49 protein-coding genes and 1 tRNA gene are annotated in these 57,671 nt (G+C 62.9%); 31 read left to right on the forward strand and 19 right to left on the reverse strand.

Features of this window, described 5'->3' with window-relative positions; all coding sequences use genetic code 11:
- Positions 1-948: RHS repeat-associated core domain-containing protein (locus F474_RS21025; RefSeq protein WP_133244999.1), on the forward strand; the 948-nt coding region annotated here is incomplete at its 5' end.
- Positions 949-1,040: 92 nt separating this feature from the next.
- Here the strand turns inward: F474_RS21025 and F474_RS21030 are convergent.
- The 10 genes from F474_RS21030 to ubiE all read right to left on the reverse strand — a co-directional run bounded on the left by F474_RS21030 (position 1,041) and on the right by ubiE (position 8,815).
- Positions 1,041-2,621, reverse strand: a complete 1,581-nt coding sequence (locus F474_RS21030; protein ID WP_097089607.1) for a methyl-accepting chemotaxis protein — start codon at positions 2,619-2,621, stop codon at positions 1,041-1,043.
- Between the two features lie 167 nt (positions 2,622-2,788).
- Positions 2,789-3,496 carry a 16S rRNA (uracil(1498)-N(3))-methyltransferase gene (locus F474_RS21035; protein ID WP_097089606.1) on the reverse strand — a complete coding sequence of 236 codons (708 nt, stop codon included), beginning with the start codon at positions 3,494-3,496 and terminating at the stop codon, positions 2,789-2,791.
- Positions 3,493-4,278, reverse strand: coding sequence for a twin-arginine translocase subunit TatC (tatC, locus tag F474_RS21040; RefSeq protein ID WP_097089605.1), 786 nt, complete (start codon positions 4,276-4,278; stop codon positions 3,493-3,495). The genes F474_RS21035 and tatC overlap by 4 nt, the downstream gene beginning before the upstream one ends.
- The gene (tatB, locus tag F474_RS21045; RefSeq protein ID WP_097089603.1) at positions 4,271-4,732 is read right to left on the reverse strand and encodes a Sec-independent protein translocase protein TatB; all 462 of its coding nucleotides are present in this window, start codon (positions 4,730-4,732) and stop codon (positions 4,271-4,273) included. The genes tatC and tatB overlap by 8 nt, the downstream gene beginning before the upstream one ends.
- Before the next feature lie 3 nt (positions 4,733-4,735).
- Entirely contained in the window at positions 4,736-5,011 is a 276-nt protein-coding gene (locus F474_RS21050) for a twin-arginine translocase TatA/TatE family subunit (RefSeq protein WP_097089601.1), read from the reverse strand.
- Between the two features lie 24 nt (positions 5,012-5,035).
- A complete protein-coding gene (locus F474_RS21055; RefSeq protein ID WP_097089599.1) occupies positions 5,036-5,371 on the reverse strand; it encodes a phosphoribosyl-ATP diphosphatase in 336 nt (111 codons plus the stop codon).
- Positions 5,364-5,765, reverse strand: a complete 402-nt coding sequence (gene hisI, locus F474_RS21060; RefSeq protein ID WP_097089596.1) for a phosphoribosyl-AMP cyclohydrolase — start codon at positions 5,763-5,765, stop codon at positions 5,364-5,366. Before hisI ends, F474_RS21055 begins: the two co-directional genes overlap by 8 nt.
- A gap of 52 nt (positions 5,766-5,817) precedes the next feature.
- Positions 5,818-7,425 (reverse strand): ubiquinone biosynthesis regulatory protein kinase UbiB, encoded by a 1,608-nt coding sequence (ubiB, locus tag F474_RS21065; RefSeq protein ID WP_097089593.1) that lies wholly within the window; start codon positions 7,423-7,425, stop codon positions 5,818-5,820.
- A complete protein-coding gene (locus F474_RS21070) occupies positions 7,422-8,045 on the reverse strand; it encodes an SCP2 domain-containing protein (protein ID WP_097089591.1) in 624 nt (207 codons plus the stop codon). Before F474_RS21070 ends, ubiB begins: the two co-directional genes overlap by 4 nt.
- Positions 8,045-8,815, reverse strand: a complete 771-nt coding sequence (gene ubiE / locus F474_RS21075; RefSeq protein ID WP_097089589.1) for a bifunctional demethylmenaquinone methyltransferase/2-methoxy-6-polyprenyl-1,4-benzoquinol methylase UbiE — start codon at positions 8,813-8,815, stop codon at positions 8,045-8,047. Before ubiE ends, F474_RS21070 begins: the two co-directional genes overlap by 1 nt.
- A gap of 112 nt (positions 8,816-8,927) precedes the next feature.
- On the opposite strand from ubiE, the gene F474_RS21080 reads away from it, so the two are divergent.
- Positions 8,928-9,203, forward strand: coding sequence for a polyhydroxyalkanoic acid system family protein (locus tag F474_RS21080; protein WP_097089587.1), 276 nt, complete (start codon positions 8,928-8,930; stop codon positions 9,201-9,203).
- A gap of 58 nt (positions 9,204-9,261) precedes the next feature.
- On the opposite strand, the gene F474_RS21085 is transcribed toward F474_RS21080, so the two are convergent.
- The 6 genes from F474_RS21085 to F474_RS21110 all read right to left on the reverse strand — a co-directional run bounded on the left by F474_RS21085 (position 9,262) and on the right by F474_RS21110 (position 16,493).
- Complete coding sequence (locus F474_RS21085) at positions 9,262-9,639, reverse strand: gamma-butyrobetaine hydroxylase-like domain-containing protein (protein WP_097089585.1); 378 nt, start codon at positions 9,637-9,639, stop codon at positions 9,262-9,264.
- A 44-nt stretch (positions 9,640-9,683) separates the two neighbouring features.
- Positions 9,684-11,018, reverse strand: coding sequence for an ATP-dependent protease ATPase subunit HslU (gene hslU / locus F474_RS21090; RefSeq protein WP_097089615.1), 1,335 nt, complete (start codon positions 11,016-11,018; stop codon positions 9,684-9,686).
- A gap of 26 nt (positions 11,019-11,044) precedes the next feature.
- Entirely contained in the window at positions 11,045-11,575 is a 531-nt protein-coding gene (gene hslV, locus F474_RS21095) for an ATP-dependent protease subunit HslV (protein ID WP_097089582.1), read from the reverse strand.
- 186 nt (positions 11,576-11,761) lie between these two features.
- A complete protein-coding gene (locus tag F474_RS21100; RefSeq protein WP_097089579.1) occupies positions 11,762-12,442 on the reverse strand; it encodes an SPOR domain-containing protein in 681 nt (226 codons plus the stop codon).
- A gap of 1 nt (position 12,443) precedes the next feature.
- Entirely contained in the window at positions 12,444-14,180 is a 1,737-nt protein-coding gene (gene argS / locus F474_RS21105; RefSeq protein WP_097089576.1) for an arginine--tRNA ligase, read from the reverse strand.
- A 93-nt stretch (positions 14,181-14,273) separates the two neighbouring features.
- Positions 14,274-16,493 (reverse strand): primosomal protein N', encoded by a 2,220-nt coding sequence (locus tag F474_RS21110; protein ID WP_097089574.1) that lies wholly within the window; start codon positions 16,491-16,493, stop codon positions 14,274-14,276.
- Positions 16,494-16,657: 164 nt separating this feature from the next.
- On the opposite strand from F474_RS21110, the gene rpmE reads away from it, so the two are divergent.
- A complete protein-coding gene (gene rpmE / locus F474_RS21115) occupies positions 16,658-16,876 on the forward strand; it encodes a 50S ribosomal protein L31 (protein WP_097089571.1) in 219 nt (72 codons plus the stop codon).
- 218 nt (positions 16,877-17,094) lie between these two features.
- Positions 17,095-18,363 carry a malic enzyme-like NAD(P)-binding protein gene (locus F474_RS21120; RefSeq protein WP_097089568.1) on the forward strand — a complete coding sequence of 423 codons (1,269 nt, stop codon included), beginning with the start codon at positions 17,095-17,097 and terminating at the stop codon, positions 18,361-18,363.
- Positions 18,364-18,436: 73 nt separating this feature from the next.
- On the opposite strand, the gene F474_RS21125 is transcribed toward F474_RS21120, so the two are convergent.
- Positions 18,437-20,701, reverse strand: coding sequence for a penicillin-binding protein 1A (locus tag F474_RS21125; protein WP_371916181.1), 2,265 nt, complete (start codon positions 20,699-20,701; stop codon positions 18,437-18,439).
- A gap of 372 nt (positions 20,702-21,073) precedes the next feature.
- Here F474_RS21125 and F474_RS21130 point away from each other — a divergent pair, with 372 nt between their 5' ends.
- The 12 genes from F474_RS21130 (at position 21,074) to F474_RS21185 (ending at position 37,268) form a co-directional block, all read left to right on the forward strand.
- Positions 21,074-22,138 carry a pilus assembly protein PilM gene (locus F474_RS21130; protein ID WP_097089561.1) on the forward strand — a complete coding sequence of 355 codons (1,065 nt, stop codon included), beginning with the start codon at positions 21,074-21,076 and terminating at the stop codon, positions 22,136-22,138.
- Entirely contained in the window at positions 22,138-22,707 is a 570-nt protein-coding gene (locus F474_RS21135) for a PilN domain-containing protein (RefSeq protein ID WP_097089559.1), read from the forward strand. Before F474_RS21130 ends, F474_RS21135 begins: the two co-directional genes overlap by 1 nt.
- Entirely contained in the window at positions 22,704-23,366 is a 663-nt protein-coding gene (locus F474_RS21140; RefSeq protein ID WP_097089557.1) for a type 4a pilus biogenesis protein PilO, read from the forward strand. The genes F474_RS21135 and F474_RS21140 overlap by 4 nt, the downstream gene beginning before the upstream one ends.
- The gene (locus F474_RS21145; protein ID WP_165830354.1) at positions 23,363-23,887 is read left to right on the forward strand and encodes a pilus assembly protein PilP; all 525 of its coding nucleotides are present in this window, start codon (positions 23,363-23,365) and stop codon (positions 23,885-23,887) included. Before F474_RS21140 ends, F474_RS21145 begins: the two co-directional genes overlap by 4 nt.
- Before the next feature lie 34 nt (positions 23,888-23,921).
- Positions 23,922-26,042, forward strand: a complete 2,121-nt coding sequence (pilQ, locus tag F474_RS21150) for a type IV pilus secretin PilQ family protein (protein WP_097089555.1) — start codon at positions 23,922-23,924, stop codon at positions 26,040-26,042.
- A 4-nt stretch (positions 26,043-26,046) separates the two neighbouring features.
- Positions 26,047-26,565 (forward strand): shikimate kinase AroK, encoded by a 519-nt coding sequence (aroK, locus tag F474_RS21155; RefSeq protein WP_097089553.1) that lies wholly within the window; start codon positions 26,047-26,049, stop codon positions 26,563-26,565.
- Between the two features lie 55 nt (positions 26,566-26,620).
- Positions 26,621-27,727 carry a 3-dehydroquinate synthase gene (aroB, locus tag F474_RS21160; RefSeq protein WP_097089551.1) on the forward strand — a complete coding sequence of 369 codons (1,107 nt, stop codon included), beginning with the start codon at positions 26,621-26,623 and terminating at the stop codon, positions 27,725-27,727.
- Positions 27,728-27,734: 7 nt separating this feature from the next.
- Entirely contained in the window at positions 27,735-29,339 is a 1,605-nt protein-coding gene (locus tag F474_RS21165; RefSeq protein WP_097089548.1) for an AAA family ATPase, read from the forward strand.
- 345 nt (positions 29,340-29,684) lie between these two features.
- A complete protein-coding gene (gltB, locus tag F474_RS21170) occupies positions 29,685-34,133 on the forward strand; it encodes a glutamate synthase large subunit (RefSeq protein WP_097089546.1) in 4,449 nt (1,482 codons plus the stop codon).
- 99 nt (positions 34,134-34,232) lie between these two features.
- Complete coding sequence (locus F474_RS21175; RefSeq protein ID WP_097089543.1) at positions 34,233-35,651, forward strand: FAD-dependent oxidoreductase; 1,419 nt, start codon at positions 34,233-34,235, stop codon at positions 35,649-35,651.
- Positions 35,652-35,750: 99 nt separating this feature from the next.
- A complete protein-coding gene (hemE, locus tag F474_RS21180; RefSeq protein ID WP_097089610.1) occupies positions 35,751-36,815 on the forward strand; it encodes a uroporphyrinogen decarboxylase in 1,065 nt (354 codons plus the stop codon).
- Positions 36,816-36,881: 66 nt separating this feature from the next.
- A complete protein-coding gene (locus F474_RS21185) occupies positions 36,882-37,268 on the forward strand; it encodes a YgiW/YdeI family stress tolerance OB fold protein (protein ID WP_097089540.1) in 387 nt (128 codons plus the stop codon).
- A 2-nt stretch (positions 37,269-37,270) separates the two neighbouring features.
- Here the strand turns inward: F474_RS21185 and queG are convergent, their stop codons facing one another.
- Positions 37,271-38,344, reverse strand: coding sequence for a tRNA epoxyqueuosine(34) reductase QueG (gene queG, locus F474_RS21190; protein ID WP_097089537.1), 1,074 nt, complete (start codon positions 38,342-38,344; stop codon positions 37,271-37,273).
- Positions 38,345-38,409: 65 nt separating this feature from the next.
- Between queG and F474_RS21195 the strand changes: the two genes are divergently transcribed.
- The 12 genes from F474_RS21195 (at position 38,410) to F474_RS21250 (ending at position 53,441) form a co-directional block, all read left to right on the forward strand.
- Entirely contained in the window at positions 38,410-39,906 is a 1,497-nt protein-coding gene (locus tag F474_RS21195; protein ID WP_097089534.1) for an NAD(P)H-hydrate dehydratase, read from the forward strand.
- Complete coding sequence (tsaE, locus tag F474_RS21200; RefSeq protein ID WP_097089532.1) at positions 39,894-40,364, forward strand: tRNA (adenosine(37)-N6)-threonylcarbamoyltransferase complex ATPase subunit type 1 TsaE; 471 nt, start codon at positions 39,894-39,896, stop codon at positions 40,362-40,364. Before F474_RS21195 ends, tsaE begins: the two co-directional genes overlap by 13 nt.
- Positions 40,365-40,377: 13 nt before the next feature.
- Positions 40,378-41,793, forward strand: coding sequence for an N-acetylmuramoyl-L-alanine amidase (locus F474_RS21205; RefSeq protein ID WP_097089529.1), 1,416 nt, complete (start codon positions 40,378-40,380; stop codon positions 41,791-41,793).
- Complete coding sequence (gene mutL, locus F474_RS21210; protein WP_097089527.1) at positions 41,793-43,703, forward strand: DNA mismatch repair endonuclease MutL; 1,911 nt, start codon at positions 41,793-41,795, stop codon at positions 43,701-43,703. Before F474_RS21205 ends, mutL begins: the two co-directional genes overlap by 1 nt.
- A gap of 1 nt (position 43,704) precedes the next feature.
- Entirely contained in the window at positions 43,705-44,676 is a 972-nt protein-coding gene (gene miaA / locus F474_RS21215; RefSeq protein WP_097089525.1) for a tRNA (adenosine(37)-N6)-dimethylallyltransferase MiaA, read from the forward strand.
- 92 nt (positions 44,677-44,768) lie between these two features.
- Positions 44,769-45,029: an RNA chaperone Hfq gene (hfq, locus tag F474_RS21220; protein WP_097089523.1), complete on the forward strand. Its 261-nt coding sequence runs from the start codon at positions 44,769-44,771 to the stop codon at positions 45,027-45,029.
- 20 nt (positions 45,030-45,049) lie between these two features.
- A complete protein-coding gene (hflX, locus tag F474_RS21225) occupies positions 45,050-46,351 on the forward strand; it encodes a ribosome rescue GTPase HflX (RefSeq protein ID WP_097089520.1) in 1,302 nt (433 codons plus the stop codon).
- 97 nt (positions 46,352-46,448) lie between these two features.
- Complete coding sequence (hflK, locus tag F474_RS21230) at positions 46,449-47,633, forward strand: FtsH protease activity modulator HflK (protein WP_097089518.1); 1,185 nt, start codon at positions 46,449-46,451, stop codon at positions 47,631-47,633.
- Positions 47,633-48,502, forward strand: a complete 870-nt coding sequence (hflC, locus tag F474_RS21235) for a protease modulator HflC (protein WP_097089515.1) — start codon at positions 47,633-47,635, stop codon at positions 48,500-48,502. The genes hflK and hflC overlap by 1 nt, the downstream gene beginning before the upstream one ends.
- A 261-nt stretch (positions 48,503-48,763) precedes the next feature.
- Positions 48,764-49,945, forward strand: coding sequence for an ATP phosphoribosyltransferase regulatory subunit (locus F474_RS21240; protein WP_097089512.1), 1,182 nt, complete (start codon positions 48,764-48,766; stop codon positions 49,943-49,945).
- A 57-nt stretch (positions 49,946-50,002) separates the two neighbouring features.
- Positions 50,003-51,295 carry an adenylosuccinate synthase gene (locus F474_RS21245; protein WP_097089509.1) on the forward strand — a complete coding sequence of 431 codons (1,293 nt, stop codon included), beginning with the start codon at positions 50,003-50,005 and terminating at the stop codon, positions 51,293-51,295.
- A 211-nt stretch (positions 51,296-51,506) separates the two neighbouring features.
- On the forward strand, positions 51,507-53,441 hold the full coding sequence (locus tag F474_RS21250) for a methyl-accepting chemotaxis protein (RefSeq protein WP_097089507.1): 1,935 nt from the start codon (positions 51,507-51,509) through the stop codon (positions 53,439-53,441).
- Between the two features lie 43 nt (positions 53,442-53,484).
- Here the strand turns inward: F474_RS21250 and F474_RS21255 are convergent.
- Positions 53,485-53,571 (reverse strand) — tRNA-Leu (locus tag F474_RS21255).
- A 181-nt stretch (positions 53,572-53,752) separates the two neighbouring features.
- Between F474_RS21255 and rnr the strand changes: the two genes are divergently transcribed.
- The 3 genes from rnr to rpsF all read left to right on the forward strand — a co-directional run bounded on the left by rnr (position 53,753) and on the right by rpsF (position 57,669).
- Positions 53,753-56,338, forward strand: coding sequence for a ribonuclease R (gene rnr / locus F474_RS21260; protein WP_097089056.1), 2,586 nt, complete (start codon positions 53,753-53,755; stop codon positions 56,336-56,338).
- Positions 56,335-57,084: a 23S rRNA (guanosine(2251)-2'-O)-methyltransferase RlmB gene (gene rlmB, locus F474_RS21265; protein WP_097089057.1), complete on the forward strand. Its 750-nt coding sequence runs from the start codon at positions 56,335-56,337 to the stop codon at positions 57,082-57,084. Before rnr ends, rlmB begins: the two co-directional genes overlap by 4 nt.
- Positions 57,085-57,243: 159 nt before the next feature.
- Complete coding sequence (rpsF, locus tag F474_RS21270; RefSeq protein WP_097089059.1) at positions 57,244-57,669, forward strand: 30S ribosomal protein S6; 426 nt, start codon at positions 57,244-57,246, stop codon at positions 57,667-57,669.
- The last annotated feature ends 2 nt before the right edge of the window (positions 57,670-57,671 follow it).

The raw sequence follows: 57,671 nt of genomic DNA on the forward strand, positions 1-57,671 counted from the left end.
TATAACGGCATGCGCCGAGACCCCGTCACCGGTAACTACCACGCCGGCAACGGCTACCGCTGCTATGACCCTACGATGTACCGCCATGCGCAGCCGGACTGGCTGAGCCCGTTCGACGAAGGGGGCATCAATGATTACGTCTATTGCCCCGACCCGATCAACCAGCACGACCCCAGTGGCGCGATCATGCTGAGCCGCTGGGGCCAATCGACGCTGCTGGCACAGCTGCAGCAATCCCTGCGCGATACCCAGCCTTTCCCAGTGGGTAGCCGGTGGCGAGGAATCGCGTTTTCCGCTTTGCTTTTCGTTGTAGGTGTCGGCACTTCGATACTGACAGGTGGCACGGCCTCGATGCTGGTGTTCGCGGCACTTACCGCACTCAGTGCAGCGTCGCTGGCGTTGGAGGTGGCGTCGGTGTTCATCGAGGACAGCAACCCTGAGCTCGCCAGGAAGCTGGCGATTGCCTCAGTTGTCACCGGCGTGTTGTCGATCGGCAACTTTGTCGGTGCGTTCAAGCAGGCTGCCAATTTGCTGCGCTCGGCCGTCAGCCTCGCTGCGAGGCTGGCGCGCAGCGCTGCAAAAGCGAGCTGGCGAGTGCTCAACGCCTGGGGCAGCCGGGGGTTCGTCGGTGCCTACCGTTACCTCAAGGCCTCAAGCCAGGCGGCCAAGGTATCCAAGGCCAGCGCGCAGGCTTCGGCAGCGGTTGCCAGGGGGAAGGTCACCAGCGTGCTGGGCGAACTGGCAACACCCAAATTTGCCGTGGTTGAAAGTGATGCCGTCCAGAAGCTGCTTACCGGTAACAGCCACACGTTGCTCACTGGTTGGCAAGCAAGGATCAATGCTCAGGTAGCGCGATTGTCAGGGGCGACGGTTACGTCAGCGCAGGCTGGGGATTCCGCGATCGTCGGCTGGGTCCTTAAAGGAGGAGTGGAAATGGCTATTGGCTGACGCTGGAAAGTAGTGTGAGCCACGGGGCACGAGACATTCGACGTCGTTTTGCGTGCCCCCGGCGGCCTGGGCCATTAGAGTGATACAGGGCCTCAGACCTTGAAGCGTGAAACCAGCGTGCGCAAATCATTACCCAGCCGTACCAGCCTCACACTGGACGCTGCGGTCTCCTCGCTGCCGGATGAGGTTTGCTCGGAGACCTCGCGCACATTGACGATGTTCTGGTTGATCGCCTCGGCCACCGTCGCCTGCTGCTCGGCGGCGGTTGCAATCTGGTAGTTCATCGACTGGATGCTGGCTACGGTTTCGTTGATGTTGCCCAACGCCGTGCCAGCCTGGCGGGCGAGCAACACACTGCTTTCGGTCAGCGAGCGGCTGGTATCCATGGCCTGTGCGGCCTGTTGCGTACCGCTCTGCAAGGCCGTGATCAGCGCCTGGATCTCTTCGGTCGATTGCTGAGTGCGCTGCGCGAGGCTTCGGACTTCATCGGCAACCACGGCGAAGCCACGGCCCGCTTCACCGGCCCTGGCCGCCTCGATGGCCGCATTGAGCGCCAGCAAGTTGGTTTGCTCGGCCACCGACTTGATCACTGTGAGCACACCGCCGATCTGGCTACTTTCATGCTCCAGGCGGGTCATCGCCTCACTTGAGCGCTGCACCTCGCTCGCCAGGTGTTCGATCTGGTCGATGGCCTCGTTGACCACTCGGTCTCCTTCGCGGGCCTGCTGCGTGGCAGCCGTAGCGGCCTCCGAGGCCTGCTCGGCGTTGCGCGCCACATCCTGCACTGTGGCAACCATTTCATTCATCGCAGTGGCCACCTGATCGGTTTCCTGCCGCTGAGCGCTCACACCTGCATTGGTCTGCGCGGTGACAGCTGAAAGCTGCTCGGCGGCGTCCGTCAGTTGTTGCACGCCTTCGCCGATGCCGTCGACGAGGTCGCGAAGCCCTTGGTTCATGCCGGCGACGCTTTGTTGCAGTTGCCCGAGCTCGTCGCGGCGGCTAGGGGCGGTAACGTCGCGTAAATCGCCTTCTGCAACCTTGTCGACCGTTTTGATGGTCTGCCTCAATGGCGCGATGATCTGCCGGGAAATCACCAGCGCCGCCCCCATTCCCAGTAGCAGGGCAAGCACCGAAATGCCGCCGAGCAGAGCTTTGGCCTTGTTGGTGTCTTCGTCGCGTTTGCTGGTCTGGGCGCGGCTGATGGCTTCGCTGGCACCGATCAGGTCATCGCCCAAGGTTTTCATCTGGTCAAGCGCGGCTTGGCTTTCCACGGGGTGCTCGGCCTGGATCGCCGCCACGGTGCTGAACAACGCTTCGTACTTGTCCAGTGCGGCAAGGATGACGTCCATCTGGGCGACGTCTTCGGGGTCGATGAGCTTGCCTCGCAGGGATTGAGTGGCCTGGGCCAGGCGGGTCATCGCCGCCTGCAGCTTCCTCGATTCGACGGGCGAGGGGCGTAGCGAGTAGCTCAGGCGCTGTATGCGCATCTCGCGGGCCATATCGGCGATGTCGGCGACTTCGGCCAACTTGTCGCCTCGTTCGGTCAGCAACGACAGGCCCAGCCAGCCAATGGCCGTGACTGCCAGGGTGAGACAGAGCACCAGGCCGAAGCCCAGGGCCAGCTTGCGTTGTACGGTAAGGTTGGCCAGCAGCCGTTGGGACAGTAATGCCATTAGGAGCACTCCTTGTGAGATGAGGACACAAGGGAGCGTCGGCAAGGCGAGCCTATGCTGAAGGGTCGCTATGTTTCGGCGTGTTTCAATGGCACGATCGCGGCATAGTCCAACCTGTTTGCCGGTCGATAGCCGCCGAAGCGGCCAGATAACAACGGCATTTATGCTCAGAAAAGCCTTGCAAGCAGCGCCGTAACGGCCGTTTCGACACGCAAGATGCGTTCACCCAGCTGCACCGGCTCAAGCCCGGATCGCTGCATCAGTTCCACTTCGTAGGGGATCCAGCCGCCCTCCGGCCCGATCGCCAGGGTGACCGCCTGCTTCACTGCGCGGGGGCATGGCGGGTAATGACCCGGGTGGCCAACCAAGCCCAGCGTGCCTTGGGCAATGGCAGGCAGGCGGTCCTCGACGAAGGGCTTGAAGCGCTTTTCGATGATGACTTCAGGCAGCACGGTGTCTCGCGCCTGCTCAAGGCCAAGTATCAATTGCTCCCGTATGGCTGCCGGTTCCAGAAAAGGGGTTTGCCAGAAGCTTTTCTCCACCCGGTAGCTGTTGAGCAGAATCAGCCGGGGCACGCCCAGGGTGGCGATGGTCTGGAAAACTCGGCGCAGCATCTTAGGGCGTGGCACGGCCAGCACCAAGGTGAGGTCAAGCTTGGGCGGTGGCTCGCGTTCCAGGGTCACTGCCAGCTCGGCTTCGCGCTCGCCCAGCCGCAGCACCTGCGCCTGGCCCATGAGCCCACCCAAGCGGCCCACCCGCAAGGTATCGCCTGCCTCGACTCGCTGCACTTGCTGCATGTGTACCAGGCGGCGGTCACGCAGCACGGCACGGCCTTCGGCGATGAAGTCGCCGTCTTCGAGCAGCAGCAGGTTCACGCGCGTGGCACGGGAGGCTGGCCGCCTGGTTCGGAGGCTTCGTCGTGATCGCCGCGCTTGCGGATCAGGCCACCGAACAGCAGGCCTATTTCGAACAGCATCCACATCGGCACGGCCAGAAGCGTTTGCGAAAAGATGTCGGGCGGCGTGAGCAGCATGCCTACCACGAAGCAGCCGATGATCACGTAAGGGCGTGCCTTTTTCAGGTATTTCACGTCCACAATGCCGATCCAGACCAGCAACACCACCGCGACCGGGATTTCGAACGCTACGCCGAAGGCGAAGAACAGCGTCATGATGAAATCCAGGTAGCTGGCGATGTCGGTCATCATCGACACGCCTTCGGGGGTGGCCGCCGCGAAGAATTTGAACATCAGCGGGAAGACCAGGAAGTAGGCGAACGCCATGCCTGCATAGAACAGCAGGATGCTGGACACCAGCAGCGGCACGGCGACGCGTTTTTCGTGGCGATACAAGCCGGGCGCGATGAAGCCCCAGATCTGGTACAGAACGAACGGGATCGCCACGAACAGCGAAACCATCATCGTTAGCTTGAAAGGCGTCAGAAACGGCGATGCCACGTCGGTGGCGATCATGGTTGCGCCAGGCGGCAGGTACTGGCGCAGCGGCGCCGAGACGATGGTGTAGATCTGCTGGGCGAAGGAGAACAGGCCGGCGAACACCACGAAGATGGCCGCCACGCAGCGCAGCAAGCGATTGCGCAGCTCTGTCAGGTGCGACACCAGCGGCATGGGCTGGTCGTGTTCGGGCAGATCACTCATGGTTTTTTTTCGGTTCTGTTGCCGGTTGCGGTCCCGGTTGCGGGCTCGGTTGCGGCGCAGGGATCGGCGCAAACCCAGGCTCGCTCACCGCAGCAGCAGGGGGCGGGTTGGTGACGGGAGGCAGTGCCAACTCGCCTTGGGCCGGGTTGTGTTCAGGCACCGTCGGCCGCTCGGCCTCGGCAGGCTTGGGCTCAGGTTTGGTATCGGCCTCGGGGTTGAGAATCTTGCGCGCCTCCTGTTCCAGCGACAGGATGTGCTCGTTATGCAGCTGCCGGCGGATCTCGTCGGCGCCGATCTCCCGTTCGATCTCGTTCTTGATCGAATTGAAGCTGCGCTTGAGCCGGCCAATCCACAGGCCTGCGGTGCGAGCCGCACCTGGCAGGCGTTCGGGGCCCAGCACCAACAGGGCCACCAGCCCTACCAGCAGCAATTCACTGAAACTGATCCCGAACATGGGTCAATCCTTGCGCACAGGCTCTTCGACCTTCTGGTGCTGGCCGTCGATAGTGTGCGGTGGGGTGAGCGGCGCGCCCGGCTGAGCGTTGGTTTGCGCCTGTGCGTGGGCCTGCTGCTCGCGCGTTTCCTCTTCCTTTTCGCCGTCACTCATCGCCTTGCGAAAGCCCTTGATGCCTTCGCCAACATCAGTGCCCAGGTTCTTGAGTTTTTTGGTGCCGAATACCAGCACCACAACGATCAGGATGACGACCCAGTGTTTCCAGTCAAAAATACCCATGTGATACTCCTCGAATTCAGACAGTCAGGCGCAAGGCTCGCGCGAGGCCTTTTCGTCGTGGCCCGACAAGCCAAAGCGGCGATCCAGCTCGTCCAGCACCGCCTGTGGATGCTGGCCTAGGGCGGCCAGCATCACCAGGCTATGGAACCACAGATCAGCGGTCTCATAGATGACATCGCTGAAATCTCCGCTTTTTTGCGCGTCTTTGGCGGCGATGATGGTTTCGATCGACTCCTCGCCGACTTTCTCCAGAATCTTGTTCAGGCCCTTGTGATAAAGGCTGGCCACGTAGGAGGTATCGGCCCCGGCCTGCTTGCGGGCCTCGAGCACCTCGGCCAGGCGGTGCAGGGTGTCACTCATGGCGGTGGCCCTCGGCATAAATGGCGTGCGGGTCTTTGAGCACCGGGTCTACGGCCTTCCAGCCGCCGTTTTCGAACACACGGTAGAAGCAGCTTTCACGGCCGGTGTGGCAGGCGATCTGCCCTAGTTGCTCGACCATCAGGATGATGACGTCGGCGTCGCAGTCCAGGCGCAGCTCGTGCAATTTCTGGACATGGCCGGATTCTTCGCCTTTGCGCCACAACTTGCCACGCGAGCGTGACCAGTAGATGGCACGTTGCTCGGCCACGGTGAGTGCGAGCGACTCGCGGTTCATCCAGGCCATCATCAGCACGCGCCCGCTTTGGTGATCCTGGGCAATGGCCGGCACCAGGCCGTCATCGGTCCATTTGATCTCGTCCAGCCAGTCTTTCATCGTCAACTCCGCGGCAATGGCCGCCTATAGTGCCAGTGCGTGGCGCCAGTGGCTATCCACGCACGACCAGATACAAACCTGTGGCGAGCATCACCCAGGCTGGCCACGATTGAAGGGTATGAAGCGCCGCGCCGCTGCTGGCCATCACGCCGCCGCCGGCCAGCAGGATGCCGCCAACCAGGCGCAGCGCGAACACCTCGCTGCTGCGGCGCCATGGCGGGGGAGCGTCCTCGTGATGGGGGGCGGCCATCCGCTCCAGCAGGTCGCGGGTCATGTTGGCGATGTAAGGCAGCTGTTCAAATTGTGACTGTGCATTGCGCAGCAGGCCTTTAGGGCTCATTCGCTCACGCATCCAGCGCTCTAGGTAGGGCTGTGCGGTGCTCCACAGGTCCAGGTCGGGGTACAGCTGCCGGCCCAGGCCTTCGATGTTGAGCAGCGTTTTTTGCAGCAACACCAGCTGCGGCTGCACTTCCATGTTGAAACGCCGGGCGGTTTGGAACAGGCGCATCAGCACTTGGCCGAAGGAGATATCCTTCAACGGCTTTTCGAAGATCGGCTCGCATACAGTGCGGATGGCTGCCTCGAATTCGTTGAGTTTGGTCTGCGCAGGCACCCACCCTGAATCGATGTGCAGTTGCGCCACACGCCGGTAATCGCGCTTGAAAAAGGCGAACAGGTTGCGGGCGAGGTAATCCTGGTCTTCGGGGGTGAGGCTGCCGACGATCCCGCAGTCGATGGCGATGTATTGCGGGTCCCAGGGGTTAACCGTGCTCACGAAGATGTTGCCGGGGTGCATGTCGGCGTGGAAGAAACTGTCGCGAAACACCTGGGTGAAGAAGATCTCCACGCCACGCTCGGCCAGCAGCTTCATGTCGGTGCGCTGGTCGGCCAAGGTGGCAAGGTCGGTGACCGGTACGCCGTAGATGCGCTCCATGACCAACACTTTGGGCCGGCACCAGTCCCAATAGATCTGGGGCACATACAGGTGTGGCGAGCCTTCGAAGTTGCGCCGCAGCTGGCTGGCGTTGGCCGCTTCGCGCAGCAGGTCCAGCTCGTCGTAAATGGTTTTTTCGTAGTCGGCCACCACATCCATCGGATGAAGCAGGCGGGCGTCGGCCGAAAGCCATTCGGCCAACCGCGCGAGCAGGAACAACCAGGCCAGGTCTGAGCCGATGATCGGGCGCAGGCCCGGGCGTACCACCTTGACCACCACTTCCTCACCCGTGCGCAGGCAGGCCGCGTGGACCTGGGCCACCGAGGCCGAGGCCAGCGGCTCCACATCGAAACGGCTGAAGGCCTGGCTGATCGGAACGCCCAACTGCTCCTCGATCAGTTGCATTGACTGCTTGGGGTCGAACGGTGGCACCCGGTCCTGCAGCAGCATCAGCTCATCGGCGACGTCGCCTGGCAGCAGGTCGCGACGGGTCGAGAGGATCTGCCCGAACTTGATGAAGATCGGCCCAAGATCTTGCAGGGCCAGGCGCAGGCAGGCGCCTCGGGAGAGCTCGCGGTTGCGCCGCGGCAGGGCGCGCCAGGGCATGGTGAAACGCAAGATGCGCAGCCACCATGGCAAGGGCAGTGCCAGGATCAGGTCATCGAGGCGGTAGCGGATGCCTACGCGCAGGATACGAAACAGACGGCGGACGGCGAGCAGCTTCATGCGTTCTCGCTGGAATCAGGGGTAGGGAACAACCGCGCCAGGCGGGCTTCGATGCGGTCGGTGGCCAGCTTGAGCTCGTCGAGCTCCTGCCAGCGCGCCTCGGCCTCACGCTTTCCGACCAGCGCGCGGGTTTCTTCGTTCAGGTAGTCGGCCAGGGTTTCGCGCAGCCGACCGGCCCCTTGCTGGGCCCATTGCGCGCGCAGCCTTACATGGCCGCTGAGCAGGGCGGTACCCACCGGGCCGAGCCAGCGTGAAACCTCATGCTCCCAATCCAGCTCAAGGTTCTGCAAAACATCCGTCAGGGCTGTCAGCGCGCTGCTGTCTCCTTCGAGCTCGACGTCGGCACTGTGCAGCACGGCTGTTTTGTCTCGGCGAACGGCCAGCTCAAGCAAACGACCGGCCGGTGCGCGCAATGTGCAGGTCGCTGGGGCTTCCCAATGGCCGGCCAGGGTGAGGCCATGGCTGCCGGGCAGGATGAACAGGCGGCGAGCCGGGCGCGGGCAGTCGATTTCTATGACTGCACCACTCAGTTGCGCCAGGCGTGGCAGTGCCGTGGCATCGAGGCGCAGGGCCCGGTTGATGCCAGCTTCGGCGCTGGCCAATAGGGCTCGTTCGAGCATCAGGGTTTGATACCCCTGTGCAGGGCGACGATGCCGGTGGTCATGTTGTGGTAGGTGACCCGGTCGAATCCGGCGTCAGCCATCATCGCCTTGAGGGTTTCCTGATCGGGATGCATGCGGATCGATTCGGCAAGGTAGCGATAGCTGGCCGCGTCGTTGGCTACCAGCTTGCCGACCAAGGGCATGAAGGCGAACGAGTAGGCGTCGTAGGCCTTGGCCATGAGCTTGCTGGTGGGCTTGGAGAACTCCAGCACCAGTAGCCGACCGCCTGGCTTGAGCACACGCAGCATCGAGCGCAGTGCATCTTCCTTATGGGTAACGTTGCGCAGGCCGAACGCGATGGTGACCACGTCGAAGTGGTTGTCCGGGAAGGGCAGCTTCTCGGCGTCGGCCTGAACGAAGGACACGTTGCCGGCTACGCCCAGGTCGAGCAGGCGGTCGCGGCCTACCTTCAGCATCGAGGCATTGATATCGGCCAGCACGACTTCGCCCGCCGGCCCCACCAGTTCCGAGAACCGGCGGGTCAGGTCGCCGGTGCCGCCGGCGATATCCAGCACCCGGTTGCCTGGCCGAACGCCCGACAGCTCGATGGTGAAGCGCTTCCACAAGCGGTGCATGCCGCCTGAGAGCAGGTCGTTCATCACGTCGTACTTGGCTGCGACGGAGTGAAACACTTCGGCGACCTTCTCCGCCTTCTGGCTCTCCGGCACGTGCTGGTAGCCAAAGTGAGTGGTGGGTTCGGCTTCGTTGCCTTTGCGCTGTTCAGTCATATCGCCTGCACCGGAAAAAATTACTGGCCATTCTAATCCCGCAACGCGGGCTTTGTCTTGAAGGGGCCTGCGCCGGGTAGAATAAACACCTTTGAATTGACCGAGGTGGCCGATGAGCCAGATCACCGTTGAACGCCAGCACACGCTGGGCCGCGAAGCCGCCCGAGCGCGCGCGGGCAAGCTTGTGGAGAAATTGCAGAGCAAATATGACATGCAGGCCGAATGGGAAGGCGACACGGTCGAGCTCAAGCGCAGCGGTATCACCGGCCAGGTCGCTATCACCGATACCCTGGTGCGTGTCGAGATCAAGCTGGGGATGATGCTGTCGATGATGAGTGCAATGGTCGAGGCAGAGATCAACAAGGCACTGGACAAGCACCTGGCGTGAGCGGCAGCAGGGCGCAGGCTTCACCAAGGTGGCTGCCCGCCCGGCCCGGCGGTTTTTTTCAGAGCATCAGCTTAACCACTGACTCTGCCGGGTCGCGCGACTTGCCAGCCTTGCGCAGTTCTTCGAGATAGTCCGCCCACAACGCTTGCTGGCGGGTGCATAGCTCATACAGGTATTCCCAGGTGAACAACCCGCTGTCGTGGCCATCGTCAAAACTGAGCTTGAGGGCATACTGCCCGGCAGGCTCAACGTTGCTCAGGCCCACATTCAGCTTGCCGAACTGCAGGATGGGTTTGCCATGGCCCTGGACCTCGGCCGAAGGGGAATGCACCCGCAGGAACTCCGCTGGCAGGCTGTACTGCTCACCGGGCCCGTAGCTAAGTACCAAGGCCTTGCTGGCCTTTTGCAGTTTGATGGCGGTGGGAAGCTTGTGCATGGCGATGGCCTCGCGCGCCGGGGCTGGGCCCCGGCGCTTGGCGGTCAGAGAATGTAACGCGACAGGTCTTCGTTCTGCGCCAGCTCGCCAAGGTGGCTGTTGACGTAGTCAGCGTCGATGCGAATCGGCTCGCCGTTCTGGGAGCCAGCGAGGTCACCCGCGCTGAACGAAACTTCTTCCAGCAGCCGCTCGAGCAACGTATGCAGGCGGCGAGCGCCGATGTTCTCGGTTTTCTCGTTCACCTGAAAGGCGATTTCGGCCAGGCGCTTGATGCCGCTGTCGACGAACTCGATGCCCAGGCCCTCGGTCTTGAGCAGCTCGCGATATTGCTCGGTCAGCGAAGCGTGAGGTTCGCTGAGAATGCGCTCGAAATCACCCGGTGTCAGCGCCTTGAGCTCGACCCGGATCGGCAGCCGCCCTTGCAGCTCCGGTACCAGGTCGCTTGGTTTGCTGAGGTGGAATGCCCCAGAGGCGATGAACAGGATGTGGTCGGTCTTGACCATGCCCAGCTTGGTGTTCACGGTGCAGCCTTCGATCAGCGGCAGCAGGTCACGCTGCACACCTTCACGGGATACGTCCGCGCCGCCGACATTGCCGCGCTTGGCGACCTTGTCGATTTCGTCGATGAACACGATGCCATGCTGTTCGACGGCTTCGAGCGCCTTGGCCTTGAGCTCTTCCTCATTGACCAGGCGGCCAGCCTCTTCGTCGCGTACCAGCTTGAGCGCTTCCTTGACCTTGAGTTTGCGGGTCTTGCGCTTGCCCTTGCCCATGTTGGCGAACAGGTTCTGCAACTGGCTGGTCATTTCTTCCATGCCAGGTGGCGCGGAGATGTCTACGCCTACTTGCTCGGCCACTTCGATGTCGATTTCCTTGTCGTCGAGCTGGCCTTCACGCAGGCGCTTACGAAACAGCTGGCGCGTGTTGGAATCGGCACTGGCGGGGGCGTCGTCACCGAAGCTGCGAGCCTGCGGCAGCAGGGCGTCGAGGATGCGCTCCTCGGCGGCGTCTTCTGCGCGGTGGCGTACCTTGATGACTTCCTGCTCACGCAGCAGCTTGAGCGAAGCGTCGGCCAGGTCGCGGATGATCGACTCGACGTCGCGGCCTACATAGCCCACTTCGGTGAATTTCGTGGCTTCGACCTTCAGGAAGGGCGCGTTGGCCAGCTTGGCCAGGCGCCGGGCGATCTCGGTTTTACCCACGCCCGTAGGGCCGATCATCAGAATGTTCTTCGGTGTGACCTCGGGGCGTAGCTCAGCCGGTAGCTGCATGCGGCGCCAGCGATTGCGCAGGGCGATGGCCACGGCGCGCTTGGCGTCGTCCTGGCCGATGATATGGCGGTTGAGTTCGTGGACGATTTCGCGGGGGGTCATAGACATGTGCGTCTGGCGGGCCTGTGTGCGGATCACTCCGCCAGGTCCTGCTCCTCGATAGTCAGGTTGTGATTGGTGAACACGCAAATGTCTGCAGCGATGTTCAGCGCGGCCTCGGTGATTTCCCGGGCAGAAAGGTCGGTTTTGTTGAGCAGTGCACGGGCCGCGGCCTGTGCGTAGCCGCCCCCGGAGCCCATGGCGATCAGGCCGTCTTCGGGTTCGACCACGTCACCATTGCCGGTGATGATCAGCGAAGCGTCCTTGTTGGCCACCGCAAGCATGGCTTCCAGGCGGCTCAGGGAACGGTCGGTTCGCCAGTCCTTGGCCAACTCCACAGCGGCGCGGATGAGGTGGCCCTGGTGTTTTTCCAGCTGGCCTTCGAAGCGTTCGAACAATGTAAAGGCGTCGGCGGTAGCGCCGGCAAAGCCTGCGATGACCTGGCCGTGATAAAGGCGGCGCACCTTTTTGGCATTGCCTTTCATGACGGTGTTGCCCAGCGACACCTGGCCGTCGCCGCCCATGACGACTTTACCGTGGCGGCGAATGGATACGATGGTGGTCAAGGGAGTGTCTCCACGCAGCGGGGCGAAAATGCCCGGATGAAGACCTATATAGGGATGGTAACTTCAAGCTTCAAGCTTTGAACTACAAGCAAAAGCAAGTTGCGGCGCCCCGACAGGCACGCCGCAACGCCAGCTTCGCAAAAAAACCGCTTTCTCGCCGCTTGCCGCTGAAAATATGCGGCGGCGTTATCGGCTTTGGCGTTGCTGCAGCAGCAGGTTGTTGAAGCCACTGCCGGCGAGCATCTTTTGCGCGGCCGTGAGCTGCTCGCGGTTGCTGAAGGGGCCCACCAGCACGCGGTACCAGGTGTCGTCCTTGACCGTGCCGGACTCAACCTGCACGGCCTGGCCCAGCAGAATGATCTGGGCGCGCACACGGTCGGCGTCGGCCTGGCGGCGGAAGGAGCCTGCCTGCAGGAAGTACTGCGTGGTAGCAGCCGGTTTGGTGACCGGCGGCGCCGGTGGCGGCGTCTGGCCAGCCAAGGCCGCCTGCGCGCGGGCAGTATCAATCTTGGCGGCGACTTCCGGGGTCACCGGCTGGGCAGGCACTGGCGGGGTCTTCTCGGGCACGGCTTCAGGCGGCACGATCACTTCCGACTCCGGGAGCAGCGTATAGAAGTCGTACTTGGGCTTGACCTGGGTCGGGCTCGGCGGCGTCTTGTTCGCCTCGGCGATCTTCTCGGCCTTTTGCTGCTCCGGGCGAGTGCGTTTGACCTCGTCCTTGCTCGGGTCGAGTTTCATCAGGAACACGACGAAGGCGCCGACCGTGAGGCCTACGGCCAGCCATACCCATCCTGGAATCGGCTTCTTCTTTGATGCAGGCTGGGTGCGGCTGGCGCCTCGTTTGGGTGCAGGTTTTTTCGCAGCCAACTTACATGCGCTCCAGGGTTTCCAGGCCCAGCAGTTCCAGGCCTTGTTTCAGGGTACGGCCAGCCAGGGCAGCCAGGCGCAGGCGGCTAGCCTGCTGCACGGGTGTCTCGGCCGCAAGGATCGGGCAGTTCTCGTAGAAGCTGGAGAACAGCCCGGCGATGTCGTAGAGGTACGCGCACAACACGTGGGGCGTGCCTTTTTCGGCAACGGTGTTCAGCACTTCGCCAAACTGTGCAAGCCGCGCTGCCAGCTCCTGCTCCTGCGGGGCATGCAGCTCGATATGGCCGTCGGCCTCTTCGAAGCTTTTGCCTACCTTGCGGAACACCCCGGCCACGCGGGTGTAGGCATAGAGCAGGTAAGGTGCGGTGTTGCCCTCGAAGTTCAACATCAGGTCGAAGTTGAACGAGTAGTCGCTGGTACGGTGCTTGGAGAGGTCGGCGTACTTGACTGCACCGATACCCACCACGCGGCCGATTTCGCGCAGGGCCGCTTCGTCGAGCTCGGGGTTTTTCTCCTTCACCAGTGCGTAGGCGCGCTGTTCGGCTTCTGTCAGCAGGTCGATCAGTTTGACCGTGCCGCCGTCGCGGGTCTTGAACGGGCGGCCATCGGCGCCGTTCATGGTGCCGAAACCCATGTGCTCGGGGCGCATGCCGTTGGTGATGAAACCGGCCCGCCGGGCTACCTCGAACACTTGCTGGAAGTGCAATGCCTGGCGTTGGTCGACGAAATAGAGGGCGCGATCAGCCTTGAGCACGTTGCTGCGATAGCGCACGGCAGCCAGGTCGGTGGTCGCATAGAGGTAGCCACCGCCTGCCTTTTGCACAATCACCGGCAGGGGGTTGCCTTCGGCATTCTTGAATTCTTCGAGGAAGACGCATTGGGCGCCGTTGTCTTCTTCGAGCAGGCCCTTGGCACGCAGGTCGGCGACCACGCTGGGCAGGTCGTCGTTATAGGCGCTTTCGCCCATCACGTCGTTGGGCGTCAGGCGCACGTTCAGGCGCTCGTAAGTGGCCTGGCAGTGCGAAAGGGAGATAGCGTTGAAGCGGGTCCACAGGGCCAGGCAGTCCGGGTCGCCGGCCTGCAGCTTGACCACGAGGCCCCGCGCGGTGCGGGCGAAGGCTTCGGATTCGTCGAAGCGCTTCTTGGCAGCGCGGTAGAAGTTTTCCAGGTCGGCCAGCTCGTCACTGTCGGCGGGGTTTTCCTGAAGATATGCCAGCAGCATGCCGAACTGGGTGCCCCAGTCTCCGACATGGTTCTGGCGGATCACCGTGTCGCCGAGGAATTCCAGCACGTTGGCCACCGCATCACCGATGATGGTCGAGCGCAGATGCCCGACGTGCATCTCCTTGGCAAGGTTCGGTGCCGACAGGTCGACGACCACTCTTTCCGGAGCCCCGGGCTTGCGCACGCCAAGGCGGGCATCGGCCAGCGCGGCATCAAGGCGCTGAGCCAGGGCCTGGGTGTTCTGGAAGAAGTTCAGGAAGCCGGGGCCGGCGATATCGACCTTGCTGACCTGCTCGTCGGCCGGCAGCGCGGCGATGAGCTTTTCGGCCAGGTCACGGGGCTTCATGCCAGCGGGTTTGGCCAGCATCATCGCAATGTTGCTGGCGAAGTCGCCGTGGGCCTTGTCGCGCGCGTTCTCGACCTGGATGGCCACATTCAAGCCTTCGGGCAGCACGCCCTCGGCCACCAGGCGGGCAAGGGCTTGTTGGATCAGCAGGCGAATGGTGTCTTTCATGGGTATCTCGTGCGAGCGCGCCGGTGCAGTGGCCCCGGGCTGGTCTTTAAAACCGGCCATTATCCGGTTCGCAGGCAGCCTTGCCAACCCTGCTCAAAACAGATCGACCGGGTCGACATCCAGCGACCACCGTACCGCGCGGCCTGCCGGCAGTGCTTCGACGCTGGCCATCATGGCGGCCAGTAATCGGTGCAGGGGCGCGCGCGCCGTGGATTGCAACAGCAGTTGTGCGCGGAAGCGCCCGGCACGTCGCTCCATCGGAGCGGGCACCGGGCCGAGCAGCTCCACCCCTTGCACGCCATGCGCTGCCAGCCAGCCTTCTGCGAGCGAGCATGCCTCGTCGAGGAAGCCTTCCGCCTGCCCGGGTTTGTGCGCTTCGGCTCGCAGCAGCGCTAAATGAGCGAAAGGGGGCAGGCCAGCACCGCGGCGCTCACTGAGCGCCTGCTCGGCAAAGGCGAAGTAGCCGTCTTCAGTGAGTTGCACCAGCAGGGGGTGGTCGGCCAGGTGGCTCTGGATGATGACCTTGCCTGGCATTTCTGCCCGGCCCGCGCGCCCGGCCACCTGCACGATCAACTGAGCCATGCGCTCGGGCGCGCGGAAGTCGGCGGAAAACAGCCCGCCATCGGCGTCGAGGATCGCCACCAGTGTCACCTGGGGGAAATGGTGGCCTTTGGCAAGCATCTGCGTGCCCACCAGGATGCACGGGTCACCCTGATGAACGGTCGCAAACAGGCGGTCCATCGCCCCTTTGGCCGTGGTGGTGTCGCGGTCGACGCGGTGCACAGGGAAGTCGGGAAACAACACCCGCAGGCGCTCCTCGGCGCGCTCGGTGCCTGCGCCGACCGGTCGCAGGTCCACTGACCGGCAGCTGGGGCAGTGGCGGGGTTTGTGCTCGACGTGCCCGCAATGGTGGCAGCGCAGCTCTCCCGAGCGCTGGTGCAATGTGGTGCGTGCATCGCAGCGGGGGCACTCCGAAAGCCAGCCACATTCGTGGCACAACAACGTAGGGGCGAAGCCGCGGCGATTGAGGAACACCAGAACCTGCTGGCCTTGGGCAAGGGTTTGGCCAATGGCTTGTTGCAAGGGCGCGCTGATGCCGCTGTCCAGTGGCCGGCTTTTGACATCCAGCCGCAGAAAGCGCGGGGGCTGGGCATGGCCGGCGCGCTGGTTGAGGCGCAGCAGTGCATAGCGGCCGCTATGGGCGTTATGCCAGGTTTCCAGCGACGGCGTGGCAGAGCCCAGAACCACCGGCACGTTTTCCTGGTGGCCGCGCACGATGGCCAGGTCGCGCGCGTGGTAACGCAGCCCTTCCTGCTGTTTATAGGAGCCGTCGTGCTCTTCGTCGATGATGATCAGGCCGGGATTCTTCAACGGGGTGAACAGCGCCGAGCGAGTGCCGATGACGATGTCAGCGTCGCCGTCGCGGGCTGCTAGCCAGGCATCCAGGCGTTGGCGGTCGTTCACGGCCGAATGCAACAGCGCTATGCGCGCATTGAAGCGCTGTGAGAAGCGGCTAAGCGTTTGCGGGCCCAGGTTGATTTCGGGGATCAGCACCAGCACCTGCTTGCCGGCCTGGAGGCATTGGTGGATCAGTTGCAGGTAGACCTCGGTCTTGCCGCTGCCGGTCACCCCTGCCAGAAGGTAGGTATGGTAACGGCCAAGCCCCGCGCGGATGGCCTCGAACGCAGTGCTTTGTTCGGTGTTGAGCGGCAGCTCAGGTTGCGCGAGCCAGTGCTCGTGGCGAGGTGCAGCGGCCTGTGTGCGGGTTTCCACCGCGACCAGGCCTTTGTTCAAGAGGCCATCGAGTGCGTCGCGGCCCAGCCGAAGCTGGCTCAGCAGCGAATGCGGCACGCCGTGTGGGTGCTGCGCCAGGGTTGTCAGGGCCTCGCGCTGGCGCGGCGCACGCTTGAGCCTGGGGTCTTCTGGGTCGGCGGTGGTGGCTGCGATCCAGAAGCGCTCCTGATGCGCCTGTGCAGGCTCGCCCTGACGCAACAGCACCGGAAGCGCCCAGCTGAGCGTGTCACCCAGGCTGTGCTGATAGTACTGAGCGGTCCACAGGCACAGCTGCATCAATGCCGGGGGCATCGGGCTGCTGTCATCCAGGCGGCCAATGGCCGGTCGGAGCTTGCCCGCCGGCACGTCTGAATCATGGGCGGTCTCGATCACTACGCCGATCATTTCCCGGCGCCCAAAGGGTACGCGAACGCGCATGCCTGGCTCGAAGGCCTCTATACCCATACCGGCGGGCGGCAGGTAGTCGAACAGCCGGCGCAGAGGCGAAGGCAGGGCAAGGCGCAGCACGGCGTTTGGCAAGGCAATGGCTCGCGGGGGCAAAGGGGATGGAGCCAAGCCTAACAGACCACCGGTGCAGCGCGCAGCTTGATTCCCGGAACGGCTCTGGTAGTATGCGCACCCCTATACGTGCGGTATCCGGCAATGGTGCTGGGTGGCGGCACGCTAAAAACGAGGATTTTCCCATGAAGCCTGACGTACATCCGAAATACGAAGCCATCACCGCTACCTGCAGCTGCGGCAACGTGATCGAAACCCGTTCCACCCTGGCCGCCCCGCTGAGCCTTGACGTGTGCAACGAGTGCCATCCGTTCTACACCGGCAAGCAAAAGACCCTCGACACCGGTGGCCGCGTACAGCGCTTCACCGACCGTTTCGGCGTTTTCGGTGCCAAGACCAAGTAAGGCTTCTGGCCTGCCTTGCAGGGCAGGTGGAACAGAAAAGGGCGCCCCTTGTGGGCGCCTTTTTTGTGCTTGTCGAAAAGAGCTGCGGGGTTGCAACCTGCGCTAAAAGTCTAATTCCCTACCACTTGACAGCCGTGACCGGCCAGTCTTGTCGGCATTTTCCCCAGCGCGTATGCTCGGCGGTCCAAAAAGTTCAACAGTCAAAGCGGAACGCCACCATGTCAGACCTGAAAACTGCCGCTCTCGAATACCATGCACAACCCCGCCCCGGTAAGTTGAGCGTCGAGCTCACCAAGCCCACCGCCACTGCCCGCGACCTCTCCCTGGCCTACAGCCCAGGCGTTGCCGAGCCGGTGCGTGAGATCGGCCGCGACCCTGAGCTGGCTTACAAGTACACCGGTAAGGGCAACCTGGTTGCCGTGATCAGCGATGGCACCGCAATCCTGGGCCTGGGCAATCTTGGCCCGCTGGCCTCCAAGCCGGTCATGGAAGGCAAGGGCGTTCTGTTCAAGCGCTTCGCTGGCGTGGACGTCTTCGATATCGAAGTCGATGCCGAAAGCCCGCAAGCGTTCATCGACACTGTCAAGCGCATCTCCATTACCTTCGGTGGCATCAACCTCGAAGACATCAAGGCGCCTGAGTGCTTCGAGATCGAGCGCACGCTGATCGAGCAATGCGACATTCCGGTGTTCCACGATGACCAGCACGGCACCGCCATCGTGACCGCTGCAGGCATGCTCAACGCTTTGGAAATCGCCGGCAAGTCGCTGGAAAGCGCCAAGATCGTTTGCCTGGGTGCCGGCGCCGCCGCCATCTCCTGCATGAAGCTGCTGATCAGCATGGGCGCCAAGGTCGAGAACATCTTCATGATCGACCGTGTGGGCGTAATCCACTCCGGCCGCGACGATCTGAACCAGTACAAGTCGGTATTCGCTCACGAAACCGACAAGCGCAGCCTGGCCGATGCCCTGCAGGGCGCCGATGTGTTCGTCGGCCTGTCTGGCCCGAACCTGCTGAGCGCCGAAGGCCTCAAGAGCATGGCCGCCAACCCGATCGTGTTCGCCTGCTCCAACCCTGACCCGGAAATTTCCCCAGAGCTGGCTCACGCCACCCGCAGTGACGTGATCATGGCCACCGGCCGTTCGGACTACCCGAACCAGGTCAACAACGTGCTGGGCTTCCCGTTCATCTTCCGCGGTGCCCTCGACGTTCGCGCCAAGCGCATCAACGAAGAAATGAAGATCGCCGCGGCCGTCGCCCTGCGTGACCTGGCCAAGCTGCCGGTGCCGAAGGAAGTGTGCCAGGCGTACAACGTCGATTCGCTGGAATTCGGCCGTGAGTACATCATCCCGAAACCGCTCGACGCACGCCTGATCACCATCGTCTCCGATGCTGTGGCCAAGGCCGCCATCGAGTCGGGCGTCGCCACCCTGCCTTATCCGAAGCATTATCCGCTGCAGAGCGTGGATGACGTCTTCAAGGGCTGATCCATAGCCTGATACAAAAAAGCCCGGCTGTTTCCAGCCGGGCTTTTTATTGCGTGTTGCGTGGGCCTCCCGTTTAGAAGAGGTCCATAGGTGCTGACTCGTCCGCAGGCAGCGGGCTGCCCGGCGCATGGCCGTTGTCGATCTCATTGACCGACGGCGGGGTGTCTTCGCTCTTGAACAGCTCGAAGTAGGCGTCCGGGGTGCTGGCGGTAGCAGCACGGCCGCTGACCGGGTCGACACGCAGGCTGATGATGCCTTCGGGCTCGGGCTGGGTGTTCAGCGGCTTGCCCTTGAGGGCTGCACCCATGTAGTCCATCCAGATCGGCAGCGAGACCGTGCCGCCGAATTCGCGTTTGCCGAGGGTGTCGGGCTGGTCGAAGCCAGACCATACGGTAGTGACGTAGTCGCCGTTGTAGCCGGAGAACCAGGCATCCTTGGATTCGTTGGTGGTACCTGTCTTGCCTGCGAGGTCGGCGCGGTTCAGTGCCAGTGCGCGGCGGCCGGTCCCTTTCTTGATCACATCCTCAAGCATGCTATTGAGGATGAAGGTAGTACGCCCATCGACGATGCGCTCGGCCAGGGCCGGTACGCCAGGGGCAGAGGTTGCCGCAATGGTGCTGTCGCCTGTGCTACCGCTGCTGGCCAGTGGCGCGGCGGGGCTGGCGGCCTGGGCCTGCAGGCGCGCTGCTTCCTCCTGCTCGGTGGGCACCCGCGGGGCATTGGCGGTGAACAGGGTTTCGCCGTTGCGGCTTTCGATCTTCGAGATCAGGTAGGGCTGCACCTTGAAGCCGCCGTTGGCGAAGGTGCTCCAGCCGGTCGCAATCTCCATGGGGGTGAGGGTGGCGGTGCCCAGAGCCAGAGACAGGTTGCGCGGCAAGTCCTGCTTGTTGAAGCCGAAGCGGCTGATGTAGTCGATGGTGCGGTCTACGCCCAGGCTTTGCAGCACGCGGATCGACACCAGGTTACGCGACCTGTATAGCGCCTCACGCAGCCGGATGGGCCCCAGGAAAGTATTGGTGTCGTTCTTGGGGCGCCAGACCTTGTCGAGGTAGTCGTCGACGAACACGATAGGTGCATCGTTGACCAGGCTGGCCGGGGTGTAACCGTTGTCGAGTGCCGCGCAGTAGATGAAAGGCTTGAAGCTCGAGCCGGGCTGGCGCTTGGCTTGGGTTGCGCGGTTGTAGTTGCTTTGCTCGAAGGCGAAGCCGCCTACCAGTGATTTGATGGCACCGTCGTGAGGGTCCAGGGATACCAGCGCGCTTTGGGCGTTGGGCACTTGGCTGAACTTGAGCGAGCCATCGGGTTGGCGTTGCACTCGCACCACATCACCGACCTGCGCTACGTCGGATGGCTGGGCAGGGGCGCGGCCGAGGCTGTTGGCATTGATGTAGGGGCGCGCCCACTTCATGGTGTCCCAGGCGATGTGCTCATCCTTGCCTTCGCGGGTAACGACCGTCAGGCCATCCTTGCTCACCTGGCTGACGATGGCCGGGTCAATGCTGTTGTACGAGCGCAGCCGTTGCAGCTCGGTAACCCAGGCATCACGCGGCTTGCCGGGCAGGCGGGCTTCAGGGCCGCGGTAGCCATGGCGCTCGTCGTAGCTCACCAGCCCGGCGAGCACCGCCGCATTGGCGTCGGCCTGCAGGTCGCTGGAGATGGTGGTGGTCACGCGGAAACCTTCGGTATAGGCGTCGCTGCCGTAGCGGCCGACCATCTCGGCGCGCGCCATTTCGGCTATCCAGGGTGCATTCACCTCTGGCGTCGGCACATGGTAGCTGGCATTGATGGGCTCGGCGATCGCTGCCTGGTAGGCGCTTTGGTCGATCTTGCCGAGCCGGTACATGCGCCCCAGGATCCAGTCGCGCCGCTCTTTGGCGCGGACCGGGTTGGCCAGGGGGTTGAAGCGCGATGGCGCCTTGGGCAAGCCGGCGATCATTGCCATCTGTGCCAGGGAAAGGTCCCTGATCGACTTGCCGTAGTACACCTGCGCGGCAGCGTCGATACCGTAGGCGCGGTTGCCGAGGTAGATCTTGTTCACGTAGAGCTCGAGAATCTCATCCTTGGTGAGCTGGCGCTCGATCTGCAGGGCCAGGAGAATTTCAGTGCTCTTGCGTGAGAAGCTTCGTTCGCTGCTGAGGAAGTAGTTCTTGGCCACCTGCATGGTGATCGTGCTACCACCCGTCTGAATGTGCCCGCTGCTAACCAGCTGGCCCGCAGCCCGCACGAGGCTGGTAGGGTCAACGCCGTAGTGATTTTCGAAGTTGTCGTCTTCGGCAGAAAGAAGCGCCGCGATGAACTGTGGCGGGATTTCCGAGAACTTGATCGGAGAACGGCGCATTTCGCCGAATTCTGCGATCAGCTTGCCATCGCTGCTGTAAACCCTCAGCGGTATTTGCAACTGGACACTCTTGAGTGCCTCGACGGAGGGCAGGCTGGGACTAAGATACAGGTATGCACCGCTCAGCCCGAGTAAAAGGCCGCACACCAGGGCGAGGATCGACCAGCAGAAGAACTTGAGCAGGCGAATCAAGGTAGTCGGGTTTCCAGTGAAAATAATGAGTTAGGCACGCGCGCTGGGCGCATGGAAAAAAGCGCTGGGCATTATAAGCAATTTGGTACTGAGCGTCATTTGCGCTTCTGTCAAGACTGCTATTAAATGCCTTGTAACATAAACGGTCCGTAAGTCGCGGATAATGCTAGGGAATCGGTAGTGCTAGGACTCTTCAGCAAAAAAGCGCATTCGCTACTGGGGATCGATATCAGCTCCACCACGGTCAAGCTCCTGGAATTGAGCCGGTCGGGCGGCCGATTCAAGGTCGAGTCGTATGCCGTGGAACCGCTGCCCGCAAACGCCGTGGTCGAGAAGAACATCGCCGAGCTCGAAGGTGTAGGCAACGCCCTGGCACGCCTGCTGGTCAAGGCCAAGGCGGCCTCGCGCACGGTCGCGGTCGCGGTGGCCGGCTCGGCGGTGATCACCAAAACCATCGAGATGGACACCGGCCTTTCCGAAGACGAGATGGAAAACCAGATCCAGGTCGAGGCCGACCAGTACATTCCCTATCCGCTCGAAGAAGTGGCCATCGATTTCGAAGTTCAAGGGGTATCGCCGCGCAACCCTGAACGTGTCGAGGTATTGCTGGCAGCCTGCCGCAAGGAAAACGTCGAAGTGCGCGAGGCTGCGCTGGCTATCGCCGGGCTTACCGCGCGGGTGGTCGATGTCGAGGCGTATGCCCTCGAGCGGGCCTACAGCCTGATCGCGCCGCAGCTGGCAAGCAGCGACCGCCCTTTGACCGTCGCTGTCATGGATATCGGCGCTACCATGACCACCCTCAGCGTGCTGCACGCCGGCCGCATCATCTATACCCGTGAACAGCTATTCGGTGGGCGCCAGCTCACTGAAGAGATCCAGCGGCGCTATGGGCTTACGTTCGAGGAAGCCGGGCTTGCCAAAAAGCAGGGCGGCTTGCCTGACGATTACGTGAGCGAGGTGCTGCAACCCTTCAAGGACGCTGTCGTTCAGCAGGTGTCTCGCTCGCTGCAGTTTTTCTTCGCCGCTGGCCAGCACAATGACGTCGACTACATCATGCTGGCCGGTGGTACTTCATCGATCGCCGGGCTCGACCAATTGGTGCAGCAGCGCCTGGGCACGCCCACCATGGTGGCAAACCCCTTCGCCGAAATGGCTCTCAACAGCAAGGTCAATGCAGGGGCGCTGGCCAGTGATGCGCCAGCATTGATGATCGCCTGTGGCCTTGCCCTGAGGAGTTTCGACTGATGGCCACGATCAACCTGCTGCCATGGCGCGAGCAGCGCCGCGAAGAGCGAAAGAAACAGTTCTTCATTATTTTGGGGAGCGTGGCAGCGTTCTGTCTGCTGGTGCTGTTTATCGCCGACCAGGTGATCAGCGGTGAAATCGCCACCCAGACAGCTCGCAATAGTTTCATCCAGTCGGAGAACACTCGCCTGGACGTGCGCATCAAGGCCATCAGCGACTTGAAGACACGCCGCAAGCAATTGATCGCGCGTATGAAAATCATCCAGGACCTGCAAGGCAACCGTCCGGTGATCGGGCGGGTATTCGACCAGCTGGTACGCACACTGCCCGACGGTGTGTACTTCACGGAGGTCAAATTGCAGGGCACTCAAATCTCCATCAGCGGCGCCGCCGAGTCGAACAATCGGGTTTCCGAGCTGATGCGCAACCTCGACGCGTCGCCTTGGCTGGACGCCCCGAGCCTTGCGGAGGTGAAGGCCGGCAATGGTGACACCGAGCAGAACAACCGCTTTCAGTTGACGGTGCAGCAAACCCGTCCGCCGGCCGATGCGGAGGCTGAGGCGCAATGAATCTCGACATCAAAGCGTGGTTCGCCAGCTTGCGTGAAGTGCAGCTCAGCGAGTTGGATGCCAGCAACATCGGGTCCTGGCCGGGCGTTATCAAGGGGCTGTGCGCCGTCCTGCTGGCACTTCTGCTGCTGGGCCTTGGTTATTACTTTCACTTGCAGGACCTTGAAGCTGACCTCGACAGCCGTGCCGCCCAGGAAGAGCAGCTCAAGCAGCAGTACGAAAGCAAGTCGTTCCAGGCCGCAAACCTTGAAGCCTACACGGCGCAATTGCAGGAGATGGAAACCACCTTCGGCACTATGCTGAGGCAGCTGCCCAGCGACACCGAGGTGCCTGGCCTGCTTGAGGACATCACTCGCGCCGGGTTGGGCGCCGGCCTCGATTTCGAAGAAATCAAGCTGCTGCCGGAGGTGACTCAACAGTTTTACGTAGAGCTGCCGATTCAGATGACAGTGACCGGGAGCTACCACGACCTGGCGACGTTCGTCAGCGGTATATCCAGCCTGTCGCGTATCGTGACGTTGCATGACTTCGATATCCAGCCTGCCGACAAGGACTCCACCAGCCCATTGCGCATGACCATCCTGGCTAAGACCTATCGGTACAACGAGAAGGCTGATGCTTCCAAGGCTGCCCCGGCAGCCCAAGGGGGCAAGCCATGACGCGTGCGAGCAGGCTTGTGGGCGTGTTGATGGCCTGCCTGGCGCTCAGCGCCTGCGGTGCAGATGACTTCTCCGATATCAAGGCCTGGATGGCCGAAGTCAACGCAAAGCCCAAGGGGCGAATCGAACCGATCCCGACGTTTCAGGCGTATGAGCCGTTCACTTACCAGGCTTCGAACCTGCGCAATCCCTTTGAGCCCCCTGTACGGGTGGTGGTGAACAAACCCAAGGGGTCACGCCTGATCAAGCCCGACCCCAATCGAGTCAAGCAATTCCTGGAGGGCTTCAACATCGAGCAGTTCGAGATGGTAGGCCTGCTGGAAAACCCCTCTGGTCGCTTCGCGTTGATCCGGGGTGCCGGTGGTGTGCACCGGGTCAAGGTGGGCGACTACCTTGGTCAGAACGATGGCAAGATAACGGCGATTACCGACAGCGAAGTCGATGTGATGGAGCTGGTGCCTGATGGCGAAGGTGGCTGGATCGAGCGGCCGCGCAGTATTGCGCTCAAGGAGCATTCGTAATGATGTGGTCTAGCATGCACAGTGGAACTCGGTGATGAAGAGAATTATTAGCGCGCTGGGCGTTTCGCTTGGGATGGCCCTGCTGTCGCCGGCATTGCTGGCTGCCAGCCTCAAGGCCATCGATGTGGCGAACCTGCCGGGCAATCGCATGGAGCTCAAGCTGTCGTTCGACAGCCCTGTGCCAGCCCCGCGCGGCTATACCACCGATCAGCCCGCGCGCATCGCACTGGACCTGCCGGGCGTTACCAACCGCCTGGCCAGCAGTGGCCGCGATCTCGGCTCCGGGAACGCCCGTAGCCTGGTGGTGGTAGAGGCGCAGAACCGTACGCGGCTGATCGTTAGCCTCAATACCCTGGTGCCCTACAGCACCCGCGCTGAAGGCAATAACGTCTATGTTCTGATCGGTGAGGGGGCCAATGCCTTGCAGGCAGCCAGTCGCTCTGCGGCCAGCGTGCCGCCGCCGGTGGCCAGTGCGCGGGCCGCGGCCACAGCGCAGGCGCCGGTAGGCAAGGCGATTCGCAATGTGGACTTCCAGCGCGGCGAGCTGGGCGAAGGCAATGTGGTGGTCGACCTGAGCGAGCAGGGCGTGGCTCCTGACATAAAAGAAATGGGCGGCAAGATCGTGCTTACGTTCGCCAAGACGCAGCTGCCCGACCCATTGCGCGTACGCCTGGACGTCAAGGATTTCGCCACGCCCGTGCAATACGTCAGCTCGAGCATGAGTGGGGACTCAGCCACCATCACCATCGAGCCTACGGGCACCTTTGACTATTCGGCTTATCAGACCGACAACCGCTTGACCATCAGTGTGCGACCGCTCACCAACGAAGACCTCGCCAAGCGCAATGCCGACAAGAACATCTACACCGGTGACAAGCTGTCGCTGAATTTTCAAGACATCGACGTACGTTCGGTTCTGCAGCTGATCGCTGACTTCACCAACCTGAACCTGGTGGCCAGCGATACCGTGCAAGGCAACATTACCTTGCGCTTGCAGAACGTGCCTTGGGATCAAGCCCTGGACCTGGTGCTCAAAACCAAGGGGCTGGACAAACGCAAGGTCGGCAACGTGCTGCTGGTGGCACCTGCTGACGAGATTGCGGCGCGCGAGCGCCAAGAGCTGGAATCCCAACGGCAGATCCAGCAGTTGGCGCCGCTGCGGCGTGACCTCATTCAGGTGAATTACGCCAAGGCTGCCGACATCGCCAAGCTGTTCCAGTCGGTGACCGGCACGGGCGGGCGCAACGGCGCCGGGGGCGGCAATAGCGACAGCGGCGGCGACAATCGCGGCTCGATCACCGTCGACGACCGGACCAACAGTATCATCGCCTATCAGACTCAGGAGAGCCTGGATGAGCTGCGTCGGATCGTCGCCCAGCTCGACATCCCGGTGCGCCAGGTCATGATCGAGGCACGCATCGTCGAGGCTACGGTCGACTATGACAAACGCCTCGGTGTGCGCTGGGGTGGAACCTCTCGAGGCCATGGAAACACGTCGATCGGGGGCTTGAATTCCTCGGGCGACATCGATGGCAACACCGGCACTGCGGCAGGCAGCAACGTACCCTTCGTCGACATGGGCGCTGCAGGTGCCACCAGTGGCATAGGCATCGGTTTCGTCACCAACAACACCCTGATCGACCTTGAGCTTTCCGCAATGGAAAAGACCGGCAACGGCGAGGTGGTATCGCAGCCCAAGGTGATCACCTCCGACAAGGAAACCGCCAAGATCCTCAAGGGGACCGAGGTGCCGTATCAGGAGGCCAGCTCCAGCGGTGCTACCACCGTGTCGTTCAAGGAAGCTTCGCTCTCGCTGGAGGTAACTCCGCAGATCACGCCCGACAACCGCATCATCATGGAAGTGAAGGTCACAAAGGATGAGCCCGATTACCTCAACGAAGTGCTCGGTGTGCCGCCGATCAACAAGAACGAGGTGAACTCCAAGGTGCTGATCAACGATGGCGAAACCATCGTGATCGGGGGCGTTTTCTCCAATTCGCAGAATAAAACCGTCGACAAGGTGCCATTTCTCGGCGATGTGCCGTATGTTGGTCGCCTTTTCCGTCGGGACGTCGTTTCGGAGACCAAATCCGAGCTGCTGGTATTCCTGACTCCGCGTATCATGAACAACCAGGCGATTGCGGTGAGTCGTTGATTCTGTGCGAAATTTGATCCTCGTTGGGCCGATGGGGGCTGGCAAGAGCACCATCGGCCGTTTGCTTGCCAAAGAACTGCGGTTGCCGTTTCGCGACTCCGACAAGGAAATCGAAGCTCGCACCGGCGCCGACATTCCATGGATCTTCGACCAAGAGGGCGAGGCGGGCTTTCGCGCGCGCGAAACAGCCATGCTGTCGGAGCTCTGCACCTACGACGGCGTGGTGCTAGCCACCGGCGGGGGCGCAGTGATGCGCGACGAAAACCGCAAGGCCCTGCACGCCGGCGGGCGGGTGGTCTACCTTCACGCCTCGGTGGAGCAGCAAGTCGGGCGTACAGCGCGTGATCGCAACAGGCCACTACTGCGCACCGCTGATCCTGAGAGTACTCTACGAGCGCTGCTTGAAGTGCGAGACCCGCTGTATCGGGAAATCGCCGATATCGTTGTGGAAACCGATGAGCGCCCACCGCGTATGGTTGTGCTGGACATTCTCGAAAGGCTCAAGCAGCTGCCTCCGCGTTGAGCGTAGCAGGCAATGGAACATGCACGAGGGGCGCAGCCCCGATCTGGCGGACTGAATGCAAACACTGAAGGTTGACCTTGGCGAGCGCAGCTACCCGATCTACATCGGTGAGCAGTTGTTGGCCAACCCGCAATGGTTCGTGCCGCACCTGGCCGGCAAGCAGGTAGCGATCGTCTCCAACGAGACGGTAGCCCCTTTATACCTTGAGCAATTAAGCGCCGCACTGGAAGGCCGCTCGGTCGTTTCCGTCGTGCTGCCCGATGGGGAAGCCCACAAGAACTGGGAAACGCTGCAGTTGATCTTCGACGGCCTGCTTACCGCCCGCCACGATCGCCGCACCACCGTGATTGCACTGGGCGGGGGCGTGGTCGGCGACATGGCGGGCTTCGCTGCTGCCTGTTACCAGCGGGGCGTAGATTTCATCCAGGTACCTACCACGCTGCTCTCGCAGGTCGACTCCTCCGTGGGTGGCAAGACAGGCATCAACCACCCGTTGGGCAAGAACATGATCGGGGCGTTCTATCAGCCCAAGGCCGTCATCATTGACATCGCGACCTTGCGCACGCTTGCCCCACGTGAACTCTCCGCCGGCATGGCTGAGGTGATCAAGTACGGCCTGATCTGCGACGAGCCCTTTCTTGGCTGGCTGGAGAGCAACGTCGAGGCCTTGATGGCACTCGACCCGGTGGCGCTGACCGAGGCGATCCGCCGCTCCTGCCAGGCCAAGGCCGATGTGGTCAATGCCGACGAGCGCGAAGGCGGCGTGCGCGCCACGCTCAACCTGGGCCATACCTTCGGCCACGCCATCGAAACCCATATGGGTTATGGTGTATGGCTTCATGGCGAGGCGGTAGGCGCCGGCACCGCCATGGCGCTAGAGATGTCGAGAAGGCTGGGCTGGATCAGCCAGGCCGACCGCGACCGGGGCATTGGCCTGCTCATGCGCGCGGGCGTGCCGGTGGTGCCACCGGCCGAGATGTCGCCCGAAGATTTCCTGCGCCACATGGCCGTCGACAAGAAAGTGCTCGATGGGCGTATGCGCCTGGTGCTGTTGCAGGCCATGGGCCAGGCAACGGTCACCGATCAATACCCACAAGACGTACTCCAGGCCACGTTGACTGCAGACTACGCAGCCATCGCCGCCCAGTTGCAAGGTAAATGAGGGTTCAATGTCCAGTCTTCATGCCGATGAGGCTTTTCTCGGCCATTACCAGCTTGATCATGATCCGTTCGCCCCTCGGGTTCCGGGTTTCAAATTCTTTCCTGCGCAGCGCAAGCCGGTGCTGGGGCAACTGCACCATCTAGCCCGTTACAGCCAAATGATGCTCGTGGTCACTGGCCCGCAGGGCAGTGGCAAGACCTTGCTGCGCCAGGCCTTGGTGGCCAGCACCAACAAGCAGTCGGTACAGAGTGTGGTGGTTTCGGCGCGCGGCGCTGGCGATGCCGCCAGTGTGCTGGGGCAGGTCTCTCAGGCCCTGGGCGTTGCCCAGCCTGAGGTTGGCGCGGCCCTGGCTCAGGTCGTGCAGCTGGGGCTGACCGGCCAGGAGGTGTACCTGCTGGTCGACGATGCGGAACAACTCGACGATTCAGCGATCGAAGCGCTGCTGGCGCTGGCTCAGGGAACGCCGGAAGGGCGCCCGCATGTGTTCCTGTTCGGTGAGCCGTCCCTGATCGACGCGCTCGGCCAAGCCAGCGTGGGCGAAGATCGCTATCACATCATCGAACTGCAACCGTATACCGAGGAAGAAACACGCGAGTACCTTGCGCTGCGCCTCGAAGGGGCGGGCCAGGGGATAGGCTTGTTCACCAATGACCAGATCGCCGAAGTCCACGAGGCGTCCGGTGGCTGGCCTGGGCCGATCAACCAGGTAGCCCGCGACTCGATGATCGAGGCCATGATCGCCAGCCGCTCCGCGGTGAAGCGTCCAACGATGGGGTTCAAATTCAAGATGCCGAAGAAGTATGTGATTGGCGTTGCCGCCGCCGTAGTGGTGATCGCGGGCGCTGCAGGTATCATGTCGGGCCGCGGCAAGGCGCCGAGCAATGCACCGGTACAGGCGCAGCTGCCGCTGGGCCAGGGCCAGCCGTCCAATGCTCAGCCTAACGACAACGGCAATCCGTCCGTTGAGTTCTCAGGCAACAGCCGCCCGCTGCCGATGAATGGCCAGCAACCGGTGATGCGCGAGCCGTTGGCTTCGGCTGCCGGTGGCGATAGCGACGAAGGCGGCGTCCCGGTGCCCAATGGCTCTACTCCGCCGCCGACGGTGACCACCAGTGCGCCACCGGCCAACTCGGTCGCCAACGCTCAGAACTCACTGCCTGTGCAGCCGGCTGCCGTGCCGTCCCAGCGCCCGGTAGAGCCGGCGGCGAACAAGCCGCAGCCCGCCAAGCCTGCCGCCCAGCAGCAACTGGCCACTGCCAAGCCGGCGCCGAAGGCGGCGGAAAAACCCGCTGAAAAACCCGCGGCCGCCAAACCCGCTGCGGCCGGCAGCAGCTGGTACAGCAGCCAGTCGCCCAGCAGCTACGTTGTGCAGATCCTCGGCACCAGCAACGAAAGCACCGCGCAAGCCTATGTTCGCGAGCAGGGTGGCCAGTACCGATACTTCAAGAAAACCCTGCAGGGCAAGCCGCTGTACGTGATCACTTACGGCAACTTCCCCAGCCGTGACGCGGCCCAGGCTGCGATCAAGAACTTGCCAGCGAAGGTCCAGGCTGGTAAACCTTGGCCTCGTACCGTGGCGAGCGTCCAGCAAGAGTTGAACGCCGCCCACTGAGCCAAGGCGCTCAGGCGCCTGCCGCTTTACCTCCCGAAGCCCGCCGCGCAACGCACGGCGGGCTTTGCTGCCCCAAGGCCCCCTGTTACTCCCCGCCCCATTGCGCACGGCACGATAATTCAGCAGACTCAGCCAGGTCGCATACTCGAAAAATCAATTCAAAACATTCAGATTGGCGACAGGTATTTTCGGCATTTCGTCGCAAAATTTGTGAGGCCAGCACCTGCTGTGTACAATGGCTGCCCTTTTGCCCCGCAAAGCTGGCGTACGTTCAGCGTGGATGGTAAGTGGTTGAATCGTAAAGAATTCGCCTGAAAAACAGGCGAGCCTGGTGAGATAGTGTCTATGAAAACAGGTCTGTACCGTCCCGATGAATTCAAGGATAACTGCGGATTTGGCCTGATCGCCCATATGCAGGGCGTTCCGAGCCATGATTTGCTGAATACGGCCATCGCCGCCCTGACGTGCATGACCCACCGTGGTGGGATCAACGCCGACGGCAAGACCGGCGACGGTTGCGGCTTGCTCATTCAAAAACCGGACCTGTTCCTGCGTGCCGTGGCGAAGGATGCCTTTGCCCGTGAGCTCCCCCGCCAGTATGCCGTGGGCATGGTGTTCCTGAATCAGGACAGCGCCCGCGCCGAAGCTGCGCGCGAGAACATGAACCGCGAAATCCTCGCGGCTGGCCTCGAGCTGATCGGCTGGCGGGAAGTGCCGATCGATACCTCCGTGCTCGGCCAACTGGCGCTGGAGCGTTTGCCCAGGATCGAGCAGGTTTTCATTGGCGGTGAAGGCCTCACCGACCAGCAGTTCGCTATCAAGCTGTTCAGCGCTCGCCGCCGTTCCTCGGTCGCAAACGCCGAGGACACGGAGCACTACATCTGCTCCTTCTCGCACAAAACCATCATCTACAAGGGTTTGATGATGCCGGCGGACCTCGCCGCATTCTTCCCAGACCTGAGCGACGAGCGGCTGCAAACGGCGATCTGCGTGTTTCACCAGCGCTTCTCTACCAATACCATGCCCAAGTGGCCGCTGGCGCAGCCGTTCCGTTTCCTGGCGCACAACGGCGAGATCAACACCATCACGGGTAACCGCAACTGGGCGGTTGCGCGGCGCACCAAGTTCGCCAACGACCTGATCCCCGACCTCGACGAACTGGGCCCGCTGGTCAACCGCGTGGGCTCCGACTCCTCCAGCATGGACAACATGCTCGAGCTGATGGTCACCGGTGGTATCGACCTGTTCCGTGCCGTGCGCATGATCATTCCGCCGGCCTGGCAGAACGTCGAGACCATGGACTCCGATCTGCGCGCGTTCTACGAATTCAACTCCATGCACATGGAACCGTGGGACGGCCCTGCCGGTGTGGTGATGACCGAAGGCCGCCACGCGGTGTGCCTGCTCGACCGCAACGGCTTGCGCCCGGCGCGCTGGGTCACCACCAAGAATGGCTACATCACGCTGGCCTCTGAAATCGGTGTATGGGGCTACAAGCCTGAAGACGTGATTGCCAAGGGCAGGGTCGGCCCGGGGCAGATCCTCGCCGTCGACACCGAAACCGGCCAGGTGCTGCAAACCGACGATATCGACAACCGCCTGAAATCGCGCCATCCGTACAAGCAATGGCTGCGCAAGAGCGCCCAGCGCATCCAGGCCACCCTCGAAGACAAAGACCACGGCTCGGCGTTCTACTCGCCTGAGCAACTCAAGCAGTACATGAAGATGTACCAGGTCACCTTCGAAGAGCGCGATCAGGTCCTGCGCCCGTTGGGCGAACAGGGCTACGAAGCGGTTGGCTCAATGGGCGATGACACGCCGATGGCCGTGCTGTCGCAGCGGGTACGCACCCCGTTCGACTATTTCCGCCAACAGTTCGCACAGGTCACCAACCCGCCGATCGACCCGCTGCGCGAAGCGATCGTGATGTCGCTGGAAATCTGCCTGGGTGCCGAGCGCAACATCTTCCAGGAATCGCCCGAGCACGCCTCGCGGGTGATCCTCAGCTCTCCGATCATCTCGCCAGCCAAGTGGCGCACCCTGATGACCATGGAGCGCGAAGGCTTCCGGCGTTACATCATCGACCTGAACTACGACGAGGCCATGGGCCTTGAGGCAGCGGTGCGCAACATCGCCGACCAGGCCGAGGAGGCCGTACGTTCAGGCTGCACCCAAGTGGTGCTGAGCGACCGCCACATCGCCCCGGGCAAGTTGCCGGTGCATGCGGCCTTGGCCACAGGCGCGGTGCATCACCGCCTGACTGAGCAAGGCTTGCGCTGCGACAGCAACATCCTGGTCGAGACCGCCACCGCCCGCGACCCGCACCATTTCGCCGTGCTGCTGGGCTTCGGTGCCTCGGCGGTGTATCCGTTCCTGGCCTACGAAGTGCTGGGCGATCTGATTCGCACCGGCGAGGTGCTGGGCGACCTGTACGAGGTGTTCAAGAACTACCGCAAGGGCATCACCAAGGGCCTGCTGAAGATCCTGTCGAAGATGGGTATCTCCACTATCGCCTCCTACCGCGGCGCCCAGCTGTTCGAAGCCATTGGCCTGGCCGACGAAGTCACCGAGCTGTGCTTCCGCGGCGTTGCCAGCCGTATCAAGGGTGCGCGCTTCGTCGACCTGGAAGCCGAGCAGAAGGCGTTGGCCAACGAAGCCTGGATCGCGCGCAAGCCCATCCAGCAAGGCGGCCTGCTCAAGTTCGTGCATGGCGGTGAATATCACGCCTACAACCCTGACGTGGTCAACACGCTGCAAGCGGCGGTGCAGAAGGGCAACTACGAGAAATTCAAGGAATACTCCGCGCTGGTCGACCAGCGCCCGGTGTCGATGATCCGCGACCTGCTCAAGGTCAAGGAGGCCGCCCAGCCGCTGGCGCTGGAAGAGGTCGAGCCACTGGAAGCGATCCTCAAGCGCTTCGATTCTGCCGGGATTTCCCTCGGTGCCCTGTCGCCTGAGGCGCACGAAGCATTGGCCGAGGCGATGAACCGCCTGGGCGCACGTTCCAACTCCGGCGAAGGCGGCGAAGACCCGGCGCGCTACGGCACCGTTCGCAGCTCGAAAATCAAGCAGGTGGCCACCGGCCGTTTCGGTGTAACCCCTGAATACCTGGTCAACGCCGAAGTGCTGCAGATCAAGGTAGCCCAGGGCGCCAAGCCGGGCGAAGGCGGGCAGTTGCCTGGCGGCAAGGTCAACGGCCTGATCGCCAAGCTGCGCTACGCGGTGCCCGGCGTCACGCTCATCTCGCCGCCGCCGCACCACGATATCTATTCCATCGAAGACCTGGCCCAGTTGATCTATGACCTCAAGCAGGTCAACCCAGCGGCGCTGGTATCGGTCAAGCTGGTGTCGGAAGCTGGGGTCGGCACCATTGCCGCTGGCGTGGCCAAAGCCTATGCCGACCTGATCACTATCTCCGGCTACGACGGTGGCACAGGCGCCTCGCCACTGACCTCGATCAAGTACGCCGGCTCCCCCTGGGAGCTCGGCTTGGCCGAAACCCACCAGACCCTGCGCGGCAACGACCTGCGCGGCAAGGTGCGGGTGCAGACCGACGGCGGCCTGAAGACGGGCCTGGACGTGATCAAGGCTGCGATTCTGGGCGCTGAAAGCTTCGGCTTCGGCACCGCGCCGATGATCGCGCTGGGCTGCAAGTATTTGCGCATCTGCCACCTGAACAACTGCGCCACTGGCGTTGCCACTCAGAACGAGAAACTGCGCAAGGACCACTACATCGGCACGGTCGAGATGGTGATCAACTTCTTCACCTACGTGGCCGAAGAAACCCGCGAGTGGCTGGCACGGCTGGGCGTGCGTAGCCTGGGCGAGTTGATTGGGCGAACCGACCTGCTCGAAGTGATCAGCGGCCAGACCGCCAAGCAGCAGCACCTGGACCTGACCCCGCTTCTGGGCAGCGACCATATCCCGCAAGACAAGCCGCAATTCTGCCAGGTGGACCGCAACCCTCCGTTCGACAAGGGCGAAACCGCCGAGAAGATGGTCGACATGGCGCTTTCGGCTATCGAAGGTCGCAAAGGCGGCGAGTTCGAGCTCGACCTGTGCAACTGCGACCGCTCCATCGGTGCGCGTATTTCCGGTGAGATCGCCCGCCGTTACGGCAACATGGGCATGGCCGATGCGCCGATCACCTTCCGTTTCAAAGGCACGGCGGGCCAGAGCTTCGGCGTATGGAACGCCGCTGGCCTGAACATGTACCTGGAAGGCGATGCCAACGACTACGTAGGCAAGGGCATGGCTGCCGGCAAGCTGGTGATCGTGCCGCCCAAGGGCAGCCCGTTCAAGACTCAGGAGTCGGCAATCATCGGCAACACCTGCCTCTACGGCGCTACCGGTGGCAAGCTGTTCGCCGCCGGCACTGCGGGCGAACGCTTCGCCGTGCGCAACTCCGGTGTGCACGCCGTGGTCGAGGGCACCGGTGACCACTGCTGTGAATACATGACCGGCGGCTTCGTGTGCGTGCTGGGTAAAACGGGCTACAACTTCGGCTCCGGGATGACCGGGGGCTTTGCCTATGTGCTGGACCTGGACAACACCTTCGTGGACCGCGTGAACCACGAGCTGGTGGAGATCCAGCGGATCAGCGGCGAGGCGATGGAAGCCTACCGCAGCCACCTGGAAGGGGTGTTGGCCGAATATGTGAAGGAGACAGGCAGCGAGTGGGGGCATGACGTCTGGGAAAACCTCGACGACTACCTGCGCCGCTTCTGGCTGGTCAAGCCCAAGGCTGCCAGCCTCAAGAACCTGCTGTCGAGCACCCGGGCCAACCCGCAGTAACCGACGCCTAGCGGGCGGGGCCAGTGGCCCGCCCGCCGCATTTACGACTTTGCTTGCAGCTTGAAGCTTGAAGCTTGTAGCTGCGCCTATGAGGCGACCATGTCCGAACGTTTGAGCAACGACTTTCAGTTCATCGAAGTGGGCCGCAAGGACCCGAAGAAAAAACTGCTGCGCCAACGCAAGAAGGAGTTCGTGGAGATCTACGAACCCTTCAAGCCGCAACAATCCAGCGAGCAGGCGCACCGATGCCTGGGGTGCGGCAACCCCTATTGCGAATGGAAATGCCCGGTCCACAACTTCATCCCCAACTGGCTGAAGCTGGTGTCCGAAGGCAACATCCTGGCCGCTGCGGAGTTGTCCCACCAAACCAACACCCTGCCGGAAGTCTGCGGGCGCGTATGCCCCCAGGACCGCCTGTGCGAAGGCGCCTGCACCCTGAACGACGGCTTTGGTGCGGTGACCATCGGTTCGGTGGAGAAGTACATCACCGACACCGCCTTTGCCATGGGTTGGCGCCCCGACATGTCGCGCGTGGTGCCCACTGGCAAGCGCGTGGCGGTGATTGGCGCCGGCCCTGCTGGCCTGGGCTGCGCCGACGTGCTTGTGCGCGCAGGGGTGACTCCGGTGGTGTTCGACAAGAACCCTGAGATCGGCGGCCTGCTGACGTTTGGTATTCCCGAATTCAAGCTTGAAAAAAGCGTGCTGCGCAATCGCCGCGAAGTGTTCACCGGCATGGGTATCGAGTTCCGCCTGAACACCGAGATCGGCAAGGACGTGACCATCGAGCAACTCCTTGCCGAGTACGATGCGGTGTTCATGGGCATGGGCACCTACACCTACATGAAGGGCGGCTTCCCTGGCGAAGACCTGCCTGGCGTGCATGACGCGCTGGATTTCCTGATTGCCAACGTCAACCGCAACCTGGGCTTCGAAAAGTCCCCGGAAGACTTCATTGACATGAAGGGCAAGAAGGTCGTGGTGCTGGGGGGTGGTGACACCGCGATGGACTGCAACCGTACCTCGATCCGCCAGGGCGCCAAGGCGGTGACCTGTGCCTATCGCCGTGACGAGGCAAACATGCCTGGTTCGCGCAAAGAGGTGAAGAACGCCAAGGAAGAGGGCGTGAAGTTCCTTTACAACCGCCAGCCGATCGCCATCGTTGGTGAGGATCGGGTGGAAGGCGTGAAGGTGGTGGAAACCCGCCTGGGCGAACCGGACGCACGTGGCCGCCGCAGCCCCGAGCCGATCCCGGGGTCCGAAGAGATCCTGCCGGCCGATGCCGTGGTCATCGCATTTGGCTTCCGCCCGAGCCCGGCAGCGTGGTTCGAGCAGCACAGCATTGGCATCGACAGCCAGGGCCGTGTCGTGGCCCCGGCACAGGCGACCTTCAAGCACCAGACCAGCAACCCGAAGATCTTCGCGGGCGGCGACATGGTGCGCGGCTCTGACCTGGTGGTAACGGCGATCTACGAAGGGCGCAACGCAGCAGAAGGGATTCTGGATTATCTGGGGGTTTGAGCTGTCCAACCTCAATCGTTGATTCAAGGCACGGCCCTGCGCCGTGCCTTTTCGTTTGGGCTCTGCGAAAATGCCCGCAATTTCCTCCCGGATGCCGTTATGACTGCCCTGAAGAACGACCGATTCCTTCGCGCCCTGCTCAAGCAGCCGGTGGACGTGACCCCTGTGTGGATGATGCGCCAGGCCGGCCGTTATCTACCGGAGTACCGGGCCAGCCGCGCCAAGGCCGGCGACTTCATGAGCCTGTGCAAGAACCCCCAGTTCGCCTGCGAGGTGACGCTGCAGCCGCTGGAGCGCTACCCACTGGACGCGGCGATCCTGTTCTCCGACATCCTCACCATTCCCGATGCCATGGGCCAGGGCCTGTATTTCGAGACCGGTGAAGGCCCGCGCTTTCGCAAAGTGATCGACACCCCTGCCGACATCGAGGCGCTGCCGGTGCCCGACGCGGAGAAAGACCTGGGCTATGTCATGGACGCGGTGCGTACCATTCGCCAAGCGCTCGATGGCCGAGTGCCGTTGATTGGCTTCTCCGGCAGCCCGTGGACGCTGGCCACCTACATGGTCGAAGGCGGCTCTTCGAAGGATTTCCGCAAGACCAAAGCCATGCTCTACGACAACCCGCAGGCGCTGCACCTGTTGCTCTCCAAGCTGGCCGAGTCGGTGACCACCTACCTGAACGGGCAGATTCGCGCCGGTGCCCAGGCGGTGCAGATCTTCGACACCTGGGGCGGTAACCTCTCCAGCGCAGCCTATGAAACCTTCTCCCTGGCCTACATGCGCCAGATCGTCAGTGGGTTGATCCGTGAGCATGAGGGCCGGCCGGTGCCGGTGATCCTGTTCACCAAGAACGGTGGCCTGTGGCTCGAGAAGATCGCCGCAGCCGGGGCCGATGCATTGGGCCTGGACTGGACGTGCGACATCGGCGAAGCGCGCCAGCGGGTTGGCCAGCAGGTTGCGCTGCAGGGCAACATGGACCCCACCGTGCTCTATGCCAAGCCTGCGGCCATCCGTGCCGAGGTCGCGCGCATTCTGCAAAGCTATGGCCAAGGTAGCGGCCACGTCTTCAACCTGGGGCATGGCATCACCCCGGAAGTCGACCCGGCCCATGCCGGCGCGTTCATCGAGGCGGTGCACGAGCTTTCGGTGCAGTATCACTGCTGAATTAAGCGTGGTTTCAGCTTGTCTGGATAGGATGTGCTCATCGACATTCACAACGAGGCAATACCCATGAAACCACGCCATCTGCTGTTCTGCCTGCTGCCCTTGGTCGCAGGTGTCGCCCATGCCCAGAGCGCCGGCAACTATTCTGGCCCCAACTCCGCCGCGGGCGGCTACAGCGGCCCCAATGCCGGCAATATCACCACCGTCTCCGCTGCACAGAGTGCGCCGGATGATGCGCCGGTGATGCTGGAGGGGCAGGTGATCCAAAAGGTCAAAGGTGACACCTACGAGTTCCGCGACGGCACCGGCAGCATCCATGTGGAGATCGACCACGACAAATGGCCGGCTGGCGTTGAGGTGAACGAGAAAACCCGCGTGCGCCTGCATGGCGAGGTCGACAAAGAGCTGACCAGCCGCGAAATCGACGTGGACCGCGTCGAAGTGGTCAACTGACCCTAGGCTTCGATCTCCAGGCCATGGCGTGCCATGGCCCACTGGACGTGTTCACGGACCAGTTCGGAAGGATGGTGCTGGCGGGCCCTCAACGCCTCCAGCACCGCAACGGTCGAAGGCGCATTGCCCAGGCCCACCGCAACATTACGCAAAAACCGCTCATAGCCGGCCCGACGGATAGGGGAGCCCTCTGTGCGCGTGAGAAAGGTGTCTTCATCCCAGCGAAACAGGGCCGCCAGCTCGCTGTTATCCAGGCCGTGGCGGGGCTTGAAGTCCGTTTCCCCCGAGGGGCGGGCGAAGCGGTTCCAGGGGCAGACGATCTGGCAATCGTCACAGCCGAATACCCGGTTGCCGATCAACGGGCGCAGCTCCAGTGGGATGGCGTGCTTCAGCTCGATGGTCAGGTAAGAGATGCAGCGCCGTGCGTCCAGCTGATAGGGGCCGGCAAATGCGTCGGTCGGGCACACGTCAAGGCACGCTTTGCAGCGGCCGCAGTGTTCGCCGGCGTGGGGGGCGTCTACCGGCAGCGGCAGGTCGACGAATAACTCCGCCAGAAAGAAATAACTGCCCGCCTTGCGATTGAGCACCAAGGTGTTCTTGCCGATCCAGCCCAGCCCGGCCTGCTGTGCGATGGCCTTTTCCAGCACCGGGGCGCTGTCGACGAACGCGCGATAGCCAAACGGGCCTATGTGTTGCTGTATACGCTCTGCCAACTGTGTGGCGCGCTTGCGGATCAACTTGTGGTAGTCGCGGCCCAGGGCGTAGCGTGAAATGTAGGCTTTTTCCGCTTGAGCCAGGCGCTGCGCCATCTCGGTGTCGCCGGGCAGGTAGTCCATGCGCAGTGAAACCACTCGCAAAGTGCCGGGCAGCAGCTCGTCCGGCCGGTAGCGCTTGCTGCCGTGGGCGGCCATGTAGTCCATTTCGCCGTGGTAGCCTGCTTCCAGCCAACGCTGCAGGTGGGCCTGATGTTCGCCCAGCTCCACGCCGCTGATGCCGGCTTGCTGAAAGCCGAGCTCGCGAGCCCAGGCTTTGATCTGAGCAGCCAGTTCGGAAAGATCGTCGACAGAGCAGGGCATGGGGCAGGCAATCGGCTGAGCGGAGGTATAATTCTGCCAGACATCCCGCCAAAGGTTGAAACCCGGTGCCTACACACTGCGAACTTCCCGACCTGCTGTACACCGCCGAGCAGGTCCGCGACCTCGATGCACGCCTGATCGCTGCTGGCACGCCAGGCCTTGAGTTGATGCAACGCGCCGCCGGTGCTGCCTGGCGTGCGCTGCGCCGGCGCTGGCCGGTGAGCCGGCCGATCACGGTGCTGGCCGGGCAGGGCAACAACGCAGGCGACGGTTACCTGATCGCCAGCCTGGCTCAGCGGGCCGGCTGGAAGGTCCGCTTGCTGATCGTCGGCGACCCGTCGCGGCTGCAGGGGGATGCGGCACAGGCCTATACCCAGGCCGAGGCCGACGGTGTGCCAATGGAGCGCTGGCACCCCGACGCCACGCTCGAAGGCGTGCTGGTCGATGCACTGCTTGGCACTGGCCTGAAGGGCGATGTGCGCGAGCCTTATGTAGACGTGATCCAGGCTATCAACGACAGCGAGCTGCCGGTGCTGGCCGTGGACCTGCCCTCCGGCCTGTGTGCCGACACCGGGCGAGTATTGGGCGTCGCGGTCAAGGCAAACCTGACTGTCACCTTCATTGCGCTGAAACTGGGCCTGTTCACGGCTGACGGCCTGGCCTGCACGGGGGATCTGCTGTTCGACGACCTGCAAGCCGACAGCGCGTTGGTTGCCGCCCAGCCTGCCAGTGCCCAGCGCCTGGCGGCCGGTAACCTGCGGCGCCTGGCACCGCGCTCTCCGGTGGCCCATAAAGGCCAGTTCGGCCGCGTGCTGGCCATCGGTGGCGATCATGGAACCGGCGGCGCAACCCTGATGAGTGCCGAAATGGCGCTGCGGGCCGGGGCGGGAATGGTCAGCCTGGCGACCCGCCCTGAGCATGTCGGGCCGGCACTGGTGCGGTTGCCCGAGGTGATGGCAGCTGGGGTAGAGTCTGCCAACCAGCTCCTGCCACTGGTCAAGGCCGCCTCGGTGCTGGTAGTCGGGCCCGGCATGGGGCAGGGCGCCTGGGCCCGTGGGCTGCTGTCGGTGGCAGCCTCGGCGAACCTGCCTCAGGTGTGGGATGCCGATGCGCTGAACCTGCTCGCCCAACGTGGGCTGCGAGTGCCCGCCGGCAGTGTAATCACGCCCCACCCCGGCGAGGCCGCCAGGCTGCTGGGTATCTCAACCGCCCAGGTGCAGGCCGACCGGCCTGCCGCAGTGCAGGCCCTGGCACAGCGCTATGCCTGTGTGGCGGTACTCAAGGGCTCAGGGAGCCTGGTGGCCGAGCCTGGTGGCCGGCTTGCGCTGTGCAACCATGGGCACCCCGCTATGGCCACCGCTGGGCTGGGGGACGTGCTGGCCGGGCTGATTGGTGCGTTGCTGGCTCAGCACATGGGGCCGTTTCATGCTGCCTGCCTGGGTGTATGGTTGCATGCCCGCGCTGGCCAGGCCCTGGGCAATGCGGGCCGGGGGCTGGCGGCAACCGATTTGATACCGATGATTCGTCAATTGCTTGAAGAGTACGCACCATGCCAGAAGTAACCCTATTCGTTGAAGGCGAAGAGGCCATGGCGGCCTTTGGCGCTCGCCTCGGGCAACTGACCGCCGGGGCCGGCACGCTGTTTCTCAATGGCGACCTTGGCATGGGCAAAACCACCCTTTCCCGCGGCATGATCCGCGGGCTTGGCCACCAAGGTCCGGTCAAGAGCCCGACCTTCACCCTGGTGGAGCCCTACGAGATCGGCCCGGTGCGGATTTACCATTTCGACCTGTATCGCCTGGCCGACCCTGAAGAGCTTGAGTTCATGGGTATCCGCGATTATTTCGAAGGCGCAACCCTGTGCCTGGTGGAGTGGCCGGAAAAAGGCCAAGGCTTTTTGCCAAAACCCGACATGGTCATTAACATAAGCGCCCAAACGCCGGGGCGTTCGCTGCACTTGGTGCCTCGTAGCCCAGCAGGCGAAGCATGGGCCACCGAGCTGGCAACCGAATTCATGTAGGGGTGTGGTAACTATGCGCATTCGCGCACTGGTCGCGGGGCTGCTGATAGCGGCGTTCGCGACCCAGGCCTGGGGTGTTTCCCAAGTCAAGAGCATGCGCCTGTGGCGCGCCCCGGATAACACCCGCCTGGTCTTTGACCTGTCTGGCCCGGTCCAGCACAGCGTGTTCACGCTGACGGCGCCCGATCGCCTGGTGATCGACATCAACGGTGCTACCCTGGCCGCGCCGATCAACGTTGCCACTGCCAACACGCCCATCACCAGCGTGCGCACCGCCCAACGCACGCCCAACGACCTGCGCGTGGTCGTCGACCTTAAAAAATCCGTCACGCCCAAGAGTTTCGTGCTCGCGCCCAACCAGCAGTACGGCAACCGCCTGGTGGTCGACCTCTACGATCAGGCCGCCGATGCTGCCGAGGCTAGCGCGCCTACGCCGCCGCCTGCCGTGGCAACCACTCCGGCGCTGCCGGTAACGCCTGCCCGGCCAGACATCAAGCTGTCGCCGGCGCCGAGCGGCAAGCGTGACATCATCGTGGCGATCGACGCTGGCCATGGCGGTGAAGACCCGGGGGCTTCGGGCGCTCGCGGCCAGCACGAGAAAGACATCACCCTGCAGATCGCCCGCGAGGTGCAGCGGCAGATCAACGAAGAGAAGGGGTTTCGCGCCGAGCTGACCCGTTCCGGTGACTACTTCATACCGCTGCGTGGGCGTACGGAGATCGCCCGCAAGAAGGGCGCCGACCTGTTCGTGTCGATTCACGCCGATGCCGCCCCTTCGTCTGCAGCGTTCGGCGCTTCGGTCTTCGCGCTATCGGACCGGGGGGCCACCTCCGAGACCGCGCGATGGCTGGCCGACACCGAGAACCGCTCCGACTTGATCGGCGGCGCCGGCAACGTCAGCCTGGATGACAAGGATCGTATGCTCGCTGGGGTGCTGCTCGACCTGTCCATGACCGCCACCCTCACCAGCAGCCTGAACGTCGGCCAGAAGGTGCTGAGCAATATCGGCCGGGTGACTTCGCTGCACAAAGGCCGCGTGGAGCAGGCAGGGTTCATGGTGCTCAAGTCGCCCGATATCCCGTCGATCCTTGTAGAAACCGGCTTCATATCCAACGCGGCCGAGGCGGCCAAGCTGCAGAGCCCGGCCCACCAGCAGGCTCTGGCGCGTTCGATCCGGGCCGGGGTCAAGGCCTTCTTCGAGCAGAACCCGCCGCCGGGTACCTATATCGCCTGGCTGAGGGATCAGGGCAAGATCGCCGCCACTGCACGCGACCACCGTGTCGAGCCAGGTGAAAGCCTGGCAATGCTGGCGGTGCGCTATAACGTGCCGGTCGAAACCCTGCGCAGCAGCAACAACCTCAAAAGCGACGAACTCAAGGTTGGCCAGATGCTCACTATTCCGCCCACCACCACCCTGGCAGCCCAATGATGAGTGACAGCGGACGCATCGAGCTGCTCAGCCCCCGTCTTGCCAACCAGATCGCCGCGGGCGAAGTGGTCGAGCGCCCGGCATCTGTGGTCAAGGAGCTTCTGGAGAACAGCCTCGACTCTGGCGCTACCCGCATCGACATAGACGTCGAGCAGGGCGGGGTGAAGCTGCTGCGGGTACGCGACGACGGCCGAGGCATCGAAGCCGACGACTTGCCGCTGGCGCTGGCCCGCCATGCCACCAGCAAGATTCGCGACCTCGAAGACCTCGAGCGCGTCAGAAGCATGGGCTTTCGTGGTGAGGCGCTGGCCTCGATCAGCTCGGTGGCACGGCTCACGCTGACCTCGCGCACTGCCCAGGCCGAGCAGGCCTGGCAGGTTGAAACAGAGGGCCGCGAGATGACCCCTCGCGTGCAGCCTGCTGCCCACCCGATAGGCACCTCGGTAGAGGTGTGCGACCTTTTTTTCAATACGCCGGCGCGCCGCAAGTTCCTCAAGACCGAGAAGACCGAATTCGATCACTTGCACGAGGTGATCAAGCGCCTGGCACTGGCGCGGTTCGACGTGGCCTTCCACCTGCGCCACAACGGCAAGAGCGTGCTGGCCTTGCACGCCGCAAACGACGAAGCCGCCCAGGCACGCCGGGTCGGTGCCATCTGTGGGGCGGGCTTTCTCGAGCAAGCCATGCCTATCGAGGTGGAGCGCAATGGCTTGCGGTTGTGGGGCTGGGTGGGCCTGCCGACCTTTTCCCGCAGCCAGGCCGACATGCAGTACTTCTTCGTCAACGGCCGTGCAGTGCGCGACAAGCTGGTCGCTCATGCGGTACGCCAGGCTTACCGTGACGTACTGTTCAACGGCCGCCATCCCACCTTCGTGCTGTTTCTGGAAGTCGACCCAGTCGCGGTGGATGTGAACGTTCACCCCACCAAACACGAAGTGCGGTTTCGTGATGGGCGCATGGTGCACGACTTTCTCTATGGCACTTTGCATCGGTCCCTGGCGGACGTACGCCCCGAGGATCACCTGGCGCAGGCAGAGCCCGTGCAGCCGCAGGTGACGCGCCCCACTGGCGCCCAGGCTGGCGAGTTCGGCCCTCAGGGCGAAATGCGCCTGGCGGCCAACCTCATGGAGCCCAGCCCGGCAGCCCCGCAGAGCTTCTCCGGTGGCGGTGGTGGTGGTGGTGGCTACGGTTTCAACCCGCGCCCAAATCCGGGCCAGGTGCTTCCAGCGGCCGAAGCGCAGGGGGTCTACAAGACCTTTTTCGCGCCCCTGCCTGAAAATGCTTCCCCAGCTATGGCGCCGTCGCTGCCGCCCAGTGACAGCGACATCCCACCGCTGGGCTATGCCCTGGCCCAGCTCAAGGGTATCTACATCCTGGCGGAGAACGCTCAGGGGTTGGTGCTGGTAGACATGCACGCCGCACATGAGCGCATCACCTACGAGCGGCTCAAGGTGGCCATGGCCAGCGAGGGCCTGAGTGGCCAACCCCTGTTGGTGCCCGAAACGCTCGCCGTCAGCCAGCGCGAGGCCGATTGCGCCGAAGAGCACGCTGCCTGGTTCTTGCGCCTGGGCTTCGAGCTGCAGCGGCTTGGCCCCGAGACCCTGGCGATCCGCCAGATCCCGGCGCTGTTGCGCCAGGCAGAGGCCAACCGGCTGGTGTTCGACGTGCTCACCGACCTGATGGAGTACGGCAGCAGCGACCGTATCCAGGCGCACCTGAACGAGCTGCTCGGTACCATGGCCTGCCATGGCTCGGTGCGCGCCAACCGCCGGCTAACGGTGCCGGAGATGAACGCTTTGCTGCGTGATATGGAAATCACCGAGCGCAGCGGCCAGTGCAACCATGGCCGCCCGACCTGGACCCAGATGGGCCTGGACGATCTCGACAAACTCTTCCTGCGCGGTCGCTGAGATGGCTCAGCTACCCCCTGCCATCTTCCTGATGGGGCCGACGGCGTCGGGCAAGACGGACCTGGCCATCGAGCTGTCCCAGGTGCTGCCGTGTGAGCTTGTCAGCGTTGACTCGGCATTGGTCTACCGAGGCATGAACATCGGCACCGCCAAGCCTTCGGCCGAGGTGCTGGCACGCCACCCGCACCGGCTGGTCGACATTCTCGACCCCTCCCAGCCCTACAGCGCGGCGGAGTTTCGCCGTGATGCGCTGGCGGCGATGGCCGATATCAGCGGGCGCGGCAAGATCCCGCTGCTGGTTGGGGGCACCATGCTCTACTTCAAGGCGCTCAGCGAAGGCCTGGCCGATATGCCCAGTGCCGACCCAGCAGTCCGCCAAGCGCTGGAGGCCGAGGCCGCGAGTGAAGGGTTGCACGCCCTGCACGCGCAATTGGAGGCGATCGACCCGGTGTCGGCAGCGCGCATTCACCCCAATGATCCGCAACGGCTCATCCGCGCGCTTGAGGTGTTTCGCGTGAGTGGCCTGAGCATGACGGCACTGCGCGCCAGGCAGTTGGCCGAAAGTCGCGAAACAGGCGCCTCATCGGGGGCGCAATTGCCCTATACTGTCGCGCACCTGGCGATCGCCCCGCAGGACCGCGCTGTGCTGCATCGGCGTATTGCCCAGCGTTTCGACCAGATGCTCGAGCATGGCTTCGTCGACGAAGTCGTTTCGCTGCGTGAGCGGGGCGACCTGAACCCTGACCTGCCTTCGATTCGTGCAGTCGGTTACCGGCAAGTCTGGGAACATCTTGACGGCGCGCTGTCGTATGAACAGATGCGCGAGCGCGGCATCATCGCAACCCGGCAGCTGGCCAAGCGGCAGTTCACCTGGTTGCGCAGCTGGCAGGGCCTGAATTGGCTTGACAGCCTGGCTTGCGACAATCTGACGCAGTCCTTGAAATACCTCGGATCAATCTCCATATTGGGCTGAGTTTCGCAATTGCCGTCTATCCTTGGGGGAAAGCCGGCAGGCGCCATTTTTTTCGACGTTTTTTACTATTGATCCTTAAAGGAGTGCGGCACATGTCAAAAGGGCATTCGCTACAAGACCCTTACTTGAACACATTGAGAAAAGAGAAGGTCAGTGTCTCGATCTATCTCGTCAACGGCATCAAGCTGCAAGGCTCCATCGAATCGTTCGACCAGTTCGTGATTCTGCTCAAAAACACCGTCAGCCAGATGGTCTACAAGCATGCAATCTCCACTGTCGTGCCATCCCGCCCCATCCGCCTGCCTAGCGCTGGCGATTCGGACAGCGCCGACGCCGAGCCAGGCAACGCCTGATCCTGCCATAGGAGCCTGCTTTGTTCTTTGAGCGCCACGGAGGTGGTGAACGAGCCATTCTCGTTCACCTGGAAGGTCAAGACCCTGAGGCGCGTGAAGACCCGCAGGAGTTCCAAGACCTGGCGGCTTCCGCCGGTGCCGAAACGGTAGCGTTCGTCAACGTTGCCCGGCACCAGCCCACCGCCAAGTTTCTGATCGGCAGTGGCAAGGTCGAGGAGCTTCACGACCTCGTCCATGCCGAAAAGGCCGATCTCGTCATCTTCAACCACACACTTACCCCGAGCCAGGAGCGTAACCTGGAGCGGGCGTTCGAGTGCCGGGTGATCGACCGCACTGGCTTGATTCTGGATATCTTCGCCCAGCGCGCCCGCACCCACGAAGGCAAGCTGCAGGTCGAGCTGGCCCAGCTCGAACACATGAGCACCCGGCTGGTCCGCGGCTGGACCCACCTTGAGCGGCAGAAAGGCGGTATCGGCATGCGCGGGCCGGGTGAAACCCAACTCGAGACTGACCGCCGCCTGCTGCGCGTGCGCCTGCGCCAGATCAAGGCGCGCCTCGAGAAGGTCCGCAGCCAGCGTGAGCAGGCCCGTCGCGGCCGTCGCCGTGCCGATATTCCTTCGGTGTCGCTGGTCGGCTATACCAACGCTGGCAAATCCACGCTGTTCAATGCCGTCACCCAGGCCCACGTGTATGCCGCCGACCAGCTGTTCGCCACCCTCGACCCTACGCTGCGCCGGCTCGAGTTGGCCGACCTGGGCCCGATCGTGCTGGCCGACACCGTAGGTTTTATCCGCCACCTGCCGCACAAGCTCGTCGAGGCGTTTCGCGCCACGCTGGAGGAGTCGAGCAATTCTGACTTGCTCCTGCATGTGATCGATGCCCACGAGCCTGAGCGCCAGGCCCAGATCGAGCAAGTGCTGGCGGTCCTGGGTGAAATCGGCGCCAAGGATTTGCCAATCTTGGAGGTCTACAACAAGGTCGACCTCCTTGAAAATGTCGAGCCGCAGATTCAACGGGGCGAAGACGGCAAGCCGCAGCGGGTCTGGCTGTCGGCGCAAGACAGCAAGGGCCTTGAGCTGCTGGAGCAGGCCATCGCCGAATTGCTTGCCGAAGACCTGTTCGTCGCTACGCTACGCTTGCCTCAGCAGTTGGGGCGTTTGCGTGCGCAATTTTTCGCCATCGGTGCCGTGCAGGGCGAAGAGCACGACGAAACGGGCCAGAGCCTGTTGGCGGTGCGTATTCCGCGAGCCGAGCTCAACCGTCTTGTCAGCCGCGAGGGGATGGAGCCCGACGCCTTCGTAGAGCAACACACTTTGCAATAAAAGCTTTTCGCCGCCATTTGGTGAGCGGCATGGGCATTCTGTAGCATTGGCCGACGCGCCAGCGGGTGCGTCTTTGCTTTATCAGATGGAGAGCGCTATGGCTTGGAATGAGCCGGGTGGCAATTCGAACAACCAGGACCCTTGGGGCGGCCGCCGTGGCAACAATGGCGGCGGCGGTGATCGCAAGGGGCCGCCGGACCTGGACGAAGCCTTCCGCAAATTGCAGGACAGCCTGAACGGCCTGTTCGGCGGTGGAAAAAAACGCAGCGGCGGCAGCGGCAGCGGTGGTTCATCCAGTGGTGGCGGTTTCGGCCTGCTCGGCATTGGCCTGGCGGTTCTTGCCGCCATCTGGCTGTACAGCGCCATCTATGTCGTTGACGAACAGGAGCAGGCCGTCATCCTGCGTCTGGGCAAGTACTACGAAACCGAAGGCGCGGGCCTGCACATCTACTTCCCGCCGTTCGATCGCAAGTACATGGAAAACGTCACGCGCGAACGGGCGTACAGCAAACAGGGCCAGATGCTCACCGAAGACGAGAACATCGTCGAAGTGCCTCTGACCGTTCAGTATCGCATCACCAACTTGCGCGACTTCGTGCTTAACGTCGATCAGCCTGAAGTCAGCCTGCAGCACGCTACCGACAGCGCCTTGCGCCATGTGGTGGGTTCCACCGCGATGGACCAGGTGCTCACCGAAGGCCGTGAGCAGATGGCCGGCGAAATCAAGGAGCGCTTGCAGAAATTCCTCGACACCTACCGCACCGGTATCACCGTGACGCAGGTTAACGTGCAAAGCGCAGCTGCACCGCGCGAGGTACAGGAAGCCTTCGACGATGTGATCCGTGCTCGCGAAGACGAACAACGCTCCCGCAACCAGGCCGAAACCTACGCCAACGGCGTTGTGCCCGAGGCGCGCGGCCAGGCGCAGCGCATCATCGAAGACGCCAACGGCTACCGTGACGAAGTGGTTGCCCGGGCCAAGGGTGAGGCCGACCGTTTCAGCAAGCTGCTGGGCGAATATCGCAAGGCACCAGACGTCACCCGTGAGCGCCTCTATCTGGAGACGATGCAGGAGGTCTACAGCAACACCAGTAAGGTCATGGTCAATGGCGACAAGGGGCAGAACTTGCTCTATCTGCCCCTCGACAAGATGATCGAAAAGTCGCGGGCGCCGTCCTCTTCGTCCCCAAGCCAGGCTACGAGCAATGCGGCCGATGCCGCGGCGCGTGCTGCCGCCGACCAGCAACAGCAGCGTGATCTGCGTACCCGGGAGAGCCGCTGATGGGCAATAAATCCATAATCGGCCTGGTCGTCGCCGTCGTGCTGGCGATCGTGGCCTGGAACAGCTTCTATATCGTTCAGGAAACCGAGCGCGCCGTGTTGCTGCAGTTCGGCCGCGTGGTGCAACCGAACGTTGAACCGGGCCTGCATGTGAAGATGCCGGTGATCAATCAGGTGCGCAAGTTCGACGCCCGGCTGATGACCCTCGACGCCCCGACTCAACGTTTCCTGACCCTTGAGAAGAAGGCCGTAATGGTCGACGCCTATGCCAAGTGGCGGGTCAAGGATGCCGAGCGTTTCTATACGGCCACCTCCGGCATGAAGCAGATCGCCGACGAGCGCCTTGCGCGCCGTCTGGAGTCTGGGCTGCGTGACCAGTTCGGCAAGCGCACGCTGCATGAGGTGGTTTCCGGCGAGCGTGATGCGCTGATGAACGACATCACCCAGTCGCTCAACCGCATGGCCGGCCCCGAACTTGGCATTGAGGTGCTGGACGTGCGCGTCAAGGCCATCGACCTGCCCAAGGAAGTGAACCGCAGTGTGTTCGAGCGGATGAGCACCGAGCGTGAACGCGAAGCGCGCGAGCACCGCGCCAAGGGCAACGAGTTGGCCGAAGGTATTCGTGCAGATGCCGACCGCCAGCGCCGTGTGCTGCTTGCCGAAGCCTATCGTGAGTCGGAGGAAGTGCGTGGTGACGGCGATGCCCAAGCGGCCGCGATCTACTCCAAGGCTTACTCGCAAGACCCAGAGTTCTACGGTTTCTACCGCAGCCTGCAGGCCTACCGCGACAGCTTCACCAGCAAAAGCGACGTATTGGTCCTCGATCCGAAGAGCGAATTCTTCCGCTACATGGAAAAGGCCAAGCCCTGATACGAGCACCCGCCCGGCGGCCAGGCCGCCTGGCGGGGTGCCCGTTGGGCAAAACGTGTGTATGATGCGGCAGCCGGGAAATTCCCGGCTTTTTTGCGTCTGCGGGTTTGCGTGCTCCTCGAGGCCGCCTAAACCCATGAACAATCGAGGATGCAGGCTCAGGGCCTGGCGGCCGTAAAGCTGCCCGGGGGCCGTGGCCTGCGTCTGCTTCCGTAAGGGCCAGGCTCAGCGCTGGCCACCCGTAACAAGGGGATTGGCGTCATGGCAACGGTAGATCGCTGGCTACTGCCGGATGGGATCGAAGAAATTCTGCCACCTGAGGCTGCGCGTATCGAGATCGCGCGCCGCAAGGTGCTGGACCTGTTTCAGAACTGGGGCTATGAATTCGTCGTCACTCCCCATATCGAGTACCTGGAGTCGCTGCTAAGCGCCGCCTCCGACGACCTCGACCTGCGCACGTTCAAGGTAGTAGACCCACTCTCCGGCCGGCAGATGGGCTTTCGTGCCGATATCACACCGCAGGTTGCACGCATCGACGCCCACGCGCTGCGGCGCAAAGGCCCTAGCCGGCTGTGCTATGCCGGTAGCGTGCTGCACGCCAAGCCGCGAGCGCTTTCCACCTCTCGTAGCCCGATTCAGCTGGGTGCCGAGCTCTATGGAGACGCCAGCACCAGCAGTGATGTCGAAGTCATCAGCTTGATGCTGGCCATGCTGGAGCTGTGGCAGGTGCCGGATATCCACATGGACCTGGGCCATGTGGGCATCTATCGCGGCCTGGCTCGGGCTGCCGGGTTATCCGGTGATGCCGAGCAGCTGCTGTTCGATGCCCTGCAACGCAAGGCCCTCGATGAAGTGACAGAACTGACCGCTCGCCTGCCTGCGGAACTGGCGACCATGCTGCGGGCCCTGGTGGGCCTGTGCGGTGGGCGCGAAGTGCTGGGCGAAGCCCGCCAGGTGCTGGCACGTGCACCGGGGCCGGTATTGGCCGCGCTCGATGAGTTGCTCGACATCGCCGAGCGCCTGGCCGCACGCTTCCCCGAGCTGCCCCTGTATTTCGACCTGGGCGAGCTGCGCGGCTATCACTACCACACCGGCGTGGTATTCGCCGCGTTCGTCCCCAGCGCTGGCGGCTCCATCGCTCAAGGCGGCCGTTACGACGATATTGGCGCTGATTTTGGCAGGGCGCGCCCGGCGACCGGGTTTTCTACCGACCTGCGCACACTGGTAACCCTGGGCAATGCCGAGGTGGCGTTGCCGGTGGGCGGTATCTGGGCGCCTGAAGCGGGTGACGCGGCCTTGTGGCAGGCGGTGCGCCGCCTGCGCGAACAAGGCCAGCGTGTGGTTCAGGCCTTGCCTGGGCAGCCGCTGAGTGCGGCGAACGAGGCCGGTTGCGACCGCCAGTTGGTTTTGCAGGATGGGCAATGGCAGACCGCCGCCCTTTGATCGAAAGTTTTCCGCCGGCCACGCCGGCAACCGTTTGCGCGAATGAGGACAAGTGTTATGGGTAAGAATGTCGTCGTCCTGGGCACCCAGTGGGGTGATGAGGGCAAAGGCAAGATCGTCGATCTGCTGACCGAACATGCTGCCGCCGTGGTGCGCTACCAAGGGGGGCACAACGCTGGCCATACCCTGGTGATCAAGGGCGAGAAGACCGTTCTGCACCTGATCCCTTCCGGGATCCTGCGCGAAGGCGTGAAGTGCCTGATCGGCAACGGCGTGGTGGTCGCCCCCGATGCGTTGCTGCGCGAGATCACCAAGCTGGAAGAAAAAGGTGTGCCGGTGCGCGAGCGGCTGCGTATCAGCCCAGCCTGCCCGTTGATCCTGCAGTACCACGTTGCTCTGGACCAGGCACGTGAGAAGGCTCGTGGCGAGCACAAGATCGGCACCACCGGCCGGGGGATCGGGCCTGCCTACGAAGACAAGGTCGCGCGTCGTGGCCTTCGCGTCGGCGACCTGTTCCACCGTGAGCGCTTCGCTGCCAAGCTCGGTGAACTGCTGGACTACCACAACTTCGTGCTGGTCAATTACTACAAGGAAGAGCCGATCGACTTCCAGGCCACGCTCGATCAGTGCATGGCCTATGCCGACGAGCTCGAGCCGATGATGCAGGACGTTACCGCCGAACTGCACGGCCTGCGCAAAGCCGGCAAGGACATCATGTTCGAAGGTGCGCAGGGCTCGCTGCTGGACATCGACCACGGTACCTACCCGTTCGTGACCAGCTCCAACACCACCGCTGGGGGCATCTCGACCGGCTCGGGTTTTGGCCCGATGTACCTGGACTACATCCTCGGTATCACCAAGGCTTACACCACCCGCGTCGGCTCCGGGCCGTTCCCGACCGAGCTGTTCGACGACACCGGCGCCTACCTGGCCAAGCGCGGGCATGAGTTCGGCGCCACCACCGGGCGCGCACGCCGTTGCGGCTGGTTCGATGCGATCATCCTGCGCCGTGCCATCGAAATCAACAGCATCTCGGGCCTGTGCCTGACCAAGCTGGACGTGCTGGACGGCCTGGAAACCATCCGCATTTGCGTCGGCTACAAGAACGAGGCTGGCGATGTGATCGAAGCCCCGACCGATGCCGACAGCTACGTTGGCCTGGTGCCGGTCTATGAAGAAATGCCGGGCTGGAGCGAGAACACCGTCGGGGCCAAGTCGCTGGACGCGCTGCCTGCCAACGCCGTGGCCTACATCAAACGCCTGGAAGAGCTGGTAGGTGCACCGATAGACATCATTTCTACCGGCCCTGACCGCGACGAAACCATCGTGCTGCGCCACCCCTTCAACTAAGGCGCGGCCGCTTCAAGCGGCAGGCCGGCGGCCAAAGCGGGCTGGCTTGGCCTTCAGGTTTGCCGCGATAAGCTTGTGGTTGCACAAAGGGCCCTCACGGGGCCCTTTGTTTTTTGGCGCCAAATCAGCTGCAACGGCACGGCGTTTGCTGTATAGAAACTCTGAACAAGAAAGCCATTATATTGATGGCGTGCGAGCAGAGGATCTTACCGTGTCGGCCGTTCTCTCGTTGTTGCGCAGCCGCTTGCTGCTACCCGTCTTCATTGCTTTGGGGCTTGCACTTTTAGTGCAGGTAATCGTGGCCGTTGCGCTGACCCGGAGCACGGTAGGGGCTCTGGAGCAGGATCTAGGGCAACGCATGAGCGCTGACAGCCAGCGGTTGAGCGGTGAACTCGACAGCGCCAGCCGCGAAGTGACCAGCGGCCTCGATGAGCTGTCGGCCTCTACTCGCAAAACGCTGGCTGCCGGGCTTACCAGCCGCCTCCACGATGAGCAGCAGAAACTGCGAGAGACCCTTGAGCAAAACCTTAAGGACTCCGCCAATGATATGGCGCTGCTGTTGGCCTCGGTGGCGCCCAGGGCGATCTGGGACAACGACATCCCAACCCTTTCTGAATTCGCCCGCCGCGCACAGCGCAACCCTGATGTGCTGTTCGTGGTGTACGACGATGCGCAAGGTGAGCACCTTACCCGTTACCTGAACCGAGACAACCCGATCGTGCAGCGATTGGTCAATAGCGGTGAGGGTGAGCGGGCGATGGACAAAGCGCTGAGTGCCGCCCCCAAGGACCCCGGGGTGTATTACACCGAGCAGTCGATCAACCCTAACGGTGTAGAGATCGGCAAAATACGTATGGCGGTGTCGACCGCTTCGGTGGATGCCCAGCTGGCGGCGCTCGATCAACGCTTCAGCACGCTGATCTCCAGCAGCGATCGTTTGGTAGGCGAAAGTGTTTCTGGCGCCGCCGCGCAAAGCGGCAAAGTGCTGCGTGACCGATTGCAGGCGGCCCAGGGCGCCGCTGAGTCCATGCAGGCCAACACACACAGCGCGGTTTCGGCGGCTGCCGAAACGCTGCGCTGGCGTATCGGATTGGGGCTGGCCGTAGTCGGTATTCTGGTGTTGCTGGTGGTAGCGGTGGTGCTGGGCCGGCGAGTATTGAGCAAGTTGCGCTTGCTGATCGTGGCGCTGAATGACCTGGCTGCCGGGGAGGGCGATCTCACCCGCCGAGTCAGCATCGATAGCCATGACGAAATCGGCGAGATGGCAGGTTCGGTCAACCGCTTCATCGACAAGCTCCAGCCCATCGTGCGAGAAGCCGGCGAGGTTGCCCAGCGCACCGGTGTGGAAATCAATGCCATGGCCCAGCGCAGCGCCGGTGCCGGCCAGGCGGCGGCTCGCCAGCGAGACGAAGTGGCAGCGAGCCTGGATGCGCTTTCTACCATGGCCGACGAAGCCCAGGCCGAAAGCCAGGCTATGCGAGCGGCGTTGGCTCAGGTCGCTGAAATCCGGCAGGCTACCGACGAAACCACCAAGGCCTCCAATCAGGTCGGCACCTTGATCGAGGCACTGGCCGGGCAGGTTCAGACCGGCTCACGGGTGATCGAGCGGCTGGCCGACCAGAGCCAGCAGATCGAGGTGGTGTTGGAGGTCATCCATGGGATCGCCGAGCAAACCAACCTATTGGCCCTGAACGCTGCCATCGAAGCGGCGCGAGCGGGGGAAACCGGGCGCGGGTTTGCGGTGGTGGCTGACGAGGTGCGGGCTTTGGCGAGCAAGACGCAAAGCTCCACCGGCGATATCCAGGCCCATATCGTCGCCTTGCAGGCGGGGGCGAAGGAAGCCGTAAGCGCCATCGGCCAGGCTGGCAAGCAGGCCAGTGAGGGGCTACTGGTATTGCGCGACAGCGCCCGCTTGCAGCAGACGGTTCAAGCGTCGGTGCAGGAGATTCACGCCGCTATCGGATTGGCCACCCGGGCAGCCGAGCATCAGGCCGAGGGCGCACATGCGGTCAAGAGCCGTGTGGAGGTGATCCACTCGCAGGCTGAGCGCTCGGCGCAGGCGGTGATGGAAACCACGGCCAGCAGCCAGGTGTTGGACGGGTTGGCTGCGCAATTGAAAGCAAGCCTTGGCCAATTCAAGGCCTGAAACGAAAAAACCCGCTCAATGAGCGGGTTTTTGTATTCGAAATTGGTGCCCAGGAGAAGACTCGAACTTCCACGACCGTAAGGTCACCAGCACCTGAAGCTGGCGTGTCTACCAATTTCACCACCTGGGCAATGGCGCGCACTATACGGCGCAGGTTTTGGGCTGTAAACCCCTGAGCGTAAAAATCTTTTTCGTATCGCCCCCTCGGGGCTAAAAAGCTATGTACAGGGCTGTCAAACCCTTGTATTTCCGGTTTCAATGCAGCTATGCCACACTAACCCGCATTATATGCACAAGGTGAACCTTATCTAATGGCCGACTGGCAGTCCCTCGACCCCGAGGCCGCTCGCGAAGCGGAAAAATACGACAATCCCATCCCTAGCCGCGAACTGATCCTCCAGCACCTGGCTGATCGCGGCTCGCCCGCCAGTCGTGAACAGCTGGCCGATGAATTCGGCTTGCACGAAGAAGACCAGATCGAAGCTCTGCGCCGTCGCCTGCGCGCCATGGAGCGCGATGCCCAACTGATCTTCACGCGCCGGGGCACTTATGCCCCCGTCGATAAGCTCGACCTGATCGCTGGGCGCGTGAGCGGCCACCGTGATGGCTTCGGCTTCCTGATCCCGGACGACGGCAGCGACGACCTGTTTTTGAGCCCCGCCCAGATGCGCACTGTGTTCGATGGAGACCGCGCCCTGGCACGGGTTTCCGGCACCGACCGCCGCGGCCGCCGCGAAGGCGCGCTGGTGGAGGTCGTCAGCCGAGGCCACGAAACGATCGTTGGCCGCTACTTCGAAGAGGGCGGCATCGGCTTCGTGCAGCCAGACAACCCCAAGGTGCAGCAGGAAGTGCTGGTCACCCAAGGGCGCAACAATGGCGCCAAGATCGGCCAGTTCGTCGAAATTCGCATCACCCACTGGCCCACCCAGCGGTTCCAGGCCCAGGGTGACGTGGTGGAAGTGCTGGGCAACTACATGGCGCCAGGCATGGAAATCGACGTTGCCCTGCGCAGCTACGACATTCCCCATGTGTGGCCTGAGGGCGTGACCCGTGAGGCCTCGAAGCTCAAGTCCTATGTAGAGGAAAAGCACAAGGAGCACCGCGTCGACCTGCGCGCGCTGCCCTTCGTGACCATCGATGGCGAAGACGCTCGCGACTTCGACGACGCCGTTTTCTGCGAGCCACTGGGCAAGCTCAAGATGTTCAGCGGCGGCTGGCGCCTGTATGTGGCCATCGCCGATGTGTCCAGCTACGTGAAGGTCGGCTCGGCGCTCGACAACGAAGCGCAAGTGCGCGGCAACTCGGTGTATTTCCCGGAGCGCGTAGTGCCGATGCTGCCCGAGGAGCTGTCCAACGGGCTGTGCTCGTTGAACCCAAAGGTCGACCGGCTGGCCATGGTCTGCGAGATGACCATGAACAAGACCGGGCAGATGGTCGACTACAAGTTCTATGAGGCGGTGATCCACTCCCATGCACGGCTGACCTACAACAAGGTCAGCACGATGCTCGAGCATGCTCGCACCAGCGAGGCCAAGGGCCTGCGTGAGGAGTATGCCGAGGTGGTTCCGCACCTCAAGCAGCTCCATGCCCTCTACAAGGTGCTGATCGGCGCGCGGCACGTGCGCGGTGCGATCGACTTCGAGACCCAGGAAACCCGCATCATTTTCGGTGCCGAGCGCAAGATCGCCGAGATCCGCCCGACCCAACGCAACGACGCGCACAAGCTGATCGAGGAATGCATGCTGGCGGCCAACGTTGCCACTGCAGCGTTCTTCCAGAAGCACGAGATCCCTGCGCTGTACCGCGTGCACGATGGCCCGCCCCCCGAGCGCCTGGAAAAACTGCGTGCCTTTCTGGGCGAGTTGGGCCTGTCCCTGCACAAGGGCAAGGATGGCCCGACGCCCAAGGACTACCAGCAGCTGCTCGAAAGCATCAAGGATCGCCCGGATTTTCAGCTCATCCAGACGGTCATGCTGCGCTCGCTCAGCCAGGCGGTGTACACCTCGCAGAACAATGGCCACTTCGGCCTGAACTACGAGGCCTACACCCACTTCACCTCACCGATCCGCCGCTACCCCGATTTGCTGGTGCACCGCGCCATTCGCAGCGTGATTCGTTCACGCCGGGAAACCCCTCACGTGGTGCGGGCAGGCGCCGCGAGCATGCCCAAAGCGAAGCTTTATCCATACGATGAAGCGGCGCTGGAGCAACTGGGCGAGCAATGCTCGATGACCGAGCGTCGTGCCGACGAAGCGACCCGTGATGTCGTCAACTGGCTCAAATGCGAATACATGCGCGACCGCGTGGGTGAGAGCTTCCCGGGCGTGATCACCGCAACAACGGGTTTCGGCCTGTTCGTCGAGCTCAAGGACATCTACGTCGAGGGCCTGGTGCACGTTTCGGCGTTGCCCGGTGACTATTACCATTACGATCAGGTTCACCACCGCCTCACCGGTGAGCGCACCGGGCGCAGCTTCCGCCTGGGCGATACGGTAGATGTGCGCGTGATGCGGGTTGACCTTGACGAGCGCAAGATCGATTTCGAGCTGGCCGACTCCACGGCCAAAACCGAAACACGCAAGCGCAGCACGAAGAAAGAGGCGGCCCCGGCCGATCCCCAGTCACAGTTCGATCAGTTGCCTGCTGCCGAAGCGGCCAAGCCGCGCAAGCGCAAGGCTGAAAAAGACCCGGCTGTGGCCGATGCCTACCACTCGTCTCACGCCGTCGCCAACAACACTGAGGTGCGCAAGAGCCGTGAGATGAAAAAGGCGTTGATGTCCGAGGCGCGCCACGGTGGTAACAAGCCCGCTTCATCGAGCAAGAAGGCCGAAGGGAAGCCGACCAAGCACCGCAAAGGGGCGTCCAAGTCGCGCAGCAGCAGTAAAGGTAAAGCATGAGCCAGCTGGAAAAAATCTACGGCGTTCACGCCGTCGAGGCCCTGTTGCGGCACCACCCCAAGCGGGTTAAGCAGATTTGGCTGTCCGAGGGCCGGAGCGAGCCTCGCGTGCAGGCCTTGCTCGAGCTGGCGGGGCAATACCGCGTCGCGATCGGCGCTGTTGACCGCAAGGAAATGGACACCTGGGTTGAGGGCGTCCACCAGGGCGTCGTGGCCGAGGTGAGCCCGAGCCAGGTATGGGGTGAGGCAATGCTCGAGGAGCTGCTCGAGCGCAGTGAAACCCCGCCCCTGTTGCTGGTGCTCGATGGCGTGACCGACCCGCACAACCTTGGCGCCTGCCTGCGCAGCGCCGATGCCGCGGGCGTGACGGCCGTCATCGTGCCCAAGGACAAATCCGCAACGCTCACCGCGGTCGTGCGCAAGGTCGCCTGCGGCGCGGCGGAAGTCGTACCCCTGGTGGCTGTGACCAATCTCGCGCGTACGCTCGAGAAGCTGCAGCAGCGCGGGTTGTGGGTCGTCGGGACGGCCGGCGAGGCGCAGACGCTGATCTATGACCAGGACCTCACCGGCCCGTTGGTGATGGTGATGGGCGCCGAGGGCAAGGGCATGCGCAGGCTGACCCGCGAGCATTGCGATTACCTGGTCAAGCTGCCCATGGGTGGCAGTGTCAGCAGCCTGAACGTGTCAGTGGCCACCGGCGTCTGCCTGTTCGAAGCGGTGCGCCAGCGCCGGCCATTGCTCAAATAATCGCCAGTTCTCCTTGCTTCGCCCGAAGCGCTTCTCTACAATTGCGCGCCTTGCCCGTTGCGGCAGGGCCAGCCCTGCCTCGAGCCGAGGCAGGCTAGAAGAACATCCACTCCTTGTCTGATCGCGAAAGCGGCAGGCTACAACCCGTAAGGAGCATTCATGCGTCATTACGAAATCATCTTTCTGGTTCACCCGGATCAGAGCGAGCAAGTCGGCGGCATGGTCGAGCGTTACACCAAGCTGATCGAAGAAGAAGGTGGCAAGATCCACCGCCTGGAAGACTGGGGCCGTCGTCAACTGGCCTACGCAATCGACAACGTTCACAAGGCTCACTACGTGATGCTGAACGTCGAGTGCTCCGGCAAAGCCCTGGCTGAGCTGGAAGACAACTTCCGCTACAACGACGCCGTTATCCGCAACCTGATCATCCGTCGCGACGAAGCCGTTACCGGCCCATCCGAGATGCTGAAGGCTGAAGAGAACCGCAGCGAGCGCCGTGAGCGTCGCGAGCGTCCTGAGAACGCTGACAGCGCCGAAGGCGACGACAGCGACAACAGCGACAGCAACGACAACGCTGACGAGTAATC

Origin of the sequence: Pseudomonas sp. URIL14HWK12:I12 (assembly GCF_003097135.1) — a bacterium.
Classification (GTDB): Bacteria; Pseudomonadota; Gammaproteobacteria; order Pseudomonadales; family Pseudomonadaceae; genus Aquipseudomonas.

Bases quoted from the DNA above. Each gene is read 5' to 3' on its own strand.
- F474_RS21030 (WP_097089607.1), bottom strand. From the start codon at position 2,621: ATGGCATTACTGTCCCAACGGCTGCTGGCCAACCTTACCGTACAACGC.
- tatC (WP_097089605.1), bottom strand. From the start codon at position 4,278: ATGAGTGATCTGCCCGAACACGACCAGCCCATGCCGCTGGTGTCGCAC.
- tatB (WP_097089603.1), bottom strand. From the start codon at position 4,732: ATGTTCGGGATCAGTTTCAGTGAATTGCTGCTGGTAGGGCTGGTGGCC.
- F474_RS21050 (WP_097089601.1), bottom strand. From the start codon at position 5,011: ATGGGTATTTTTGACTGGAAACACTGGGTCGTCATCCTGATCGTTGTG.
- F474_RS21055 (WP_097089599.1), bottom strand. From the start codon at position 5,371: ATGAGTGACACCCTGCACCGCCTGGCCGAGGTGCTCGAGGCCCGCAAG.
- hisI (WP_097089596.1), bottom strand. From the start codon at position 5,765: ATGAAAGACTGGCTGGACGAGATCAAATGGACCGATGACGGCCTGGTG.
- ubiB (WP_097089593.1), bottom strand. From the start codon at position 7,425: ATGAAGCTGCTCGCCGTCCGCCGTCTGTTTCGTATCCTGCGCGTAGGC.
- F474_RS21070 (WP_097089591.1), bottom strand. From the start codon at position 8,045: ATGCTCGAACGAGCCCTATTGGCCAGCGCCGAAGCTGGCATCAACCGG.
- ubiE (WP_097089589.1), bottom strand. From the start codon at position 8,815: ATGACTGAACAGCGCAAAGGCAACGAAGCCGAACCCACCACTCACTTT.
- F474_RS21080 (WP_097089587.1), top strand. From the start codon at position 8,928: ATGAGCCAGATCACCGTTGAACGCCAGCACACGCTGGGCCGCGAAGCC.
- F474_RS21085 (WP_097089585.1), bottom strand. From the start codon at position 9,639: ATGCACAAGCTTCCCACCGCCATCAAACTGCAAAAGGCCAGCAAGGCC.
- hslU (WP_097089615.1), bottom strand. From the start codon at position 11,018: ATGTCTATGACCCCCCGCGAAATCGTCCACGAACTCAACCGCCATATC.
- argS (WP_097089576.1), bottom strand. From the start codon at position 14,180: ATGAAAGACACCATTCGCCTGCTGATCCAACAAGCCCTTGCCCGCCTG.
- rpmE (WP_097089571.1), top strand. From the start codon at position 16,658: ATGAAGCCTGACGTACATCCGAAATACGAAGCCATCACCGCTACCTGC.
- F474_RS21120 (WP_097089568.1), top strand. From the start codon at position 17,095: ATGTCAGACCTGAAAACTGCCGCTCTCGAATACCATGCACAACCCCGC.
- F474_RS21125 (WP_371916181.1), bottom strand. From the start codon at position 20,701: ATGCGCCGTTCTCCGATCAAGTTCTCGGAAATCCCGCCACAGTTCATC.
- F474_RS21135 (WP_097089559.1), top strand. From the start codon at position 22,138: ATGGCCACGATCAACCTGCTGCCATGGCGCGAGCAGCGCCGCGAAGAG.
- F474_RS21140 (WP_097089557.1), top strand. From the start codon at position 22,704: ATGAATCTCGACATCAAAGCGTGGTTCGCCAGCTTGCGTGAAGTGCAG.
- F474_RS21145 (WP_165830354.1), top strand. From the start codon at position 23,363: ATGACGCGTGCGAGCAGGCTTGTGGGCGTGTTGATGGCCTGCCTGGCG.
- pilQ (WP_097089555.1), top strand. From the start codon at position 23,922: ATGAAGAGAATTATTAGCGCGCTGGGCGTTTCGCTTGGGATGGCCCTG.
- aroB (WP_097089551.1), top strand. From the start codon at position 26,621: ATGCAAACACTGAAGGTTGACCTTGGCGAGCGCAGCTACCCGATCTAC.
- F474_RS21165 (WP_097089548.1), top strand. From the start codon at position 27,735: ATGTCCAGTCTTCATGCCGATGAGGCTTTTCTCGGCCATTACCAGCTT.
- gltB (WP_097089546.1), top strand. From the start codon at position 29,685: ATGAAAACAGGTCTGTACCGTCCCGATGAATTCAAGGATAACTGCGGA.
- F474_RS21175 (WP_097089543.1), top strand. From the start codon at position 34,233: ATGTCCGAACGTTTGAGCAACGACTTTCAGTTCATCGAAGTGGGCCGC.
- hemE (WP_097089610.1), top strand. From the start codon at position 35,751: ATGACTGCCCTGAAGAACGACCGATTCCTTCGCGCCCTGCTCAAGCAG.
- F474_RS21185 (WP_097089540.1), top strand. From the start codon at position 36,882: ATGAAACCACGCCATCTGCTGTTCTGCCTGCTGCCCTTGGTCGCAGGT.
- queG (WP_097089537.1), bottom strand. From the start codon at position 38,344: ATGCCCTGCTCTGTCGACGATCTTTCCGAACTGGCTGCTCAGATCAAA.
- tsaE (WP_097089532.1), top strand. From the start codon at position 39,894: ATGCCAGAAGTAACCCTATTCGTTGAAGGCGAAGAGGCCATGGCGGCC.
- F474_RS21205 (WP_097089529.1), top strand. From the start codon at position 40,378: ATGCGCATTCGCGCACTGGTCGCGGGGCTGCTGATAGCGGCGTTCGCG.
- mutL (WP_097089527.1), top strand. From the start codon at position 41,793: ATGAGTGACAGCGGACGCATCGAGCTGCTCAGCCCCCGTCTTGCCAAC.
- miaA (WP_097089525.1), top strand. From the start codon at position 43,705: ATGGCTCAGCTACCCCCTGCCATCTTCCTGATGGGGCCGACGGCGTCG.
- hfq (WP_097089523.1), top strand. From the start codon at position 44,769: ATGTCAAAAGGGCATTCGCTACAAGACCCTTACTTGAACACATTGAGA.
- hflK (WP_097089518.1), top strand. From the start codon at position 46,449: ATGGCTTGGAATGAGCCGGGTGGCAATTCGAACAACCAGGACCCTTGG.
- hflC (WP_097089515.1), top strand. From the start codon at position 47,633: ATGGGCAATAAATCCATAATCGGCCTGGTCGTCGCCGTCGTGCTGGCG.
- F474_RS21240 (WP_097089512.1), top strand. From the start codon at position 48,764: ATGGCAACGGTAGATCGCTGGCTACTGCCGGATGGGATCGAAGAAATT.
- F474_RS21245 (WP_097089509.1), top strand. From the start codon at position 50,003: ATGGGTAAGAATGTCGTCGTCCTGGGCACCCAGTGGGGTGATGAGGGC.
- rnr (WP_097089056.1), top strand. From the start codon at position 53,753: ATGGCCGACTGGCAGTCCCTCGACCCCGAGGCCGCTCGCGAAGCGGAA.
- rlmB (WP_097089057.1), top strand. From the start codon at position 56,335: ATGAGCCAGCTGGAAAAAATCTACGGCGTTCACGCCGTCGAGGCCCTG.
- rpsF (WP_097089059.1), top strand. From the start codon at position 57,244: ATGCGTCATTACGAAATCATCTTTCTGGTTCACCCGGATCAGAGCGAG.